Source organism: Psychrobacter sp. SCQQ22, from assembly GCF_015864605.1.
Taxonomy (GTDB): Bacteria; Pseudomonadota; Gammaproteobacteria; order Pseudomonadales; family Moraxellaceae; genus Psychrobacter; species Psychrobacter fozii.
In genome coordinates this window covers 57,672-115,342 of sequence record NZ_JADYWZ010000010.1, presented here as the reverse complement: position 1 = coordinate 115,342, position 57,671 = coordinate 57,672, and the positions used below count along the sequence as shown (strand labels likewise).

General features: G+C 42.5%; 48 protein-coding genes (1 of these 48 only partly in view). 9 read left to right on the top strand and 39 right to left on the bottom strand.

Annotated features, from left to right (window positions below):
- Positions 1-330 precede the first annotated feature (330 nt).
- From bamB to I6E84_RS12700, 10 genes are all read right to left on the bottom strand, one after another.
- Positions 331-1,539, bottom strand: a complete 1,209-nt coding sequence (gene bamB / locus I6E84_RS12745; RefSeq protein ID WP_197218355.1) for an outer membrane protein assembly factor BamB — start codon at positions 1,537-1,539, stop codon at positions 331-333.
- Between the two features lie 255 nt (positions 1,540-1,794).
- Positions 1,795-2,592, bottom strand: a complete 798-nt coding sequence (locus tag I6E84_RS12740; RefSeq protein WP_197218353.1) for a YfgM family protein — start codon at positions 2,590-2,592, stop codon at positions 1,795-1,797.
- 63 nt (positions 2,593-2,655) lie between these two features.
- The gene (gene hisS, locus I6E84_RS12735) at positions 2,656-3,945 is read right to left on the bottom strand and encodes a histidine--tRNA ligase (RefSeq protein ID WP_197218351.1); all 1,290 of its coding nucleotides are present in this window, start codon (positions 3,943-3,945) and stop codon (positions 2,656-2,658) included.
- A gap of 65 nt (positions 3,946-4,010) precedes the next feature.
- Positions 4,011-5,126 carry a flavodoxin-dependent (E)-4-hydroxy-3-methylbut-2-enyl-diphosphate synthase gene (gene ispG / locus I6E84_RS12730; RefSeq protein WP_110922320.1) on the bottom strand — a complete coding sequence of 372 codons (1,116 nt, stop codon included), beginning with the start codon at positions 5,124-5,126 and terminating at the stop codon, positions 4,011-4,013.
- Between the two features lie 97 nt (positions 5,127-5,223).
- Positions 5,224-6,039 carry a helix-turn-helix domain-containing protein gene (locus I6E84_RS12725; RefSeq protein WP_197100690.1) on the bottom strand — a complete coding sequence of 272 codons (816 nt, stop codon included), beginning with the start codon at positions 6,037-6,039 and terminating at the stop codon, positions 5,224-5,226.
- Entirely contained in the window at positions 6,036-6,971 is a 936-nt protein-coding gene (pilW, locus tag I6E84_RS12720; RefSeq protein ID WP_227681512.1) for a type IV pilus biogenesis/stability protein PilW, read from the bottom strand. The genes I6E84_RS12725 and pilW overlap by 4 nt, the downstream gene beginning before the upstream one ends.
- A gap of 376 nt (positions 6,972-7,347) precedes the next feature.
- Entirely contained in the window at positions 7,348-8,577 is a 1,230-nt protein-coding gene (rlmN, locus tag I6E84_RS12715; RefSeq protein WP_197218347.1) for a 23S rRNA (adenine(2503)-C(2))-methyltransferase RlmN, read from the bottom strand.
- A gap of 512 nt (positions 8,578-9,089) precedes the next feature.
- Positions 9,090-9,521, bottom strand: coding sequence for a nucleoside-diphosphate kinase (gene ndk, locus I6E84_RS12710; protein WP_197218345.1), 432 nt, complete (start codon positions 9,519-9,521; stop codon positions 9,090-9,092).
- A gap of 342 nt (positions 9,522-9,863) precedes the next feature.
- A complete protein-coding gene (locus tag I6E84_RS12705) occupies positions 9,864-11,153 on the bottom strand; it encodes an adenylosuccinate synthase (RefSeq protein ID WP_110922316.1) in 1,290 nt (429 codons plus the stop codon).
- A gap of 222 nt (positions 11,154-11,375) precedes the next feature.
- Positions 11,376-12,677, bottom strand: coding sequence for an ATP phosphoribosyltransferase regulatory subunit (locus tag I6E84_RS12700; RefSeq protein WP_197218344.1), 1,302 nt, complete (start codon positions 12,675-12,677; stop codon positions 11,376-11,378).
- 480 nt (positions 12,678-13,157) lie between these two features.
- Here I6E84_RS12700 and I6E84_RS12695 point away from each other — a divergent pair, with 480 nt between their 5' ends.
- From I6E84_RS12695 to I6E84_RS12685, 3 genes are all read left to right on the top strand, one after another.
- Positions 13,158-13,547 (top strand): DUF2237 family protein, encoded by a 390-nt coding sequence (locus I6E84_RS12695; protein ID WP_197218343.1) that lies wholly within the window; start codon positions 13,158-13,160, stop codon positions 13,545-13,547.
- Positions 13,548-13,732: 185 nt separating this feature from the next.
- Positions 13,733-14,947 (top strand): magnesium/cobalt transporter CorA, encoded by a 1,215-nt coding sequence (corA, locus tag I6E84_RS12690; RefSeq protein ID WP_197100678.1) that lies wholly within the window; start codon positions 13,733-13,735, stop codon positions 14,945-14,947.
- A gap of 274 nt (positions 14,948-15,221) precedes the next feature.
- Positions 15,222-15,665 (top strand): hypothetical protein, encoded by a 444-nt coding sequence (locus I6E84_RS12685; protein WP_197218342.1) that lies wholly within the window; start codon positions 15,222-15,224, stop codon positions 15,663-15,665.
- A gap of 180 nt (positions 15,666-15,845) precedes the next feature.
- On the opposite strand, the gene I6E84_RS12680 is transcribed toward I6E84_RS12685, so the two are convergent.
- From I6E84_RS12680 to I6E84_RS12600, 17 genes are all read right to left on the bottom strand, one after another.
- Complete coding sequence (locus tag I6E84_RS12680; protein ID WP_194196915.1) at positions 15,846-16,364, bottom strand: phosphate-starvation-inducible protein PsiE; 519 nt, start codon at positions 16,362-16,364, stop codon at positions 15,846-15,848.
- Between the two features lie 108 nt (positions 16,365-16,472).
- The gene (gene folD / locus I6E84_RS12675; protein ID WP_197218341.1) at positions 16,473-17,351 is read right to left on the bottom strand and encodes a bifunctional methylenetetrahydrofolate dehydrogenase/methenyltetrahydrofolate cyclohydrolase FolD; all 879 of its coding nucleotides are present in this window, start codon (positions 17,349-17,351) and stop codon (positions 16,473-16,475) included.
- A 297-nt stretch (positions 17,352-17,648) separates the two neighbouring features.
- On the bottom strand, positions 17,649-18,848 hold the full coding sequence (locus I6E84_RS12670; RefSeq protein ID WP_197218340.1) for a DegT/DnrJ/EryC1/StrS family aminotransferase: 1,200 nt from the start codon (positions 18,846-18,848) through the stop codon (positions 17,649-17,651).
- A 102-nt stretch (positions 18,849-18,950) separates the two neighbouring features.
- Entirely contained in the window at positions 18,951-19,574 is a 624-nt protein-coding gene (locus I6E84_RS12665; protein WP_197218339.1) for a sugar transferase, read from the bottom strand.
- Positions 19,571-20,752 carry a glycosyltransferase gene (locus tag I6E84_RS12660; RefSeq protein WP_197218338.1) on the bottom strand — a complete coding sequence of 394 codons (1,182 nt, stop codon included), beginning with the start codon at positions 20,750-20,752 and terminating at the stop codon, positions 19,571-19,573. The genes I6E84_RS12665 and I6E84_RS12660 overlap by 4 nt, the downstream gene beginning before the upstream one ends.
- A 31-nt stretch (positions 20,753-20,783) precedes the next feature.
- Positions 20,784-21,647 (bottom strand): glycosyltransferase family 2 protein, encoded by an 864-nt coding sequence (locus tag I6E84_RS12655; RefSeq protein WP_197218337.1) that lies wholly within the window; start codon positions 21,645-21,647, stop codon positions 20,784-20,786.
- Positions 21,647-22,687, bottom strand: a complete 1,041-nt coding sequence (locus I6E84_RS12650; protein ID WP_197218336.1) for an EpsG family protein — start codon at positions 22,685-22,687, stop codon at positions 21,647-21,649. Before I6E84_RS12650 ends, I6E84_RS12655 begins: the two co-directional genes overlap by 1 nt.
- Before the next feature lie 146 nt (positions 22,688-22,833).
- Entirely contained in the window at positions 22,834-23,946 is a 1,113-nt protein-coding gene (locus tag I6E84_RS12645) for a glycosyltransferase (protein ID WP_227681510.1), read from the bottom strand.
- Between the two features lie 53 nt (positions 23,947-23,999).
- Entirely contained in the window at positions 24,000-24,992 is a 993-nt protein-coding gene (locus I6E84_RS12640; protein WP_197218335.1) for a glycosyltransferase family 2 protein, read from the bottom strand.
- Positions 24,989-26,071 carry a polysaccharide pyruvyl transferase family protein gene (locus I6E84_RS12635; RefSeq protein ID WP_197218334.1) on the bottom strand — a complete coding sequence of 361 codons (1,083 nt, stop codon included), beginning with the start codon at positions 26,069-26,071 and terminating at the stop codon, positions 24,989-24,991. Before I6E84_RS12635 ends, I6E84_RS12640 begins: the two co-directional genes overlap by 4 nt.
- Positions 26,072-26,084: 13 nt before the next feature.
- Positions 26,085-27,275: a hypothetical protein gene (locus I6E84_RS12630; protein ID WP_197218333.1), complete on the bottom strand. Its 1,191-nt coding sequence runs from the start codon at positions 27,273-27,275 to the stop codon at positions 26,085-26,087.
- Entirely contained in the window at positions 27,268-28,284 is a 1,017-nt protein-coding gene (locus tag I6E84_RS12625; RefSeq protein ID WP_197218332.1) for a glycosyltransferase family 2 protein, read from the bottom strand. The genes I6E84_RS12630 and I6E84_RS12625 overlap by 8 nt, the downstream gene beginning before the upstream one ends.
- Before the next feature lie 69 nt (positions 28,285-28,353).
- Positions 28,354-29,670, bottom strand: a complete 1,317-nt coding sequence (locus I6E84_RS12620; RefSeq protein ID WP_197218331.1) for a lipopolysaccharide biosynthesis protein — start codon at positions 29,668-29,670, stop codon at positions 28,354-28,356.
- A 73-nt stretch (positions 29,671-29,743) separates the two neighbouring features.
- Positions 29,744-31,747 (bottom strand): polysaccharide biosynthesis protein, encoded by a 2,004-nt coding sequence (locus I6E84_RS12615; RefSeq protein WP_197218329.1) that lies wholly within the window; start codon positions 31,745-31,747, stop codon positions 29,744-29,746.
- Between the two features lie 54 nt (positions 31,748-31,801).
- Positions 31,802-34,063 (bottom strand): polysaccharide biosynthesis tyrosine autokinase, encoded by a 2,262-nt coding sequence (locus tag I6E84_RS12610; protein WP_197218327.1) that lies wholly within the window; start codon positions 34,061-34,063, stop codon positions 31,802-31,804.
- A 31-nt stretch (positions 34,064-34,094) separates the two neighbouring features.
- Entirely contained in the window at positions 34,095-34,571 is a 477-nt protein-coding gene (locus I6E84_RS12605; protein ID WP_197218326.1) for a low molecular weight protein-tyrosine-phosphatase, read from the bottom strand.
- Positions 34,572-34,580: 9 nt separating this feature from the next.
- Positions 34,581-35,672, bottom strand: a complete 1,092-nt coding sequence (locus I6E84_RS12600) for a polysaccharide biosynthesis/export family protein (protein WP_227681507.1) — start codon at positions 35,670-35,672, stop codon at positions 34,581-34,583.
- 553 nt (positions 35,673-36,225) lie between these two features.
- Between I6E84_RS12600 and rluB the strand changes: the two genes are divergently transcribed.
- Positions 36,226-37,173 (top strand): 23S rRNA pseudouridine(2605) synthase RluB, encoded by a 948-nt coding sequence (rluB, locus tag I6E84_RS12595; RefSeq protein ID WP_194362818.1) that lies wholly within the window; start codon positions 36,226-36,228, stop codon positions 37,171-37,173.
- A 136-nt stretch (positions 37,174-37,309) separates the two neighbouring features.
- On the opposite strand, the gene I6E84_RS12590 is transcribed toward rluB, so the two are convergent.
- The 3 genes from I6E84_RS12590 to I6E84_RS12580 form a co-directional block, all read right to left on the bottom strand.
- Positions 37,310-37,861 carry a hypothetical protein gene (locus tag I6E84_RS12590; protein ID WP_197218324.1) on the bottom strand — a complete coding sequence of 184 codons (552 nt, stop codon included), beginning with the start codon at positions 37,859-37,861 and terminating at the stop codon, positions 37,310-37,312.
- Positions 37,862-37,906: 45 nt separating this feature from the next.
- Positions 37,907-38,590, bottom strand: coding sequence for a hypothetical protein (locus I6E84_RS12585; RefSeq protein WP_197218323.1), 684 nt, complete (start codon positions 38,588-38,590; stop codon positions 37,907-37,909).
- 229 nt (positions 38,591-38,819) lie between these two features.
- Complete coding sequence (locus I6E84_RS12580; protein ID WP_197218321.1) at positions 38,820-39,551, bottom strand: hypothetical protein; 732 nt, start codon at positions 39,549-39,551, stop codon at positions 38,820-38,822.
- 183 nt (positions 39,552-39,734) lie between these two features.
- Here I6E84_RS12580 and I6E84_RS12575 point away from each other — a divergent pair, with 183 nt between their 5' ends.
- The gene (locus I6E84_RS12575) at positions 39,735-40,337 is read left to right on the top strand and encodes a LysE/ArgO family amino acid transporter (protein ID WP_197218320.1); all 603 of its coding nucleotides are present in this window, start codon (positions 39,735-39,737) and stop codon (positions 40,335-40,337) included.
- Between the two features lie 277 nt (positions 40,338-40,614).
- On the opposite strand, the gene I6E84_RS12570 is transcribed toward I6E84_RS12575, so the two are convergent.
- The 4 genes from I6E84_RS12570 to I6E84_RS12555 all read right to left on the bottom strand — a co-directional run bounded on the left by I6E84_RS12570 (position 40,615) and on the right by I6E84_RS12555 (position 45,214).
- On the bottom strand, positions 40,615-41,916 hold the full coding sequence (locus tag I6E84_RS12570) for an NAD(P)-binding domain-containing protein (RefSeq protein ID WP_197218319.1): 1,302 nt from the start codon (positions 41,914-41,916) through the stop codon (positions 40,615-40,617).
- 276 nt (positions 41,917-42,192) lie between these two features.
- A complete protein-coding gene (locus I6E84_RS12565; protein WP_110922289.1) occupies positions 42,193-42,834 on the bottom strand; it encodes a MarC family protein in 642 nt (213 codons plus the stop codon).
- A 332-nt stretch (positions 42,835-43,166) separates the two neighbouring features.
- Positions 43,167-44,027: a carboxylating nicotinate-nucleotide diphosphorylase gene (gene nadC / locus I6E84_RS12560; protein ID WP_197218317.1), complete on the bottom strand. Its 861-nt coding sequence runs from the start codon at positions 44,025-44,027 to the stop codon at positions 43,167-43,169.
- A 170-nt stretch (positions 44,028-44,197) separates the two neighbouring features.
- Positions 44,198-45,214, bottom strand: a complete 1,017-nt coding sequence (locus I6E84_RS12555) for an NUDIX hydrolase (RefSeq protein ID WP_197218316.1) — start codon at positions 45,212-45,214, stop codon at positions 44,198-44,200.
- A gap of 418 nt (positions 45,215-45,632) precedes the next feature.
- On the opposite strand from I6E84_RS12555, the gene nadA reads away from it, so the two are divergent.
- The 3 genes from nadA to I6E84_RS12540 all read left to right on the top strand — a co-directional run bounded on the left by nadA (position 45,633) and on the right by I6E84_RS12540 (position 49,639).
- On the top strand, positions 45,633-46,772 hold the full coding sequence (gene nadA, locus I6E84_RS12550) for a quinolinate synthase NadA (RefSeq protein WP_197218314.1): 1,140 nt from the start codon (positions 45,633-45,635) through the stop codon (positions 46,770-46,772).
- 1 nt (position 46,773) lies between these two features.
- A complete protein-coding gene (gene nadB / locus I6E84_RS12545; protein WP_197218312.1) occupies positions 46,774-48,684 on the top strand; it encodes an L-aspartate oxidase in 1,911 nt (636 codons plus the stop codon).
- Between the two features lie 79 nt (positions 48,685-48,763).
- Positions 48,764-49,639, top strand: a complete 876-nt coding sequence (locus tag I6E84_RS12540; protein WP_197218310.1) for a phosphatidate cytidylyltransferase — start codon at positions 48,764-48,766, stop codon at positions 49,637-49,639.
- 47 nt (positions 49,640-49,686) lie between these two features.
- On the opposite strand, the gene I6E84_RS12535 is transcribed toward I6E84_RS12540, so the two are convergent.
- Genes I6E84_RS12535 through I6E84_RS12525 form a run of 3 tightly spaced genes read right to left on the bottom strand, consistent with a single transcriptional unit; the run spans position 49,687 to position 54,464 of the window.
- On the bottom strand, positions 49,687-50,502 hold the full coding sequence (locus I6E84_RS12535) for an SDR family NAD(P)-dependent oxidoreductase (RefSeq protein ID WP_197218308.1): 816 nt from the start codon (positions 50,500-50,502) through the stop codon (positions 49,687-49,689).
- The gene (locus I6E84_RS12530; protein ID WP_197218306.1) at positions 50,499-51,668 is read right to left on the bottom strand and encodes a patatin-like phospholipase family protein; all 1,170 of its coding nucleotides are present in this window, start codon (positions 51,666-51,668) and stop codon (positions 50,499-50,501) included. Before I6E84_RS12530 ends, I6E84_RS12535 begins: the two co-directional genes overlap by 4 nt.
- Before the next feature lie 3 nt (positions 51,669-51,671).
- On the bottom strand, positions 51,672-54,464 hold the full coding sequence (locus I6E84_RS12525; RefSeq protein WP_197218304.1) for an alpha/beta fold hydrolase: 2,793 nt from the start codon (positions 54,462-54,464) through the stop codon (positions 51,672-51,674).
- Positions 54,465-54,833: 369 nt separating this feature from the next.
- Here I6E84_RS12525 and I6E84_RS12520 point away from each other — a divergent pair, with 369 nt between their 5' ends.
- Complete coding sequence (locus I6E84_RS12520; RefSeq protein WP_197218303.1) at positions 54,834-55,745, top strand: lysine exporter LysO family protein; 912 nt, start codon at positions 54,834-54,836, stop codon at positions 55,743-55,745.
- Positions 55,746-55,816: 71 nt separating this feature from the next.
- Here I6E84_RS12520 and I6E84_RS12515 read toward each other — a convergent pair whose 3' ends face one another.
- Together I6E84_RS12515 and I6E84_RS12510 are read right to left on the bottom strand one after the other, a co-directional pair.
- Positions 55,817-57,040: a hypothetical protein gene (locus tag I6E84_RS12515; protein ID WP_197218302.1), complete on the bottom strand. Its 1,224-nt coding sequence runs from the start codon at positions 57,038-57,040 to the stop codon at positions 55,817-55,819.
- A gap of 56 nt (positions 57,041-57,096) precedes the next feature.
- Positions 57,097-57,671 carry the final stretch of an FAD-dependent monooxygenase gene (locus tag I6E84_RS12510; protein WP_197218301.1) on the bottom strand. Its footprint extends 694 nt past the window's final position, so the window shows 575 of its 1,269 coding nt (coding positions 695-1,269); its start codon lies off the right edge, out of view — the gene reads right to left on this strand; its stop codon occupies positions 57,097-57,099.

The window sequence follows — 57,671 nt, the reverse complement described above, 5'->3', positions numbered from 1 at the left end:
TGCTATATAAGGGGGGACTACATGTTGTATAAATAATATATAGATAACGCCTACAGCGTATCGGTCGCATAGAGTACGCGAAAGCCTGTGTTTAAACAAGTCATTTACACAAGGCACTAAACGCTGACTAAGCAGCGTTTGTATTTTATAATACCAAGATCAATCAAATCGCATAATAGCACTATAATCAATCCTCTATAAAAGAGTGATAGCGTTAACCTCGCTTGAAGTATCAGGTATACATCTGCACTCGGTTGCCTTATCTCTCTTTTAAACTGAATCAACTATATTAAAACATACTATTTAATTTAATGTTTATTAATCAATATCTTAGCGTGCCAACTGCCAGATTGCGACTTGTCCTGAAGTACTTTGAGTCATCAAACGACTGCCTTGTACCTGCAAGCTGCTTAACGCACCTTTGGTTTCTACGCGGCTGACGATTTTACCACTAGCAGGGTCAAATAAATGTACCACACCGTCTAAGTCACCAACTGCAATATAGTTGCCAATCATCACAGGATTGGTCAGATGACGATAAGCCAACTCTTCACTTTCCCACAATACTGCACCAGTGTTGCGATCGTAAGCCACAACCTTACCATCTAAACCAGTCGCAATGACTTGCTGAGTGTTGACGGCAAGCGCTTTTAAGCTGGCTTGTTCATTGACGAACATCACTTGGCGCGATGCCAAATCAATACCTAATAATTGACCACTATAACTGATGGCGAACATCTGATTTTTGTCAACGATAGGCGCGCCATCAACATCACTCATGCGCTCAACTTCACTGCTGCCAGCACCAACGCCAACGCGTCTTGACCACTGTGGCAAGCCATTGTCTGCTGTTACTGCATGCAAACGTCCATCGGCAGTGGCCAATAGTGCCGTCTTGCTATCTAATAATGTCGGTGCCGCACTGCCACGCACGCTGATAGCAGGTACTTGAGTCGCAAACTGCCATACAGACTGTCCAGTTTGTAGTGATAAGCCGTGTAAAAAGCCGTTGTTTGCCGATAAAACGACACGATTATTGGTAATAAGCGCTGGTGTCAACACTGACCCTGATAGCTGTTGCTGCCAACGTCTTTCACCAGTGCCACTATCAAACGCCATTATTTTACCACTACGCGTGCTAATAATCGCGGTTTGGCTCAATGCATCTAAAGCGACACCACCGGTGATTTGTTCGTCAACATTCACTGACCATAAACGCTCGCCAGTATTATTAAAACCAGTCAATTCACCACCGCGTGATGCAGTAACGATTTGTTCATTGGTATAACCAACCTGCAAATCTAGTGGATCTTTTTTACTGGCTTTTTTATTACCGACATCCGTACTAAAAACAGGTTGTAGTACACTAATAGGCTGAGCAATCTGTACTAGCTTTACCGGATCATTGACAACGGGTTTGATGCCGCGATTACACCCAATCACCGCAGTGCTCATTACTGCCAGTACGGCCACATGCATAACCGTCGTTTTGATGGTTTTAGCTTTTGAGGTTTTGCTAGAGCGAATAGATTGAGTCATTATAAGTTCTCACTACAAATAAATTATTATTAATAAGCAAATTAGCTATCGATAAATAACTAGTCAACGAATAGTATTAGCAAAGCACGTCAAATCAGCGCCCTGTGTCGTAATGTGCTGCTGATTTACGGCGCCATTTAGTATATGGAACTGGTATATGGAACAATGTTAGGTACTGACTATCAGTTAGCTATTATCAAGTGCTAAGTAGAATACAAGTGCCATTATTAGTCAATAATATTTACGACGATACGACTATTGCGTAACCTCAGCAGTAGGAGCTTCTGCAGAGTCAGCCGCCACTGGTAATTGAACAGCAGCATTTGACTCTTGAATAAGACTGGCTTGGTCTTCGATAGGCTCAGGTACCGTACCCAAACTTTCCATCTTTAACGCCAATACTGCACGCGTTTCTTGACGGCTACGTAACAGCTCCCAAGCATTGTTGTATGATTTAACTGCTGATTCTTTATTGTCTTGTGCTAAGTAGATATCACCTAATAGTTCTTGCTGACTGGCTTCAAAAGAGCTTGGCATGTCCTTTTTAGCTTCTGCCAATGCAGCATCTGTATCACCTGTCGCCAACAACGTCTTCGCATAACGCAAACGAGTAATAGCCTCTAAGCCTGCATCACCCAAGTCGATTGCCAGTGCTTTCTTAAAAGTCTCTGTAGCAGCAGCGAAGTCGTCATTATCAACTTCATGACGAGCTTTAATCATCAATGCTTGCCAGGCATAGACTGACTCACCATGTGTACTCACCAACGCATCAATATCGCTGCTCAATTGCGTACGGCTCTGTTCGAGCGCTGCTTGTGCCTCTGCTTCTAAATCAGGGTTTTGTGAGGACAGACTGACTTCTTCATTCAACCGCTGAATATCGGCATAACTATCAGCAGCTACAGTATCTACCCGTGCATGATTGTCCTGCCAGTACGTCCAACCAAAATAGGCTGCCAATGCCAATAAAATCGCAGTGACAATGTAGCTGCCATATTGCTTTAACGCTTGCATTGAGTTGTCTGCATTCGGCGAATTGGGTGTCAGAGCCATATCTATTTACCTGATAAATTTATATTAAATTGCTGATACTAAAACTAAGGAAACCGAAACCTATCAGTTACGAGAAAAATTGTCTTTATTCGACAACCAATCTGTCGCAACTGTCTGTTGTTCACCCGTCTGCATATCTTTCACACTAATGGTATTATCGTCCAATTCTTGCTGAGCAATAATAACCGTCAATGCAGCACCTGACTTATCCGCTTTTTTCATTTGCGCTTTTAGACTGGTTGCACTTGCCATCTTGACTCGTACATCTGGACGACTGTAACGCAAGTTTTGTGCATAGCCAATACCAGCACTATAGACCTCTGGATGAGCAACTACGAATACATCACAAGCAGGTATATCAGCAATCGGTGCGACCGCTTCCATCAATAATAATAGACGCTCAAGCCCCATCGCAAAGCCTACACCAGGCTCAGATTTTACTGGCTTATTGGCATCGGTACCGATTGACTTCAGCTGTCCGATCAAACCATCGTAACGGCCGCCTGCACACACAGTAGCCTGACTACCAAGCTTGTCTGTCACCCATTCAAAAACAGTCTTATTATAATAATCAAGTCCACGTACCAGATGCGGATTAATCTCAAATTTGATACCAAGTGTCGTCAGATACGCTTGTACTTGCTCGAAGTGCGCCATGCTTTCTGCACCCAAAAACTCAGCCAGCTTTGGCGCGTCTGCCAATACGGCTTGGGTACTCGCTTCTTTACTATCTAGAATGCGTAGCGGATTGGTCGTTAAACGGCGCTTGCTATCTTCGTCGAGCTGATCTTTTTTATCCGTCAAATAAGCCACGAGTGCTTCACGATAGGCGTAACGCTCATCCAGCTCCCCTAGACTATTCAGCTGCAAATGCATCTCATCTTTTAGACCCAACTCTTGCCACATTAAATGGGTCATCGCAATCAGTTCCGCATCAGCATCTGGCAATGCGCTACCGAAGCTTTCGACACCCAACTGATGGAACTGACGATAACGGCCTTTTTGTGGACGCTCATATCGGAACATCGGACCGATATACCATAATTTGGGTGTATCACCGCGCAGTAGGTTGTGCTCAATCACTGCACGTACTGCACCAGCGGTACCTTCAGGACGTAATGCTAATGGCGTTGGTGGATCAGATTTATCAGTAAAGCTATACATCTCTTTTTCGACGATGTCTGTTGCGCCACCGATAGCACGTGCAAATAAATCGGTTTGCTCAACGATTGGCAAACGAATATGCTCATAGCCGTATCTGCCCAAAACGTCAGCCAGTATTGCCTCTAAATGTAACCATTTTGCGGACTGGTCAGGCAAAATATCATTGAACCCTTTGATAGCTTTAATCATGGTACGGTCGTATCCTTAAAATTTTTAACAAGTATATCTATAATTTTTTTACTAACAGTGGCGTGTTATTTTACTCGAATGATCTCATTCTCACGTTTTTTGGCCAAATCTTCGGCGTGAGCGCGTACCATACTTTCTATTTCATCAACCAAGTTATTGGTATCAATAAGATGGCTTTTTTCACCCATACGATAGACTAGTGACTTACGTGCAGCGCCAACGATACCTATATCAGATTCCTTCGCCTCACCTGGGCCGTTCACTTTACAGCCAATCACTGACAAATTCATCGGTTCGCGGACATCTTCTAAGCGTGACTCTAATGCAGTCATCACTCTAATCACGTCAAACTCTTGACGTGAGCAACTTGGACAAGCGATAAAGTTAACGCCATTAGAACGAATATTTAACGATTTTAAAATATCAAAACCAATTTTGATTTCTTCTTCAGGCTCTGCTGCTAGAGAGATACGAATGGTGTCGCCGATACCGTCTAACAGTAGGCCACCTAACGCAATTGCAGACTTCACGGCACCAGTACGATAGACGCCAGCTTCAGTCACGCCCAAATGTAATGGATTGTCGATTTGAGCCGATATAAGACGATAAGCATCCAATGTCAAAAACACATTACTGGCTTTGACCGATACTTTATATTGATCAAAATTGAGACGCTCTAATATATCAATATGGCGCATCGCAGATTCGAGCATAGCAGCACCAGTTGGCTCAGTATATTTACGCTGAATGTCTTTTTCTAAAGAGCCGGCATTCACACCAATGCGAATAGGAATATTATAATGTTTGGCACAAGCGACGACTTCACGTACTTTGGCATCGCTGCCGATGTTACCTGGGTTGATACGTAGACAGTCCGCGCCTGCTTCGGCCACTGCCAATGCAATCTTATGATCAAAATGCACGTCGGCAATCAATGGGACACTGACCAATTTGCGAATTTCACCAAACGCTTTGACAGTATCCATCGTGGGCGTCGAGACACGCATCAGGTCAGCGCCTGCTTCAACACAGCGTTCGATCTGCGCGACAGTCGCTGCCACATCACAAGTATCAGTGTTTGTCATACTTTGCACACTGATCGGCGCATCACCACCAATCGCGACATCACCGACATATATTTTTTTGGTAAGGCGACGGTTAATAGGCGCTGACGTTGACATAGACAAACCCTTTCATTAGAGCAAAAAAATATAGAAGACACATGTTTATAATAACTATGAACAGCTATTGGCTTTAAACAGCTGTTAGTTTTGACAATTAAGGTGCTAGCTCAAAACTGGCTTGCTTATCAGTTGCTGCATAAGTATCCAATGCAACTGCTTCTTGGTTTAGCATTAAGCTAACATTATCGACGTCATCGATTTTCACACTGAACGGCGGCGTGCCTGACAATTGATAATCACCCGCTGTTTGCGAACCATCTATTAAAGTGCTACCAGAGGCATCAATGATACTTATGACCGCTGTGTCAGTCAGTTTGACTACTAATGCAGCCTGACCGACTTCAGCGCCACCTAAGTTTAATGCAGAGCCAGACGCACCAACGCCAGTCGAGCTATCAATCGCAGCACCTTGGGCTTGTTCTATCTCAGATACGTCGTCTACTGTAGGTACTGGTTCTGCATTGTTTTCTTTGCTGGCGTTGCTTACCATACGGAATAAGAAAATTGCCAAAACAATAACACCAATGACCGCCAAAATCAGTAATGGGTTAAAGCGAATACGGTTGCGAGTATCGCGCTGCAACGTACCCATTGGACGCAATGGTGTATTGGTATTATTAACTGATTTAGCTTTAAGCTCACTGGGATAAGCCGCATCAAAACTGCTAGCGACTTTGGTTGCATCCAATCCCAAAAATTTGGCATAGTTTATTGCAAAACCACGAGCAAACGTTGCTTGTGGTAAATCAGCAAAATTCTCATTTTCTAGCGCTTGTAAATGACGCTTTAAAATAAATAACTCGGCGGCCGCCTCTTCTAAACTAACTTGCTTAGATTTTCGGGCTTGCTGCAACATGGCACCAAATGATCCCTGAGCGTTAGATTGAGTGTTTAATGATGGGGTGGTCATTTCCATGGTGCCTCTGGATTGTTAAGCCAAGTCTTAAGTTTTTTTGCTTCATCACTTAATGGATAAGCGGATAAAAGTTGCTGTGCTAATCTTTGACGTGTCGGTATATTGTTTTGCGCAGCAGCAAGTTTGATACCTTGTAATAGTACGCGTGGGCTAACACCCTGTCTTTGTACTATCACCAATGTTTCATCATAAAGCCTTTGAGCCTGTGGAACACGCTGTTGCTCAAGCAGCAAATCTACCAATTCGATATGGGCAATAATACTATTACGATTGCCATCAAGCGCACGTAAAAATGCTTTGGAAGCCGCACTGCGATCGCCGAGCTGTAAATAAGTACGTCCTAAGTTCTCTAACGCACCAATACGCCCTTCATAACCCAATGCTGAACCTGCAATCTGAAACTGCTCAGCCGCTTCACTATAGCGCTTCATCTGTGACAGATATACGCCGTAGTTGTTATTTGCTTGCTCAAAATCTTTATCGAGTGAGATCGCTTTTTTGAAATACTCATCGGCTTTTTCGAGATTGCGCTGACTGCCCTCTTGCTGCAGCAAAACGCCCATCATATCATAGGCTGGCGCGTAACGGCTATCAGCAATAAAGGCTTTTTCGAGTTGGCGTTGAGCAGTGTCGAGGTCTTTTTCGCGAATGTATTGTGCAGCGAGTGAGGTGCGCACACGAGCGACTTCTTGTTGATTCGATTTGCGGTTATCACTGGACCGTGTAGATGTCTGATAAGCCGTATTGTTAATCAACTCATTGGTCGATGTGCTTTGGCAACCAGTCAGCAGAACCCCCGCAAACGCCGTTGCCAGCATCACATGCTTCGACGTCGCCATTTGGGAAGTTGCTGTCATCAACTGCTTACCATCTTTAGAAAATAATGTTTGATATTTGAACTGACAAGAATTTTTAGAAGTCATCATAGCCGCCATCATAAAACTGTGATTCAATGCGTTCGATCAAAGAAACATCAGTTTAATAGATTTAACCCCCATAAGTACAATTTAGTTGTGATTAATTGCTGTACTCATCGATACTGATTGTTATTGCTACATTTTTATTACCATTGCGACAGATAAAAGACAGCTTATCTTCTAAGGTATGTCATCAATTAGATTGTGAGGCTTAAAATGAGAAAAATTGTAGATAAACAAGAAATAAATTGCCGTTAATATGAACAGATTGACAAAATTACTGACGATGTTTAGCAAAAATTAGCCATTTTAAGGCCACTAAATGTATTAATTGATGACACGCCCTAAGACCGTTAAATACTAAACTTGTCCGTTTAAGACCCTACTAAGTGTTTTCACGGTCTTTGATACTTTGCTGCCATGCGGCAGAGCGTCTAGTACGATCCGCCACTTGTCCAACCAATTGACCACAAGCAGCATCAATGTCATCGCCACGGGTTTGACGAATGGTACAAACGAAACCTGCTTCGCTCAGTATATTGCTAAAGGCATGAATGCGATTGTTGCTTGATTTGTCATAGTTTGCATGTGGGAACGGATTGAATGGAATCAAGTTAATCTTACTTGGTAGCCCTTCTAATAATGCAACTAACTGATTAGCATGCTCGTTGCTGTCATTGACGCCATCAAGCATCACATACTCAATTGTGACGTGTTTTTTATGACGTGGATTGACGTCAAACACATAGTTTTTTGCCGCAGCGATCAGCTCTTCTAACGGATATTTTTTGTTAATTGGCACTAGCTCATTGCGTAGCTCATCGTTGGGTGCATGTAATGAAATGGCCAATGCCACATCGATATCTTGCGCAAGCTGATACAGCTTAGGCACAACACCTGAAGTCGATAAGGTAACGCGACGCTTTGACAACCCATAAGCATGATCGCTGAGCATCAGCTCCATTGAGCCAACCACAGGCTTATAATTCAATAGCGGCTCACCCATGCCCATCATCACGACGTTGGTGACATTATTTTCCCATAGGCTATGATCGACATTTTCTAAGCTGTCATTTTCGTCAGTCATATAAGAGGCATTGGCCACCCACAACTGACCGATAATCTCAGCAGCAGTTAAGTCACGCTCAAACCCTTGCTTGCCCGTACTACAAAAGCTACAGTCCAGCGCACAGCCCACTTGTGAAGACACACATAATGTCTTACGGCCGTTCAACTTGCTGTCATCTGCAGGAATAAGAACGGTCTCAACCAACGAGCCACCCGTAACTTCAAACACCCATTTACGCGTGCCATCATCGCTATATTGACGATGAATCACCTTTGGTGGAATGACACAAGCGTTGAGTGACAATTTATCACGCAATGATTTGCTAAGATTGGTCATTTGCTCAAAATCTGTCACGCCCTGCTGATATATCCACCTAACCACCTGCGTTGAGCGAAAAGGCTTTTCGCCAATGCTCTTAAAATACTCTGCAAGTTGCGCTTGCGTCATTCCTAGCAGATTGGTTTTTGCCTGAGCTTCATCAACTAGCTTAATGCTATCTGTTAGCTTAGCAGGGATATGTTGGATCGGTGATTGAACAGTGGACATAATAGATAACCTTTTTGCATAAGCTTAGATAAGCGGTGCAATTGTTTATATGAATGTTGTCATACATACATAATATATGAGTGCATGAGCAATCCGTTATGAGCGCATTCGATAAAAACATGCTGATAAGGGATTGATAACGCTACGTAAAATTAATAATGAGGCAAGTCATCAAGAATTTCAATGAATAATATGGTCACAGAACTCTAAAGCGGATACAAGGCAGCCGACTGCAGATTATACAAGTAGTACATCTAAGGAGGGTAATGCCGTAGCTGTTTAATAATTCTTTGACTATAGGATTATTATAATAGCTAAAACGGCTTATACCCATAAGATATAAGCCGTCTCGCGACACGACTGATTGACAGCTAATTTGCTACGTCAGTCGTATACAGTGAATCAAATATAAAGCCAGTACGCATAAAACGAGTGTAAATCGTAACTAGCTAATTATAGCAGTTACAGCAAACAAGTCTAATGCCGCCATCGTTTATAGTTGGTTTACTATATTAGCGCGTACGTGCACAAACTTCTTCTTCATTGAAGAAGTAGCTGATTTCACGTGCTGCTGACTCTGCAGAATCTGAACCATGAACGGCGTTTTCATCGATGCTGCTAGCGAAATCAGCACGGATAGTACCTTCAGCAGCGTCTTTAGGGTTAGTTGCGCCCATGATTTCACGATGCTTAACGATAGCGTTTTCGCCTTCTAATACTGATACCAATACTGGACCTGACATCATGAAAGATTTTAGGTCATTGTAAAATGGACGTTCAGCGTGCTCAGCGTAGAAACCGCCTGCCTTTTCATCATCAAGTTGCATCATTTTAGCAGCAACAATTTTTAGACCAGCCTGCTCGAAGCGGCTGTAGATAGCACCGATGTGGTTGCCAGCAACTGCGTCAGGTTTGATGATAGATAAAGTACGTTCGTTAGCCATAAAAAGCTCCTAATAAATGATAAATTCGGTAAAAAATGAAAGAGTTAATGCTTTGTTTTATCTTTGGCCACAATGTTGACTTGGGCTGACTTAACCAACTTATTGTTAGTCAAATCTAAAACCTGAGCGCCAACATAGGATTGCTGCCTATTATAATGATTAAGACCATAAATGATAGGGCTAATTTATGACCGCACCTTGCATAAAAGTAAATTTATTATGTATTAATGGTTGATAATGCTATGAATTCTCACAAAAGCAAAAACCCCAGTACTGAGCACTGGGGTTTTATCGATCAATCTATCTATTAATAGTGAAACAAATATAAAGATGTTACTGCAATTACGCGTCGTATGGGTCACGCAATACGATAGTCTCTTCACGATCAGGACCAGTTGAGATGATATCAACTGGGCAACCAATCAATGCTTCGATACGTTTGATGTATTTTTTAGCGTTCTCTGGTAGGTCGTCATAGTTGGTTACACCAACGGTTGACTCACTCCAGCCTTGCATGGTTTCGTACTTAGGCGTGACTGACTCATAGAATTCAGCATCATGTGCGCCTGCACACTCAGTCTCAGGTAGGTTATAACCCACACCGATTAGCAACTCTTCAAGACCATCTAATACGTCAAGCTTAGTCAAGCAAATACCTGACATAGAGTTCAATACCACGGCACGGCGTAATGCTTCAGCATCGAACCAACCACAGCGACGCGCACGACCAGTGGTCGCACCAAACTCATGACCGACTTTGGCCAAATGAGCACCAACATCATCAAACAATTCAGTTGGGAATGGACCACTACCAACACGCGTGGTGTAAGCTTTAGTGATACCAAGTACGTAATCTAAATACAATGGACCGATACCAGTACCAGTAGACACGCCACCAGCCGTTACGCTTGAGCTGGTCACAAACGGATACGTACCATGATCGATATCAAGTAGCGTACCTTGAGCACCTTCGAACATTAGGTTTTCGCCAGCAAGACGCAATTGATTTAGGTCTTCAGTTACATCAGTAACCATACCCTTAATCTCTTCTTTCCACTCTTTGCAAAGCTTAAGTGTTTCATCAAAATCAATCGCTTCAACTTTATAATACTGAGTCAATTGGAAGTTATGATATTCGATTAGGTTACGTAGTTTTTCTTCTAAGTCTTCACGGAATAAATCAGCAAGCTTGATGGCACGGCGTGCAACTTTATCTTCATACGCAGGACCGATACCACGACCCGTTGTACCGATTTTACCGCTACCACGTTTGGCTTCACGTGCTTGGTCAAGCGCTACGTGATATGGCATGATTAGTGGACAATTCGGTGAAATGCGCAGACGCTCACGTACAGGTACGTTGTTGTCTTCTAGCTCTTTCATTTCTTTTAGCAATGCGTCAGGGGCTAATACGACGCCGTTACCGATGAAGCAAGTAACGCCTTCACGCAAGATACCTGATGGGATTAAATGCAGGACGGTGGTTTTGCCATCGACAACTAACGTGTGACCAGCGTTATGGCCGCCTTGAAAGCGAGCGACTGCTGAGGCTTTTTCGGTTAGTAAATCAACGATTTTACCTTTACCTTCATCGCCCCATTGGCTACCCAAAACTACGACATTCTTACCCATGATCAATCCTTACCTTTATGTATTGAGGTGTGTGCAATAACGGTTTAAAACGATGATATAGCCAATCCTATATAAAAGAGTGACAGCGTTAACCTCGCTTGAAGTATGACATATACCTCTGCACTCGGTTTCCTTGACTCTCTTTTAAACTGAATCAACTATAACTTTCGTTATCTTAATTTTAAAAACGTTAAAAAATGGTCATACTATTAAAATTAATGCTTAAATATTCTGTAACTGCCAATGATTATCGACAAAGCTCAGGCGATGCGTCATGCCAACTGGGCAATCTGCTATATCTAATGGCATGGTGACGCGATAACCTTGCTGGCGTAAACTCTCAACTTGCTGCAACAGCGTCTGCATTTTCTCTTGGCTTGCACGGCTCAATGCTTCATAGTCGACCAATACGATAATTGGCGCCTCAAGCTGAGTGTGCGCTAGCAAACGACTGACATCCATACTAAAGCCAGTGGCTTCACGTGGCTGATTGATTGCTAATTGATTGCCGCTTTGCATACCGTCGAAACGACCGCCACGTACCAGTGGCTGAGTCTCACTATTGATATAACCGTTGAATACGATACCAGTGTGATAATGATAGCCTGATAATTCCGTCACATCGATACTCACAGGGCACTGCCACTGCTCTTGCAGATGTGTTTTTAGACGTTGTAATTCATTGATAGCAGTTGCGACTTGCGTGTCTTGCTGCGCAGTCTCTGACAATCTCGCCAATAGATTGGTAATATCGTGGCCAAAGCGTGCCAATGCATAGAAATCATCACCCAATGGCAATGACTGACAGACACGCTTGAGCTCTGGCAAGTTTTTATTGGCATATAGATGCATCAGTTGCTCAGTGTCATGGTCAGACAATTGAGCCAACTCTGCTAAGCGCTTGAATATGGCGACGTGCCCCAAGTCTATATGTAGCGCAGCACTCATATTCAGTGTATTCACCATCGTGAACAACACATCTATCAGCTCAATATCTGCGGCAAGCGAGGCACAACCAAATATCTCAGCACCGAGCTGCAAAGGCGTACGTGAGCCAAACAGCCCTGATGGCAAAGTATGAATCACATCGCCTGCATAACAATAACGTGCAATACCCGTACCACCATGATGCGCATCAATACGCAAAATCTGTGGTGTGATATCCGCACGCAAGCCCATCAATCGGCCTGTCAACTGATCGATGATTTTAAAGGTTTGACGCTTTAAATCTTCTGAGGCACCACTTAGCAACGACTCAGTAAACTCAATCATTGGTGGGTTTACGAGTTGATAGCCATGAGAGATAAGCTGTTTGGTCAATTGATGCCTAAGCACTTCTTGCTTATGCGCATCTTCAAACAGCACATCGACCACACCATCAGGCAGTAGCCAGCTGTTGGCAACATCGCTAGAAAAATGACTTAGATACGGCGTAGATGCAGCAGCATCGTTGGCATGCTGAGTCGCTGCTTGATTGGTAGTATTTGACGGGGCAGGTTTTGCAAAATCAGGACTGACAGACACAATAAATCCTTGTTTGGCGTATCGCTTACCAAAAACGCGGTACTGATGCGGTACTTAAAGGTTATATTTACAATTGCATTGACGTCACGCATTTTTATTTTTAACGCACAACATCATTGACCCAATTATTTATAAACAAACTAGGTAACCGCAAAAGGGTGAGTAATAAGTATTATTTAGAATGATAAGACGAGTATCTTTATGCGCTAATAAACGGCGATAAATAATCAAGGCGCTTTACGGTTTTAGTTTAGCATAGCAGTTAAGGTTCGCCTAGTGACAATTGGCCACAATCACCATCTAATTACGCCTTATCAACACTAAAGCCATGAAGATTATCTATACCTTACATAAGTAATAGTTCGATTGAGAAACGTCACAATCATTCTATACAATAAAGAGCATCTTGCGCAGAGTTTCAACAACGACCTCAGTATAGACTCATGGTACACTAACGCATACTTTTATCTCGGAAGCCTTATGTCATCTGATTATCACCCAAACCCAGCCATCAACCAAGCCAACGTTTTAGGTACAGCACTTGCCAGCTGCTGCTTCGACCCTATCACTGGCTACTATCGCAATGGCTTTTGTCATACTGGCAATCACGACGTCGGCCAGCATACTGTTTGCGTCAAGATGACCAGCGAGTTTTTAAACTTTTCTGCCAGTCGCGGCAATGACCTTATTACGCCACTACCTGAATATAATTTTGCAGGCCTGAAACCTGGTGACTACTGGTGTATCTGTGCCCTACGCTGGGTTGAAGCACTAGACTTCGATATTGCACCGCAAATCAAACTCGAAGCCTGTCATGAGAGTTTATTGAGCTTAGTCGATATTGATACGTTAAAGCGCTATGCCCTTTAGAGCGTGGCATAAGTGCTAACATGAGTTGTGACATGAGTTGCGGTATCGATATATTTTTTTATACCACTCACAAAAATTAGAGTCGCAAGGAAAACGAGTGCAAGTACTACGCATTGTAGACTAAACAAGTTTGACACAGCTAATCGTATTTTTTGGGGTTGGTACTACTTATTAAAGGAGGGTGTATGGAAAACAATAATGATCCGTTGATTCAAAAAACAGCACGTATTGCACCCGACTCCAATATCAGCCGTCTTTATGCCGATATGAATGACTCACACTTATATTTAGACAATAACGGCAGTTATATCTACGGCGATACTGACGCAACGAATGAGGACACTATCGAGACCATGACGGTCTACGATCCTGACTCTGAGCGCTATGAAGATATTGACTTGTCGAGTGAGGACGAGGTTGTCAATTGCTATGCTTACTCGCGTAAGACGGGCGAAAAACTTAATAAAGTTGCCCTGAATGATGTGAGTCGCGCTTTGAGTAACAACGGTCAGTTTGTTTGGCTGGGTTTATACGATCCTAGCCTAGAGACCATGGTCAAAGTCAAAGAAGCATTTGGTCTGCATGAACTGGCGATTGAAGATGCTTTCGCTGATCATCAGCGTGCTAAAGTCGAGAATTATGACAACGACATGGTTTTCGTCGTATTGCGTACGGCCAAGCTGGAAGACAAAGTTATTCGTTATGGTACGACAGCGATATTTATGGGTAAAAACTACCTAATCACTATTCGCAATGGCCCATCAAACTCCTACGCACCTGTCCGCGAGCATTGTAATCGTCGACCTGAAAAGCTGCGTATGGGACCAATATTTGTGCTGCATGCCATTCTCGATTTTATCGTTGATAACTATATGCCAGTCACCGATCGCTTGGGCCGATATCTACGTGAGCAAGAGCGCTACGTTTTCACCTCTGAATTTGACAAGAGCACGCTAAAAAACCTTTATGAGCTGAAATCGCAACTGGTACATATGCGTGCCATTATTTTGCCGGTACAAGACATCTGTAGCTTTTTTATCAATCATAAAAAAAGCGAGCTGGTCTCTGGCTTCTCTCAAGCGGCAAAGCCCTATTTTCGCGACGTAAATGACCATCTATTACATTCACTAGATGCTATCAACGGGCTTAATGAGATGCTTAGCGTGGTCATGAACACCTATATGGCCATGGTCAATATGGGACAGAATGAGGTGGTGCGTAAGCTTGCGGCTTGGGCAGGTATCTTAGCTGTGCCCACGGCCATCGCTGGTATCTATGGGATGAATTTTGACTTTATGCCTGAGCTACACTGGCAGTATTCTTACCTTGTGATCATGCTCATTATTGGTTCGTTGTGTGGCTATCTGTATTATAACTTCAAGAGACTCAAATGGTTATAGCACACGTTTACCAATAAAGTTATTAATGGTTTTTTCAATAGTTAAATGAAAGGCAGTATCGCCAATGATGCTGCTTTTTTATTTAATTATTGATAATATTTCCTATTTGCAATATTATTATTAAGCTTGTCTCATGATTGATATAATCTCAATTTCAAAAATATGATGAGCCACGTCAAACTCGCAAAGCTTATCAAATGTAGTGATTGCGCCTCTACTCTTCGCTATGCTGATATTTTGACATGATACTACTGTGAACTTATTAAGGTTTTTTATGCGCTTATCTCACCTTATTCGAACCATAACTTTCGTTGCTACTGCTTTGGTAGTTGCAGCTTGTGGCGATGATGGTTCTGACATGGCCGTCGCTATCATTGATGGAACTCCGCCTTTATTAACCACCGATAGTAACTTTACGGATGGCTATAGCACGACTGCAGACTTGTTTGTCTCAGGCCAAGTACAAGACAGTAATGGTGTTAAATCGCTAACTTATAAGCTCAACGAAGAGTCAGCACACACCTTAGAAGTGGATACTGAAGGTCATTTTAAGGATCGTATTTTATTGGCTTTAGGTAGTAATACTATCCTCCTAGAAGCCACAGACAATGCCGGTAATATCATGCGCTCAACCAAAACCATTTATGTAGAAAGCACCTATTTAGAAAGTACTGTCGCCGCAGATGGCCTACATAGTACTGCTTTATATGATGGTTAGTTGTATAATATTGCTTAGGAAGATGATAGCGGTTAGGTGCATGATTAGAAGTTTGATAACCATGCCTAAGTTGACACCCTCGAAAGATATTTAAATCCTTAAAGGTAAAATATAAAGTTTGAGCGGGCAATAAAAAAGGGCTATCCGTTGGTAGCCCTTTTTTGTGCCGGTCATTATATATTACTCACGGCGATGCTTGGTATGGCTATCGGGCGCTTGCGCATTATCAGGCAACAGTGCTTTAACCGTTAAGTTTGCATGCTGTTTATCAAGATTATCCTCTGGGCGGCCAAAGGTTTTTGCTGTCCATGTCAGTATTACGATAGAAGCACTCAACAGCATAATAGCCACAGAAATCGTCGCCAGTAGCCACAAATGAAAATAATCTGAGACGGCCTGTACATCGACCACCAAATGCCGTGACAACGCCGTTATCGCAATGAATATCAAAAACTGTACTGGCAGACGGTGGGTTTTAAAATAAATACCTATCATGGCTAGTAGCTCAAGATAAATAAATAACATCAAGATATCTTTTAAGTCTGCTGAGCCTTTTTGGACGATCTCAATAAACTCCTTGCCTGCCGTCCACACGACCACCACACTGATTAGAAATAAGATAACGTAATGACAGATATCGACAAACTCTCTACCGATACTCTGTAGTCGCTCATGAATACCTACGTTTTTTTTAGCCATGTTTAGGTCCTATCAACTGAAATGTGGTTGATTTAGCCTGAGTTATTATTGCCTCAGGCCCCTTATATATCGGCAATCAGTATTCCTATCACACTCTTTTTAATCGAACTACAAACCTGCTGACTTTTCAGCGGCATCAACGGTCTGACGAATCAAGGTATTGATAGTCATTGGACCAACACCACCAGGTACTGGCGTATAAGCACTGGCGATATTCTCTACACCTGCTAGCTCGATATCACCCACGCCGCCATTATCAGTAGGATGGAACCCTGCATCGATGACGACCGCGCCCGCTTTTATCCACTCTGCTTTAATTAGTTCTGGCACACCTACAGCGCCAACCACGATATCAGCACGCTTAATATGCGACGCTAAATCCTGAGTTCTAGAATGGCAAATGGTCACTGTACAGTTAGCGTTCAATAGCATCATCGCCATTGGTTTACCTAAGATGGCACTGCGACCGACGACCACTGCTTCTTTGCCTGAGAGCTCAATATTGTGATGCTCTAACAAATGCATGATGCCCTGCGGCGTACATGAACCGTATGCTGATTGCTGCATAGCCATACGACCAAAGCCAAGGCAGGTAACACCATCGACGTCTTTTGCCAAATCGATCTGCTCAAAACACGCACGCTCATCGATATGCGCAGGGACAGGATGCTGTAGCAAAATACCATGTACGTCTGGGTTATTATTCAGCTCGTCTATCTTTGCCATAAGCTGCTCAGTGGTGGTGACACTTGGCATCTCAACCCGTATAGAGTCCATGCCGACACGCTTACAAGCATTACCTTTCATGCGTACATAAGTCGCAGACGCTGGGTCATCACCAACTAATATGGTCGCTAAACTTGGTGTACGTCCCGTCTTATCCTTAATAGCATCCACGCGCGTGCGCAGTTGTTGTTCTATTTGTTTGGCAAGTGCTTTGCCGTCCAAAATGGTGGCAGACTCTTGGGTAGTAGACGCAATAGACATAAGAACTCCAATAGAGGGTACGATAAAAAAATAAAGACAGCGCCGCAATTGCTTGCATGCCTGTCTTATCCTTAATCAAGGTGTGGTTGATAGTGATATTGTACCTGCCTGCGTCCAAAAATCCTAGCATGGCATAAGGTTAGATACTCATAAATTTCTATAAAGACTCTATTAAGCGATGTCACATTATTGTCAATAAACCTCTAATGACTTTCAATCCATACTTTAATGAACCATAAAGCTGATATCAGATTGGCATTTCTTCGGTACGGAACATCAATGCGTATTAGCAATGCTTCATTTAGCTATTGAACCAAACACGCTGTCGATAGCTTGAACGGTTTGCTCTATCTCTGCGGTGGTCAGTGTAGGATGAACCAAAAACATCAAGCTGGTCTCTCCCAACTGTTTTGCGACTGGCAATCTAGTCTCTGGGCGTAACCCTGTATCATCAAACGCTTTTTCCAAATACACCTCTGAAGCAGATCCAGAAAAACAAGGTACGCCTTGCTCATTTATCATTTGAATAATACGATCTCTGGACCAATCATTAGGTAGATTATCCGGTTGCACATATACATACAGTTTATAGTACGCATGTTTAGAATCTGAAAACTGAGCAGACGTTTCTAGTCTTGGCACCGACAGATAGCCCTGTGCCTCCCAACCAGTACACGCATCGAGTATCGCTTGGGCATTGGCAGTACGCTTGGCCGTCCAATCACTCATCCTCTCCAACTGAATCCGCCCTATGACGCCTTGCATCTCAGTCATGCGCCAATTGGTGCCAAAGCTTTCATGCAACCAATTATAACCGGGTTCATGCTCAGTTTCATAGACCGCTGCATAACTCTTACCATGGTCTTTATACGCCCACATTTTGCGCCACAGATGCTCATCATTGGTAGTGACCATACCGCCTTCACCACCTGTCGTCATGATCTTATCTTGACAGAAGCTCCACGCACCAATATGGCCGATGCTGCCAACACTACGGCCTTTATACTGTGCGCCATGAGCTTGTGCACAATCCTCAATGACATATAGTTTATGTGTATCTACGAGTGCCATGATGTCGTCCATATCACATGGCCAGCCAGCCAAGTGTACACAGACAACGCCTTTGGTTTTATCAGTCAACACAGCAGCGATGGTGTCGGCTGTGATATTACCTGTCGCATCATCAACCTCTGCAAAAATAGGCGTCGCACCGACATTGACTATCGATGAAATACTGGCAATAAAGGTACGCGGTGTAACGATCACTTCATCATTTGCGCCTATCCCAAGCGCTTGCAAAGCCACATCTAAGGCCAAAGTACCATTACCCATCGCAATCGCGTACTTGCTACCTGACCAATCAGCGAACTCCTGCTCAAACTGACGACATTCTTGCCCTGTCCAATAATTAACCTTGTTGGATAGCAATACTTGACTCACGGCATCGGCCTCTTGTTGCGTAAAACTTGGCCAAGGTGAAAAAGGGGTATTTAGCATATGTTCCTCTATGGTACTTATGTCTAATGGTTTATTACTTCTTACATAATACTTTTAATACTCAAAGACTTGATTGAATAGCTAGAGCGCGCTCTCAATCTATCAAAGCATCTTTTTACTAGGACATGCCCTAGTCTCATTACCCGTAAACTTGCTCATGGTTGCCTCACCTTCTGCGCTAATACCATCCTTTACGATGACTTTTTTTACTGTTTTGAGTAAGATTTTTATATCTAGCCATAGCGATTGATTGTCCACATACCAATTATCAAGCTCAAAACGCTCTTGCCAACCAATAGCATTACGACCGTTAATTTGTGCATACCCCGTAATACCTGGTCGTACCTTATGACGGCGAGATTGCTCTTCATTATATAATGGCAGATATTCCATCAATAACGGGCGCGGGCCAACCAAGCTCATGTCACCCTTAACCACATTCCATAACTCAGGAAGCTCATCCAGACTAGTATTACGCAGTGCTTTCCCAAACGATGTCAATCGCTCACCATCCTCCAAAAGATTGCCGTCTGTATCTACACTGTCTTTCATTGAGCGAAATTTTGTCATCTCGAACGGCTGACCATGCAGTCCTGGGCGAGTCTGACGGAACAAGACGGGTGAACCCAAATTCTTGCTAACTTTGTAGGCAGTTGCAACATAGACAGGAGACAGTACTACTAGAGCAGTTGTTGCACCTACAATATCGAATAGTCGTTTTATCATTGTTCAGCCCGCCTTTTTCCATCTACGCTGTTATTTATAACATCATCAACACTGGGCAAATAAAAACTTAAAAAGCTTTGCCATAACTTTTTTTGTTCAAAATGTACGATAGCCCAACTTCTTGCCTCAGGGTATTTATTTTTAAAACCCTTATCAGTAGTGGCGGCACTAATCGCGGTTGCCACCGCTGCCGCATCCTTAAATTTAAATTTTTGACCGCTAACACCTTCTTTCACACTGTCCTTTACACCGACAACATCATAGGCAAACGTAGGAACACCGCAACTTGCCGCTTCAATCGCAACACTGCCAAATCCTTCTCGATAGCTCAAAAATAAATGCAAATCAGCACACTGGAAAACCTCGTGTACATTTGGGTTGGCTGATATGTATACAGCTCTATTGTCTTTAACCATTTTTTCTACGACGGCTTGCCCCACATCATCTTCAAAACCTCCAATAAAGATAAAGTGGACGTTTTCTTTTTTGAGTGTTTCAGATATATAACCAATGTCTGTTAGACCTTTATCTTCACACACTCTTCCTACTACACAAACTAAAAAACAATCCAAAGGCACTTTATATTTTTCTTTTAATGCATCTTTTTTCTGCTGATCTATAGGACTAAGCAAATCAATATCTATGCCATTAAATGAGCCATTATCGATGACAGTTGATTTATTCTTTTTTAAAATCTTTTCTTTTAGACATACATCCAATAGCGACTCAGACACAAATAGAACTTCATGAGACAAGGCAAAGCTTAATGTATCAAAACCCTGAAATACTCGCTTTTTAAAACCTGAAAAATTCTCATAAGCTCTACCCACACTGAAAGCAATCCGTCTCTTTTGCAAAGTAAATGCACTTGCAATACTTCCTAATAATAGCGCTTTGGGAGTTAGATAAACCACCACATCAAAGCGGTTCAATAGAAAATAACGAGTTAACAGCGCCAGTGACTTAGTGTCTTCAAATAAAGACGGTTTGCGTTGAAAATTTAAATTGACCACTTTACCTATATTACGCGCACGTAAAATATCTAGCTGCGCCTCATTACCACCACAGATTAGCGTAATGTCAAAATCTGAATTGTCCCTCATATACTCAAGCTGATTGCGGTATAGAGCATTAAATGAAACGGCATCTGTCACAAGAAAGCATATTTTAAAACTCATTTAAGCACCTCATTGTTTCTCATTAGTGAACTCACTCAGCACAGATGCTATCAACGACAGCTTGATGACGTGTTTTAAGTGCATTAGACATCATTAATTTATTTCTTTTGTTGGCTATGCGCTGCAATAAACCCATAGAGTCCAGCAATCTAACTGTTGTCATTTTTACGGTGAGTTTCAAAGACCCTAACCCACTACGTCCTTTATATTCACGGTAGGTCTTGAAGCTATCTTTGTATGATCGAATGATTTTTACTAATGATAAATTACCCTCTTCTCGATAGTAATATAATAAGTCTGGCAATACCGCCAATCTTAAATCTCGACTGGCTATGGCTCTACACCATAGGTCATAATCTTCAGACCTTGGATAATTCTCATCATATCTGTTGCGTTCATACCAACTCTTTCTTGCCAACACAGAGGCATGCACAATAGGATATGCTGGCGCAATTGCATCAAACTCTGTATAAATACGATCTACATGGCGACAGCCATATACCTTATTATTATTATCAATAGACACCACACCCGTGGACACCAGATCACAATCTGTATTATTTTCTAAAAATGCCATTTGAATCGTCAGTCTGTCTGGATGAATGAGGTCGTCAGCATCCATACGTGCAATATAGTCATATTGAGACTCATCAATGAGCTGATTTAGGCGAGTTGGCAGTTTTTTGTTTTTCCCATCAGAAATGACTTTTATTCTATTATCGGCTTTCTCAAAACGTCGAGCGATGGTTAATGAACCATCCTTAGAGCCATCATCAATTAATATCAACTCCCATAGCTCATACGTTTGAGCCAATACCGACTTTATAGCATCTTCCAAGTATGCTTCAGCGTTATAAATAGGAATGCCAATGGATATGTACTGCTGATTTTTCATTAGAAAACCTCAAATATCGGATTGAGAATATATGGACTCAAGTTACTAAATCTCGATGTCGTCAACATAAAGTAAGTGAGAAACAACAGCACACTAGCGATATAAAGATAAACGTTATTTATTTTTTTCAACATCACAGGAAGTATTAGAACTAACGTCCACGTAAAATAAGCCAGTAACCTTTGCGGACCTGAAGGACTCGTACCCAACATCGCTAGCGGTATGATAAAAACCACACCTGATGCATAAAACGTTATTAATTTTTGGAAATTTTCATCTTTAATTTTATATACGTAACTCACAAGCATAATTAAAAGCATGAGGACAGTATAAAATCCTAGCGTTAAAAACCCACCTGCTTCTTCAGAAGCTTTTGCATAATTTTCATACCTATCATTGGTAGAAGAAATATAAGAGACTAGTACGCCACTCACCAATAATGACCCTAGAAATGTGGCCAAAATTTTATATACAGGTTTTACCTTTAAGTTGACGATAAAATAAAATGGGATGATAAATAATGCGGTAACGTGAAATAATGAAGCAACCGCACATACCAACAGATATGGAATAAGTCTTTTTTCTAATAAATATGGGACGGCCAATGTAAATATTGCCATCGCCAACCCTTGACGTAATCCATTGAAAAAAAACGTATAAACACCCAATGTGATAAATAAAAATACTGAAAACCAATAGTTAACGCTGTATTTTTTAATAATCTTAAGATAGCAGTACACAATGATTAAGCTGGTAATCGTTAAAAGCCAAAAGTAGCTACTTGTCACGCTCAACAATGCATACTCTAAAACTTGATAACCAAACTCAATGTCTTCGTTAAATCTAAAATACTCGACATTCAATTGACTGTTAAAATTTCTTGTATAGTTCCCTGTATCTGTACCGACACGATAACTCCGAGCGCCTGCAAATAAAGTCAGAATAATTAACGGCAACCAAAAAGACGTACGGTTGAGAGATTTTTTCTCCAGTACGATCCAAAAGATAACAAGGCTAAGAACCAGCAGGTATGGAAGCATTTAACCCTCGATAAGGTGGATATGGTCAATTCTATATAAGTCAGATACAGTATCAGGCTCGCTCAGCCTATTATGTGTAGTACTTTTACTCTCTTTCCTTGTACTCAAATCACGTCGGATCAAACTTAAATGAACAGTAAAAGCTGTCATTTCATATTTAAATACATTTGCGTTAATTTTTCCGCGTTTATCGCAGCACTAAATCCATATAGAGTTAGTGCTTCTGTTATTTCTTTTTCATTAGGCCGTATGTTTTTAGGTTTCAATAAACAATCGACCCACTCCTTAGCCGAATGAATAGGTAAAAACTGCACCAATCCGAGCCCTAAATCCACTTCAGGTGATACTTGATCAGAGACCAACGCTATTAACCCAACGGTTTGACTCTCTACCAATACAACCGGAAACCCTTCATGCAAAGAAGGCATGATCATATAATCTGCGCTGGCCATCAGTTCTGTAATATCCGTACGCAGACCCAAAAAATTGACATTGCTGCACAGTGATTTGTCTTTCACTTGCTGCTTTAGCATCGCAGCCAATGGACCTTGTCCAACGATATATAAGGTAAAATCAATCTGACGTTTTTTCAGTTGCTCAGCGATTTCTAAAGAAAATTGATGGTTTTTAACCTCATTGAGACGACCGACTTGAATAATTTTTAACCCTTTATCTCCAAATCCTTTAGCACCAAACTCCTGATCGATATAATGTCGTGATTGGTTAGCGACTGTCATCATCTTTTGTATATCAACGGCATTGGGAAGTAGCCACACATCTTTTGTAGTACCGAATAGGTAATTTGCAGCATGGTCACCGCAGCTAATTCTCTTAGTGGCTAATGTACGATTGGTAATTAATGCCCATTGCTCATATATTTTTTTAACGATATTGGTTTTACCGTTACTGGTACTATGAGAGTGTGAAATGCGATGCGGCACGCCAGCACTTTTAGCAGCCAACAGATGAAAAGCATTGTTCAACAGCATATGAGCATGAACGATTTGATAGTCAGGGTGTTGTTTAAGGAATCGTTTAAGCTGCCACATACGCGTCAATGAATGACTGGCTAAAATGGGTATAATTCTACCCCCCAACGCTTTTATCTCAGCATCATAGTCACCGACCTCATCGGTAAAGGTAATAAAATCAAACTGAATCTGATTATGATCCATATGGCGATATAGATTCATGAGCATGGTCTCTGCCCCAGCACGATCCATTTTCCCCACTATGTGCAGTACTCTCTGAATAGCCATCTCTTTACCTATTAAGAAACATAAAGCCAAACGTATTTTCAACCTGTCTTCTCTTAACCTTTCATTCTTGCTCTTTTATCTAGCGCTTGACGAAGCACCTGCAACATAGACAAAGCGACTTGGCTTGGCATACGTACTATGTTGCTGATCACTATATTCCTTAACGTCGAATCGCTCTCATAACCCTTTAATCGTAGCGTCTTATCTGCTTTCTTGGCTTGTACCAATGCCGTTGTTAAATAATCATTATCTATACGGGTAAGAATACTCCAATGACTTTGTCTGATTTTATTGGCGAGTATTTTTTTAACTTCGTCCGCTTGATAGCTCTCTACTAGACTCATGACTTCTGAGTGAATAACGAAAAGGTCTAATAGCTTTTTATCCGTTGAACCTGTGATCGACGTACCTCGCTGTCTATACAGATAAAAATCAATAGGCAGTTGATATCTCACCTTAGCAGATAAACCGAGATGCCAATGAAACGGCCAATCCTCGTAATATAGACCCACTGGAAAATGTAACGAGGCAGAACGCACGACACTAGACCGAATAAATTTTAGCCATGCAAAATGCGGTAGGCTAAAATAAGAGTCGTCTATGTTGGCAGCAGCGAATACTAAGCTGGCAGCTGGATACGGTAGTTCAGTCTCTACCACTCCCTCTTTGAACGGTACAAAACCATACGTCACTACTTCTGCATTCGTGGTGAGGGCGCAATCTACACAAGCTGCCACCAAGCGAATATCTACAATATCATCGGAATCCACGAACATCATATACTCGCCTATCGCAGATTTAATGCCGGTATTACGAGCAGCAGAAAGGCCACTGTTTTCATTATGTTGAATGACTTTTATGCGCTTATCTGTGAGATGTGGGGTTAGTGCCTGTTTTGAATTATCAGTAGAGCAATCTTCAACGACGATAATTTCAATATTTTTATAAGTCTGCTGCTTGATAGATGCTAAGCAAGCGTCAATATATGACGCGACGTTATATACTGGCACGATAATGCTCACTAATGGCTCGGCTGCAATGGTCATATTCTGGCCACCGATTTTTTTAAATCATTGTACTCATTGATGTGAACGGGTGACTCAATCATCGTACCGTGAGGTAGAGACAGAAGCCTATCGATGAACTTTGGAATCTCAGAAATCTCATCTAGTTCTAAAAATATGAGTCTTGGATGATTACGTAACCAGTCCAACTGCGTCTGTCTTATCTTATGATTGGAGTTCGGTAATACCAAGCAAGGCGTACCCGATAGCAAACATAAAATCATGCCATGCAAACGGTCAGTTACAACCAACTTTGCAGCACGAAACTGGCTAAGCTTGTCAGTTAGCAACTTTGAGCAATGTGCCTCGTCCAATTGAGAACCGCCAGCATGGGTGTCTGTCTTTTCAATCTGATAACCAGTATCTGCTAAGGCTTTGTCTATCATTGCATATTGCTCACCTGATAGCGCAGCTTCTTTGTCATCTCGTAAGCAGCGCAAAATACCTGAAGGTGCTAACTTATCTGTCGTTCCAAGTACTGCTGCGTTTGCACTCATGACGATATCTGGCACAAGACCAATATGAACATTGCTATACTCAGCAAAAAGCTTGCTAAGCTTGGCCGCTGTCATCGACTCTCTGGCAAAGATATGTATATCTGGATGTTTGGCGTAGACGTTTACGATACGATGCAATACACGCTTAGACTTAGCAGAATCACTCCAATCCAATGTCTGAGGAAAACAAACAATGCGATTGGTAGGAAATGACTTGATGACTAATTGGCGCAGCTCCTCAATATCAGGATACGTGCCACCCATATTACCGCCGCCGATGATAGTGACGATATCCGTCTCTTTTATTTGCTGTTTAATTGAATTGAGCACAAATCTGGTTTGACTGATAGCCACACTAACAACATCATAATCGGTCAGCACACGTCGCAAATACTGCTTTTGCGCGTGAAAAATAGCAATATCACCAATATTGCCATAGTCAGCGGCAAGAAAAATAAAGCACCGTTTACCAGTTGGTAACGGTAAACCTCTCGCCCCCATATAAGCGGCTAAGTGTTTTTTTAATCTGAGCGGAATGAGCTTTTTTATAGCAGCAATATTCATTTTTAATGCTCCCTTATTTGTTTCTCATTAACATGTTTTTCACCCACATACGACGCCTTGAGCCAACAGGAAACAACCCATTCAATTTAGGAGATGGTTTACGTTTGAGTACTTTTTCAATGTATGGAAGCCATTCAAGACCTCTGCCCGTTTTAATTATCTCATGACGAATTAGATTCCAATCTATACGTACGATTTCATTTTTTAAAACCATCGATTTAAGAAGTGATGAATCAATGGGCTCGCTAAAACATTTTGGATTATCTATACCTGCGACCAAAAAATTGAGACGCGTTCTAACACATTTTTCACAGCGGCCGCAGTTGCTATCATTCTGGTCGCCTGCCCAACAAAAACGCAGGCTTTCAATACCCAAGGGCCATGCTGAAAGCGCTTGAAGCTTCTCCGATCGACTAAAGCCAGCGCCATCATGAATCACTCTAAAGTCGCCAGAACTCAGCAGCGGATCAGTAATTGGATGTGAGCCCCAAGGACTAATTAATACATCATAAGAATCACCACTACCGATGAGTCCAATACCAGCATATTTTTTTAAGCCGCATAATACTGAGGCAATAGCAGCAGCATGATAGTCTTCCCAGTTGATAGACCAAAGCGTGCGAATATTTGTCTCAACTGGCAATAGCTCGATATTGATATCTGCAAGTGTTTTTGCCGCTATTTTTGCTGCACTGGCAAAGCCTTCTGTATCCTCTAAAGGTATATCAAAGCCATGCACAAAAACCCCAGCTTTAATAGCTCGTGTGGCGTATCCTGCTCTGCCTGTCGCATGACGATAAGCGGTAAACTGAGCATCCACACCACCAGAAAATGCAGCAATCGCACCATCTACTTGTACGTCGCTCTCTCTAATACGATCAACTTGTATATCAATCAGAAAATAACGCTCTGGTAACCATTTATTCCAGACATACTGTAGTTCTGTCAGGTTGGCTAATAGCTCGTGGGACACGCTACCATGGACACGAATAGCCGCACGCAGCTGCATCGCAGGCAACAATGTGGCTAGTAAATAAGAATCGCAATCATCGTCTTCTGGCATTGGTAAATTAATAGGATACGCAAACCACAATTCTTGTTCGGTAGAATTTTCGCTCGCAGCCGTTTGTTTCAGCAAACAAGAACGAGTCTGTCCGCTTTCATCACTCTTTAATGCCTGAGGAAACAAATCAATATTAAACATGTCTTTTTACCTTTGCTTTAGTCCAAGACAGTTGAAGAAAAACCAACGTCATAACATACCAATGTCGTGAAAAACATGAAATCAAGATACGAATGCCTCGTGCTGGGTGTCGTTGATGGTAATGTGGTAAACATTTCTGATAAACGAAAGACTGGCGTATTTTTATCAGCTCTGTGCGACGTTTCCGCACCCTAATATGCGCCAAATTATTGAGTAAATATGGCAGCATATGCTCGATATAACTACGGGCAAAATCTGATAGCAACACTTGCTTCTCAGTAGCACTGATAGACCAGTCATGTATCCTAATTCTGGCTTTATAGTCTGCTTCAATAGACTCCAACAGCCCTGGCTTATATTGCAAACTCGTCATCGAAGTAGCATTTTCATAGTAGTTATATGGACAGTCGGGTACGACAGATAAATGGTTCGCTTTATCCAAGCACTCAATATTAAAAATACCATCTTCACCAAGCTTTACGTCACAATTAAACCGTAAATCCGCTATCAGGCTTTTGCTATAAACTTTGGTAGTTACATACCAATATATATTTCTATTCTCTGTCACTCTCAGTTGCAAACTCTCAATATCTTGCCGTGAATATTCTGCTGAAATGTTATGGCGCTCGATAACAGAGCCATCTAGCATGATGCGCTTATGACCAAACGCCAACATCTCAATATCCCGATCAACCACTTGTGCAATGACAAAGTCAAAATACCAATCGTCGATAGTGTCGTCCGCATCTATAAAAACGATGTAGTTGCCGGTTGCGATATCAAGCCCTGTATTACGAGCATCTGCCACACCCCCATTTTTTTGATACTTCACCTTAATCCATACCCTATCACTTTCCCACCTATGCAATAACCTAGCAGTCTCATCATCAGAACCATCGTCAATAACTATCAACTCAATCTCATGGCTTTTTTTCGCAACGTCAATACTACTAATACAAAGATCAATAGTGGCAGCGGCATTAAATGCGGCGATAATAACTGAAATCATAGTGAGCCTCTTGAGTTGAGACTTCTAATGCATATCCTTTGTGCCATCCAACGCAGTCAAGATATTTACCTACTGCTGCACTTCATGGATATGAACAAGACGCCGAAAAGCGACATAAACGATAGATAAACTAAGCAAGACCCCAACAAATGAGAACAGGGCAATAGCGACCATATCTGACTCAAAAACGTAAAAACCTATATACAGCGCTGCAGCACGAAATATCACTGCAAACACTTCTCTAATTAAAAGAAAACGCTGCAAACGTAATGCTGGTAATGCCGCAGTACTCGCACCCGATACCAAGCTGGTCAAAAGCCAAATAGAAAGCCACTGCGAATAACTACCTGCTAATGCCCACTCTGCGCCAAACACTAAAGAAAAAAGATAATCGCCAAAAACGAACACCGTACCGAATGGAACAATACCAACCACCAATAGAATTACCGTCACTTTTAATAAAAACTGATAAGCTTCTGGTGACTTTGCTGTGATCGCACGCGTAATCTTAGGATAGAAAACCTCTCCAACAGCTTGGCCTAACAACATTGCTGGTGCGCCAAGCACAAGAACAGCCAACGAATACTGCCCAGCAGAAGAAGCACTAAATAGTGATGCTAACAAGATAGTTGGCAACCCTACTGAAGCAGCATTAAGCATGCTCTGTGGCATGCGATATATGGCAAAGTCACGCTGCGATATAGCAGCGTTACGAATACCAACCGTGCCAAACCAGTTTCGGACATTTAATACACCAATCCTAGGCACGCGAAGCATCTGCATCATAAAATTCGTGAGCTGCCCTGCTATCGTTAATAAAATAAGCAACATACCAGAGGGGGCCCACATACCTCCTATCAACTTACTGGTATCTGTCACAAGCTTGCTCTCTACATAAGCACGAGCTTTGGCTTTAAACAAACCTACTCTGATAGCAGACTGATCAGCAACAGATAGAAACGCGCCTGCCAATAGCGTCAAAGGTATGAGATACAACATGTATGGTGTACTTTCCATACCCGTCCATCGTGCCAAATAAACATTACCAAAATAGACAACGATGAATGATATAGCAGCGACAAACAAACTGAGTAACACAGACAACCTGATAATGGCTGCAGCATCCTCGTCACTATCAGGCATCACAATGGCATTGGCATAACCCATGGTCGCAATCGGAGTAATAATACTGATGATTGCGGCAAAGGTAGCAGCAATACCAAAATCTTCAGGGCTATATAATCTGGTGAGAAACGGCATAAAGACCATAGCGATTGCCTGACCAGCCGCAATACCGCCGCCAACCATGGCCACATCTCGTACAAAGTGACTGGTTTTCAATCGACTGATTACGCTCTGTATCGATAAAAACACTTCAGAGGCCATTACTCATCATCCAATTTTATGTTTCATATAACTTATAAAAAACTAACAATCTTGTGGTTACCTGTCTACTGTATTAACCAATCTCATCTACCAGCGATGATGTCAGTTTTTCGACCTCAACCCTGACATCATCCCCTTCTCGATAACCTTCCACAAACGCTCTAAATTGTGTTTTTAGCCATGCCACATCCTGTTGTTTGGCTTTTTCTATGAACTCAAACAAAACATTTTCGATATCTTCCAAAGGAAAGCTATGCTCCATTGCTTGCATGATTAACGGATGAAACGTGGTTTCGATATTATCTTCGCCTATGATTAACTCCTCATAGAGCTTTTCACCCGGCCTCAATCCAGTAAACACAATTTCTATATCTCCGTTAGGATTGTTCGCATCTTTTAACTCGCAGCCAGTCAGACGAATCATACGCTTAGCAAGGTCTACAATTTTGACGGGTGCACCCATATCAAGTACAAACACTTCCCCACCAAATGCCATAGCCCCTGCCTGAATCACCAAACTGGCCGCTTCTGGAATGGTCATAAAGTAGCGTGTTATGTCTGGATGGGTGATGGTAATCGGACCACCCTGCTCAATCTGTTTGTTAAATAACGGTACAACAGAGCCTGAAGATCCTAGTACATTGCCAAAACGCACCATGCTAAAACAAGTGTGACTACTATGCTGGCTCAATCCTTGGCAAACCAACTCCGCCAAACGTTTGGATGCCCCCATAATATTAGTAGGTCGCACCGCTTTGTCCGTAGAAATCAATACAAAGGTATCCGCTTTGGCTTGTATCGCAGCACGAGCACAGTGATAGGTGCCTTTGGTATTGTTAATCGTGCCCTCAAAGGGATTCGACTCAACAATTGGGACATGCTTGTAGGCTGCTGCATGATAAATTGTATTTATATGGTTAATTTTGAATATATTGATTAATTTTTTTTCATTGCTCACGCTTCCGATGATACTAATAATCTCAATATCTTGATAATCGATATTTTCTATCTTCTTATTTCTAAGCTCTTGATCTATCGTGTATAGAGCATATTCAGACTGCTCATATAACACCAAGCATCTAGGCTTATTTTTAATAATTTGCCGACACAATTCACTACCAATAGAGCCACCAGCACCTGTCACGAGGACGTTTTTGCCAGTGATGTTTTTTTGTAGCAACTCAGCGACTGGTTCAACAGTATCTCGTTCAAGCACATCCAAAATATCGACAGGTCGTATATGACTGACTGTCACCCGCTCGTCTGCCAACTCTCGTAAGCTCGGTAGGTCTTTTATCTTCACAGAAATACCTGATAGGCTATCCATAATCTGCTTTTTTCGGGCACGGCTCATAGAAGGCATCGCCAAAATCACCTGTGCCACATCAAACTTCTCTATTAGCAATGGCAAAGCATGATCAGCATATATTTTTTTACCATGTAAATAAGCACCTGTCAGCTGTTGATCATCATCGATATATGCCACCACGTTATATTTATGGGAATGTCTCAAGCTTTCTAGCAGTTCTCTACCCGCTTCTCCTGCACCATAGATAATCACGTTATCACAGCAATCATTTGGACGGCGTTTTTTGTCTGTTTTCTGTAGCCGTTTCAAAAAGGTACGTATTATCAGCCTACTGTTCCATAACCAGATAAAAAAACAAAATAGAAATATGATGGGTACAGAGCGCGGTATCATTGACAGTGGGTTTACATAGATAAGCACTTGGTAGACGATAATAAGCAACAAAAACAACTGTAATACACGACCCATTACCGCATCAAAAAAACCTCTAGAAGCACCTCTATAGAACCCGATAAGATACAGGCTCGCCACAGGGATAAATGCATATGAAACCAATATTATAAGACTGACATGATGCGCCACATACCCTTGTCGTAATGCCAAGGCTAAAAATAAGCAAGAAATTGATACAGCATAATCTATGCTAAATAAAATAGAGCATTTGACAAACCGTGGTAATGACAATAAAAGCAGAGCCGCACGCTTCGACCATTGATGCAACTCACCAGTCGACCGATAAGCACTGTTAGACTCTGTTTTTATAAACATAAGATCCACTCACTTAAGTTGTATTGATGATAATGAACAACCACAAAATACTAATTAGCGGTTATTTCCATAGGCATAATGGTAATGATAGCTGTATTTATTCATACGGCTTTGCTGTACATCATTGAGAATAATGCCATCCACTTGCACATTGGCTTTACTCATCTGCTTGACCGCATACATCAGCTGACCTTCTACTGAGCGATTAAATTTAGTAACGATAAGCACCTTGTCCGCATGTTGCGCCAACACCATCGCATCTGAAGCTGCCAATATCGGTGGTGAGTCAATGACAATATAGTCGTATTGCGTCTTCAGCACTGTCATAAGCTGGTTAAACTGTTGACCTATTAATAGTGAAGTAGGATTGTTTGACGACTGTCCTCGCGATATAAAATCAATGTTTTCCATACCAGTAGGATGAATAAAAGTCTTAATATCTGGACTAGATACCTCGCTGTTGGCTTGATTACTGATAATGGGAGACGCACTCTTTTTATTCTGCAACAAATAATCGGCGAGACCGTCTTGCGGGCTCAGCTTAAACATCTTATGCAGCGCACCTAAACGCATGTCACCATCAATGACCAAAACCTTTTTATCAAGTTGTGCAAACACCTCAGACAAATTGGCTGCGATAAAGGACTTGCCGACATCTGGGCTTTCTCCAGTAATCAATATGACTTGTGCGGACTCGCCAGCCACTGCGCCTGTTGGCATACCAAACATCAGGTTTGTTCTCAAGCTTTTAATGGCTTCATAACTCAAACTACTGTGGTCCACATGAGCAAGCATCCGATCGGTGGTCTTTTTATTTTTACTCAATCTGGACAGTAAAGGTGAGCGCGGAATAGTGGCAATGACAGGAATACCTGTCTTAGACTCTAAGCGCTCTGGATCTTTTACAACCGTCCTCATTAAGTTTCTGAGTAAAACCAATATCACCCCAAGCATCGTGCCGACCAATATGGCTAGCATCATGATTTGTAGCTTATTAGGGGCAATGGCATTAAAGGTACTGGTGGGTGTATCGATAACACGGGCATAGCCGATCTGGCCCGCTTTCACGATTTTTAGTTGTTCATAATTCTTGAGTAGCGTCAGATAGATTTCTCTATTGATGGCTGTATCTTCTGATAGCTTTAAAAATTCTCGCTGGATTTCAGGTAGACCCGACACCGTATTTTCGATTTGTCTCGTTCTATTACTCAGTACTTTGAGCTGCTCATTAATTTGAACGACCAAGGGATGTTCTTCAGTATAATAAGTGGTCAAGTCTGCTTTTCTGAGCTTAAGATCGTTGAGCTGCCCGTCAATCCGAGACTTTTCGCTTAATAATAAGCCAGCCTCTTGAGCCACATCGATAGTGCCGTGTTTTTTACGAAAATCATTAAATAGTGCTTCAGACGCTTCTAGCTTCCCTTTTAATAGCGGTATCTGCGTTTCCATAAAGGTGAGCGTTTTGGTGGTTTCTTCAGAGCCACGTGACTGGTTTTGGTCTACATAAGATCGAACTATTTGATTGAGTATAGTCGTGATCTGCTCTTGGTTTGTACCCGTCATCGACAGCTGAATAATGCCCGTGCTTTGACCTTTTTCTTCAACCATTAGGGCGCTATTGATACCATCTGTCGTGGCTTTTAATGTCTGCTTACTAATACTAATCGGGTAATTACCCGTCGGTAATCCGGTCACGGTGATATTAATCTGACCTTTTGACCCTTTGAACTGATAAGGCTGACCAAGCTGACCTTTAAAGTTATCCAGACCATTGCTCAAAACAAATCCAGTGGCAGATTTATTCAAAGTAAAAGATTGGTTCAAATAAGCTTTCGATACATCAAACTGACTGATTTCTACTACGCCGTTTTCGGTATTCAGTGACACTTCATCGGTTGTATTAACTTGAGTCTCTATATAATTTTTTTTGATCGTATCAATATATCCAATATTAGGATCCGTGAGTCTAATACGCAGATGCAGTAGATCTACCACAGGCTCTAGTATCATGCGTGATCTTATAAGCTCTGCTTCTGTTTCTGCTTTGCTTGTTTCTGCACCGACCAACTCTGAGATGCTCGCGCCAAGTGCTTCCACCCCTTGCGCATTTTCTTCAATCTGTATCAGCGCATCAGATTTAAACGTTGGATTGACATGGCGGGTATACAAAAAACCTACCAATAAGCCCAATAAAACCATGAGTGCTATTATTTTCCAACCGCGCAGCAATACCAAAACCAGCGCCATTAAGTCGATGTCGTCAGTGTCTTTTTTGCCCGTAGGCATTGATAGGTTTTTTGAATCTGTTTTATTCATAACCATATACTCACTACTCAATGTTTACCGCTTAATAGCACTCACTAACCTTCAATTCTTTTATGACAATCGCCTCACTCATCTTCATAGCCCACTGTTCAAGACTGTCGTCAATATCTTGTCTACTCGTCTCAAACACCGAATTATCCTGCTGATAAGGATCTATAATATCTTTATCAATCCAATGTCCAATTCGAAAAGTTCTACCACGGCAATGTGGCCACCGATTCTCAATCCACTTGGTTTGACTCACTGACATAGTCAAAATTAAATCTGCATGACTGACTAACGCTTCGCTGATGGGTTTGGCAATATGTGAGCTGATATCTATATCGTGAATGGCCATCAAATCTATTGCTTTGATATCTGCAGAGTGCCCTACTAACGCTGACAGACCCGCAGAGTCTACGTGCTTATCTGGATAGCGCTCTGTCAAAATAGCAGCTGCCATCGGACTACGGCATATATTGCCAACGCAGACGACTAAGATACTGTCAAACACATTCATGATTGACTCCTATATCCCTGAAATCAGATTGATTGCTGATGTTGAGGGAAGAATGGCGCTGATAATACGATTCCAGCGTGCTAAACCTGTTGGATCTACATAAAGTATGTCGTTGGCCTGCATGTCAAAACGGCTCGCCAATGCCAAACTGGTGATGCTCTGCATATCGACATAATAAATATGCGTATATTGTGATTGCGGGTTATCACGAACGATATATACTTTTGCAGCATTGGCGGTATTGGAATTTAACCCGTTAGATTCGCCTAACACATGTGCCAAGCTCAGCCCTTGCTCAGGAATAGAAACTGGTTCAATTTTGCCAAACTCACCCAATACATAGACTCTATTACGACTTTGGCTGTTGACATGAATGGCGTCACCATCTTGTAAATATATTTGATTGGCAGACAGTCCCATTTGCTGTAATGATTGGATACCTAGCTTGTAACTCTTGCCTTGGCGATTTAAGACAATATGATTTGAATCACCAGTATCAGTCGTACCACCTGCCATAGAGATTGCCCCATATACGGAGACTGGCACATCAGCAATCGTAAACTCACCAGACTCTTTGACTTCACCATCAACGAAAAACTTGCTGCCACGATAGTTGATAATTTTGACCTGAGGATCTGAGTATTTCAGATAGCGTTTTAGTTTACTTTGTAAGGTTGCAGTAAATTGCGGCACACTCATTCCGCTGGCTTGAATGCGTCCTATCAGTGGGAACTGTATAAAGCCTTGCTGATCAACGGTTAGGCTAGATGTCGATGCATTAATATCTGGATAACTGGTGAGTGTGATATTGAGAATGTCGCCTTTAGCAATTCCATAACTGACTCGACCAGACGTTTTAATTAAATGATACAAATCCTGATCTGGGGTAATGGCTTCTGTACGTGGCAAGGTCGCCAAATTCAAAGGTTGAATATAAAACTGTAGTCCATTTTCTGCAGTAAACGCACCCGATTCCGGCACATCTCCAGACTGAAGTCCTGAATTGACTGTGCAACTCGCAAGTGAGAGTGTTAATAACAAGCCAACAATGCTCATCATTAAAAAGCGCTTGCGTACAGAAATGAAGTATTTATAAACCATAACAGTTACTCATATTTATAATATTGCATAAAATCAAAGCCGCTCACTATGATAAATATATTCACTAAAAAGAATGTATATATCAAATATACACTCAAACTATACACAACGCAATATTTATAAATCCTTATATAGTTACGTCTAATTATTTTATATTTTTAATACAGCCCTTTTATAACAATACCTAACCAATTTATTTAGAAGTAGACACAACTGGAAGGATTAAATAGTGAGCAGATAGCAAAGAATACAAGTAATAATTCTGTAACTTTTAAAAATTGATGTCGCTCTTTATATTTCAACCGATAATTTAGTATCAATTAAACAAGGCTGTCTTTTATCAAAATACAACTCTCGATATAATTGAGCCGACATCTGCTTGAAATAGCTGTATATAGTTAATAAACTTTTATTCAATCTTATTTTCCTAACAACAACTTATATAATTAGTAACAACAGGTTTGCGTGCTAAAGCCGCCAAAATAGCGTAGAATAGTCAATCCAAATTTTTTTACATTGAGAAATGTAAACCCACCGACTCAAGGTTATGATTATGAAAGACGAAAAATTACAGAAAGCCCTCGCCCGTATGGGCCTTGGTTCACGCCGTCAGATGGAAGAAGTCATCAAAGCCGGCCGCGTCACTGTCAATAACGGCCCAGCAACCATCGGTGATCGTGTTGAGCAAGGCGATGAGATTCGCGTTGATGGCCGTCAGATTAAGTACACCTCTGAAAATGAGAAGCGACGCCGTGTTATCGCTTACTACAAGCCTGAAGGCGAAGTCTGCTCTGCTAAAGATCCAGAAGGTCGTCCAACCGTTTTTGAGCGCTTGCCAAAGCTGACTCATGATCGCTGGGTTATGGTTGGACGTTTGGACATCAACTCAACAGGTTTGTTATTGTTTACCAATGATGGTGAAATGGCGCATCGCTTGATGCATCCCTCTGGTGAAGTCACTCGTGAATATGCGGTACGTGTATTGGGTGAAGTGACACCTGAGATTGCCCGTGCATTAACGGCTGGCGTCATGCTAGAAGATGGCCTTGCAAAGTTTGAAGATATCAAAGACGGTGGCGGTGAAGGCGTCAATAAATGGTATCACGTCCAACTAAAAGAAGGCCGTAACCGTGAAGTACGTCGCTTGTTTGAGTCGCAAGGCCTAAAAGTCAGCCGTCTACTACGCACGCGCTACGGTACAATTGCCCTGCCAAAAGAGCTACGTACTGGTCGTTTCTTAGAACTCGACAGAAAAGACATCAATACCTTGACCGATCTTGTGAGCTTGCGTCCTCGTTATGGTACGGGTCTGCATGGTGCAGCGAAAGAGAAGCAAGAGCGTATCAGAAGCAAGCCGCTTAAAGCACGTCGCGCTACTGATAGTCGTAGCGATAGCCGCAGTGGTAGCGACAATCGCAACAGCAGCGCAAAACCTAAAAGCAGTGCTAGCCCTGCCAGCCGTGGTACGCGCAATACTCGTGACCGCAACGATAAGCGTTAATAATATTGATCTATCGTAACTTTAAGTCTTCAATAGATTTAGAGTCACCTATAAAAAAGCTGCCAGTGATTATTTATCATTGGCAGCTTTTTTTATGTCATTTATAGCAAGTCGTTGTAATTCTGACGATGTAGACTTAGCTATCATGACTGTTGATATAGTTTTTCATGACTCGTAACTCCTGCAACTGCTGCGTATCTATTTGCGCTAGCAACCTATCTAAACGCTGCTCAATATTATTTAACACGCTCTGCAATAGCTCACTGGCTTCTATTTTCTTTTCGTCATTCCTATTATTAGCACTTATACTTGTTAAATGGTAATGACTGGCTAACATTTCTGGAAGCCGAGTATGCAGCATCTTATTCAATACAAACTGCTCTTCTGTTATCGCAGGCGTCTTATGCTGAGCTTTTAGTGATTTCTGATACGCTTGATAGTGATTCACTTTTTCGTCGATGCGTTTTAATTGGCTCAATTGCTGCTCTGGCAGATTTTGCAGGTGTTTCTTATTTAAACTTAATTGTTGCCAACTGAGTTTGGATAATGACAATGGTTCATTATCATTCTGATAGACGAGCACACCTGGCGTAATACCGACAGCTTTATGAAAAGCTTGCCAGCCTTTTTTACCCAAATAAAAGGTAGTGAGAGTCGTTACAATACCAACGCCTATCAAGATAATCATATACGCTTACTCTTCATCTTGTCCTTTAGTCATAAAACTCTGCATTTATAGTTTAATGTCTTCAGCACTTACATTGGCACCCGTTGGACTTTCAATCGCTTGAATATTTACATCACTGCTCACATCACTACTGGCACTACTGACATTGCTATCGAGCTTTTGGGTTTCCCTATTACTAGCAGGGTTATCAAAGCGCTTTTGTAAATAGCGATTGGTCGCGAGCAATTTTTGTCCATCTTGATGATAGGAGGCATTGAGCAGATCATCGAACTGCGTATTAATCGTACTTAGTACATCTAGCAGCGCCTCTTTACCAGTGACGTTAGAGTGCTTAATTTTGGTCGTATCAGCGAGTGCACCATCCCTACCATCTAAATCATGCAAACGGCGATAGTCCGCCACCGCAAGCGGGACATGCCTATCCATTAAATTTTGAATCATGATATACGTTTCGGTGACAGTATCCTTATCATCAATCTTTCCATCATTATTGGTGTCGCCATAGATGACACGCAGCTTCTCACCTTTTTCATTGATTTGCTCAAGAGCTGTTTTGACCTCAATGGGCAAACTCTTTTCAGGGATATAACCCAACTGCGGCATCGCTTTATATTCAAGCATTTTGGGCGCGGTGAATTTTTTGATACCACGATACCCTAGGTATAACCCAGCTATTGGCAATAGCCCATACAAAAAAAACATGACGAACATCGCAGTGACTTGGGTCATTAGACTGTCCTTATTATTTAGTAGAATTTTTGAAAAGCTTATTATTATTTTTGATACGTTTTAGTTATTAAGGTTAAGCCGTTCATATTTTAAAGTTGCTATTATTAAACAAAAAAATAAGGCTTTATTAAAGCCCTATATTGTTATGCGTCATATCGTATTGCATCGATTATAGTTAATGACACCTAACCGTCTCAAGTGAACAGCGATCATTTGAAATCATTATTAACTAACTTTTTGTGCGGCTTTTAACGTAACGATGCGTGGAGGCCAAACGGTTCATTACCGTCTGATGCAACTCATCTAGCAACTCATCCAGCTCATAATCAATCTCAAGAAACAAATCGGTCAGCATATCCCCTGCCGTCATCTTGCCTTGTACCATATTGTTTTTGGTACGATGTGGGCTGAACCGCTGTAGTTGCTCATAATGATGCAGCGCTTCTGGAATACTCTCAGACACCAGCTTATCTATAACAAACTGACGCTCATTATGCTGCTGCTGTTGCTGCTCGTTGAGCTCGCTACTCCATTCACGGTAACGCTTTAATTTACCATTAATTCGGTCTAGTATCGCGACAGCCTCAATAGGCATGGCATTTAGGGTGGCTTCATCGACCACATCAACAAGCTCAGTCATAATCGGACAACGTCCATGTTTGAGATACCACAAAGTATCTGGGTCAAAAGGAGGTCTATTGGTCGGGCGCATTTTGGCACGATTGGACAAATAGCGGTCGGTTAAAGGCGTCGGCGTTCGAATATCACTCACTTGTGCTAATGCATCACGAATACGACCTGCACGCTCAGGCGGTGTTAGCACAGAGCGCTGACTGATAGCTTGATCGTTTTCATCATTGCTATCTTCCACCTCTATATCTTGGCTGACACTCATCTGTTGAGCATTTTTAGCCGCTTGTGTTGGCAGGTCTTCTTGAGCTTGCCCAAATGACTTTAGCATTCTTGTCAAACTTACCACCATGACCTACCTTGCCTCTCGTTCCGTGCACTCGTATTGTGCAAGTATTGCATATATTGATTCAATGACGTATCTTAACAGCTTTTTTTGGCACTGCCAGTAAGCAAAGTGTCAATATTCCGATACCCTAAAAACATCTACTCTCTAAATGATAAGCACTTTACTATGAACGCGACCGATTATACCTCTGGCTTTTTGCTTGGGCTATCGCTTATCTTAGCAATTGGATCACAAAATGCTTTTGTACTTAAACAAGGCATCAAACGTGAACACATCTTTTTTATCTGCTTATTCTGTGCCGTTAGTGATGCATTATTAATATCAGCGGGCGTTGCTGGTTTTGGCGCGGTGACAGCTCGTTATCCACATGCAGTAGATATCGCCAGATTCGCAGGCGCGTTGTTTTTGCTGGTTTACGGTTTGCAAAGTTTATATGCTAGTGTTCGACGCTCACATGCATTAAACGTCGATGGTCAAGCCGTTACCAGTTTGAAAAAAGCACTGTTGCTGTGTTTTGGCTTTACATGGCTCAACCCGCACGTCTATCTAGATACATTGGTGCTCGTCGGTATGGTTTCAACGGGTGCTAGTAGTAAATTGGCCTTTGGTGTGGGTGCTGTCAGTGCTTCATTCTTTTTCTTTTTTGCTTTGGGTTATGCTGCACGATTGCTTAGACCGTTATTTTCCAAACCAAAGGCATGGAATATACTTGACGGATTGGTGGGCATACTGATGCTGTACTTGGCTTGGCATTTGTATAATAGTTAATATATCGTCAATCCTCTATAAATTGGATACTGTGTCAGTCTCCACATTATATTGACTGACTATAGTAGCTGAATGTACCGCGCACAAAAAAGCCAAATACATCTAAACGTATTTGGCTTTTTACTTTTTATATCAGATGCTTTTAATAGCAACTAATTTTTTACGGCCACTACTCTTTGTAGCAGCGACTATCTGTCTACGATGCTTTCTTGCGCTTTTTAGGCTTAACAAAGCTTAAGTTCAAAAAGTGCTCAAGCGAATCATCAAGGACATCTAGCTAAGGCTCTGGCAATTCAGGTGATAGCGTACCTGTCAATGTTGAACGATAGCCTTTTTCTCTAAAAGTCATGATATTATCGGTCTTATCTTTTTGCCATTCTTTTAGGATTTCACCCTGCTTCTCTACTGCAAACTCTGGATAATCTGTCGCATTGGTTAAATCTCGAATATAGGCGGCTTGGAAGTCAATTGAGTCGCTAACCGTGACGCACTTAGCATACGTTGCCAACCATTCTTTTTCGTCGACCTCACGAGTCGCCAAATCAGGAAGCTCGATATCATCCATGATGACATCACGTGCATACCACGCTTGAGCATCAAACATGTTAAAGGTGAAATACTGATCATGCATGCCTAAGTAAATGAGCTTTGGATTGGGCTGCCAAAAAGTCCCTTTGTATAGATTGGCTGGATATAAGCAATTATGTGTCTGCAGGCGTAACTCATCCGGCATAAACGGGAAGTGGAACAAATAACCAGTACACATGATAATAGCATCAAACTTTTGACTCGTACCGTCAGCAAAATGTGCAACATCGTCTTCAAAGTGGGTGACAAGCGGCACTTCTTTGATACCCTCTGGCCAGTCATAACCCAAGGCTTGCGTACGATAACTAATGGTTACTGATTTGGTGCCATATTTATAACACTGTGTACCAATATCTTCAGCTGAATAACTACTACCAATGAGCAAAATATCTTCGTCTTTAAATTCTAGCGCATCACGGAAGTCATGAGCATGCAAGATACGACCTGGGAAAGTCTCTAAACCTTCAAAATACGGCATATTTGGTGTTGAAAAGTGACCGGTCGCTACCACGACATAATCGAACTCTTCGACTTCTTGTTCGTTCGTTTTATGGTTCATGACTGTCACGGTAAACTTTTGCGTGTCATCGTCGAATGAGACCCAACGTACTGGGCATTCAAAGCGGATATACTTTTGGATGTCTTGCTTGTCGATACGGCCCATGATGTAGTCTTTTAGAACTTCACGTGGCGGATATGAAGGAATGGCATCACCAAAGTGCTCATCAAATGAATAATCAGCAAACTCTAAGCATTCTTTTGGGCCATTCGACCACAAATAACGGTACATACTGCCGTGAACGGGTTCACCGTTTCTATCTAAACCAGTACGCCAACTATAATTCCACATACCGCCGATAGCATTTTGCTTTTCATAACAAACTATCTCAGGTAAGTCGGTTGCACCAGCCAATCGTGCTGCTTCAAAAGCGCGTAATTGTGCTAAACCACTTGGACCTGCCCCTAAAATAGCAATTCTTTTATTACTCAAAACTAACTCCTATGATAATAGTTGTTCCTCCACTGTAACATGTTTTTATAGGTGGCATTTTTTCGAATACTTTTGGTGATTGATAACATTATTTTAGACATAGCTATTCTCTAAAAATCGCTTTTAGCCATTTTTATAGAATATTTAGAAGTTTTGAAGAGTTTTAGAGGTTTTTTAGCTAATAGTAGAAGTAAGATATAAGCTTTCTTTACAACCTAAAAATTGAGGGGTAACTCTAAATAAAATAAACAAAGGTACAGGCAATCAATTTTTTCGTTAAACTAAAGCAGGAAACAGCGTGCGTAGGCCATTAACGATGATTTCAATAGAAACTGCCGCCAACAACATGCCCATGATTCTGCTCATAATGTTCAGACCCGTATCACCCAATAAACGGCTAATACGACCTGCTGCCATCAATGCCAAATAACAAAACAAACTGATCAACAACCCAGCTATTAATATGGCCGATACTTGTAGTACACCAGAAACTTGTGAAGAATAAATAATCACCGTTGAGATACCGCCCGGTCCAATCATCATTGGGATAGCGAGTGGAACGACAGCAGCTGCCATTGAGACTGGCGAATCTTGTACATGATCGACATCGAAGTTTTCTTGATCAGGCTTAACAGGATTACCATCGCCATTCATCATATTCAGGGCAATCAAGAATACCAAAATACCACCCGCCAACTGAAACGAGCCGATTGAAATACCAAGCGCTTTTAGTAGCGTCTCACCTGCGACCGTAAAAAAGCTGATGGTGATAAAAATCGTCAAACAAGCCACACGCGCGACTTTACGTCGATTATTCATTGAATAACCGCGGGTCAAATCCAAAAATAACGTCAAAGCGCTAAAGGGATTAATCAACACCATAAAGGCTAAGATTATCTTAATGATTTCAGTATTCACTGAGCGCTCGCTTGTCTATTGATACAACTGCTGAAAAAAGTAAGGCCATCGTGCGAGTGCAACGATGACCCCATATCTGACTAAAACAATATCTGACTAAAAATAGCATTGTAGCTTGTATTGTAACATAGGCAGATAAGCTAATAAAATCATTAACTTTGCTTAAGGCGTGTCCTCAATTCGAATCATAACTGTTAAATGGGTTAAAAATAAAGACACGCCCTAATTCCTCTGTACCATCTCATTAAAAAAGTTAAGTGCAGAGCAACGCTTCTAATCAGCTTTATACATAAGATAAATAGACTTTTTACCATGAAAATTCAGTCGCCTACCTATGCGCTAAAATCCAAGCCAATATCCAATGCAGTGGTGCTGTGAGTTAGATACCCCATCGCAATAAAATCAACCCCTGTCTTGGCGGTGGCCTCCACGGTCGCAGGATTAATACCGCCTGAGGCTTCTGTTCTGGCGCGACCTTTACACATGGCTACTGCCTTTGATAACACGTCAGGGGACATATTGTCCAAAAGCACCAAACTCACACCAGCATCCAACGCTTGCTCTAGCTGCTCCAAAGTATCCACTTCCACTTCTACTGGAATCAGGTGACCAGCAAAATCTTGGGCTTGTTGAATGGCCGTTTTTATATCGCCAGCGATGGCAATATGATTGTCTTTGATCAAAATGGCATCATCCAACCCTAGACGATGATTGCGCCCGCCGCCGCAGCGTACTGCGTATTTTTGTACAATGCGCAAGCCTGGTATGGTTTTACGTGTGCAAGTAATTTGCGCAGGATATTGCGCCACACTGTCTACAATTTTTCTGGTATCTGTAGCAATGCCACTGAGGTGCGTCATAAAATTAAGCGCAGTGCGTTCGGCTGTCAATAGATGACGTGCATTTCCGCTGACACTGGCCAATACTGTGCCCGCTTCAACCAGTTCACCATCATCTACTTGAGCGATAAACTCAATTTGAGCATCAACCAAAGCAAATGATAAACGCGCCAAGTCCATACCGCATATCACGCCTGCTTGCCGCGCCTTAATCTCTAGTTTTGCTTGCAGGTCAGCAGGGATAGTCGCTTGAGACGTTACATCACCACGTCTGCCCAAGTCTTCAGTCAAGGCGGCTTCTACCAAAGGTCTTAGCAACACTTCATCCAATGCAGGTTCTTTTTTAACAGTCATTTGTCACCCCTATATGCGCATTATATTGATATCGGTTCAATTTAATTAAACTCAAAATGAGCATAAATATAGCGTAAAGTTGACAGTACCGCAAGGAAATGAAGTATTTCATGCAGTGGCTAAAAGCGGATAGTCATAAAAACGTGAGAGCACTTACCGCTTATTTAAGCCTATTTACGTTTAGGCAATTTGCTATCCATCAATAAACTTTGCAGTTCGATATCGTGGCAAAAGCGATAAAGCTTGGCAGGACGACCACGTTGCGCACTACTACTCTGCCCTGTTTCTGTCACTAAGTTTTGTGAATCTAGCAGACGGCGGAAGTTTTGCTTGTGCAAGCGTACGCCTGAGAGCGCTTCTACACTCTGCTGTAGCTGCGATAAGGTAAAGACATCTGGCATCAGACCAAAGATAAGCGGTCGGTATTCAATCTTGGCACGTAGCCTTGAGATGGCAGTTGCAATGACGCGTCGATGATCATAGTACATCGGTGTACCTATGATTTGTGCCCAATGCTTTGGCAGTTTTTGCGGCTGATAGTTAGATGATTCTGGAATCAGCCCTGCTTCGTAAAGCATCTCATAGCGCAGTAATACATGCTCTGAGACCCAGTCATAACCGTTAATGGTACTTGGTTGATGATAGGTATTTTTATCTTGAGCTGAGTTTAAGAACTCAGTATCTACACCCCAACATAAATGAATACGCTGACGACGGCGCTGCTGAGTGATTGAGTCTGGCGCATTATTCGCCCAGTCCAATAATGCTGGCACAATAAAATCCATAATGATATTTGGCATACCATCTAGATGATTTTCCCATGGAAAATAATCATACCAATCTCGCCATAGGGCTTTGCTTTGGAGCGCCTGCATTTGCGTCTCTTGCACCAAGCCCAAGTAGCTTACGTAAACCAATGCATGGCCGTCAACATTACGTCTATTGGTATCGACAAAGGTATATAACTGTTCCAAATAGCCAAGTGGTTGCTGCGTCTGTTCCTCAACCCATTGGCGCACACCAGCTTGCAGTGAGCGATGTAATGGCATGAGTGGTCCGTTGGGCAATAACTTGCCTTGATCAACTGTTAAAACTCGTGCCGTATGATCTGTGATCGCAACTAGAACTGCAACGACTTCAGTGGTGCCGCTACCTTGCTGATGCGCATGTGAATAAGACAACGTCATGATTTTAGTAATTACCTTTTACCTTTGAGCGTGCAATAAGAAAGCCATCACACTTATTGTTTATAGTACGACTTAGTATAGCTTGAATCCAAAAATATCATAGTCTACCGATGTAAATATAAGCGGCTGAAGGCAAAAGTGACAGAGAGTATTTTGCATAAATACCTACTGTACTGAAAGTAGAATATAAAAAACCACTTGTATTTATGCTCAAAATGAGCATAATAAAAGCTCGTTTACTTTAAAGCTGTATTTAGGCAGCTTGTATTCTTCCTAAAAATTAGAGTAGTAAGAAAAACGAGTATGAGCACTCTTCTTAGTAGGCTAAACGAGTTTAGTACGGCTAATCATATTTTTGAGTTTGGTATCATTTTTAGCGGCATATAACGTGTCGTTATCGCACACAAGGTTTGCACTTATGAAAACTTATCCCTATGACGCACCCATCATGAGCAATGACAACCGCATTGCGACTAAAATGAATATCGAGTATGCCAAAGCTAAGATGCCAACGGATCTGCCGCGTTCAGAACGTATCGTGGTTGAAGAAAATATTAAGCAATTATTGAAAGATAATAATGCCGTACTGGTCGCACACTACTATGTCGATCCTTTTATTCAGGATTTGGCATTGGCCACTGGTGGCTGTGTTGGCGATTCTCTTGAGATGGCACGCTTTGGTCAAGCACATAGTGCACAGACATTGGTGGTCGCAGGCGTACGCTTCATGGGTGAATCGGCAAAAATATTGAGTATGGAAAAAACGGTACTGATGCCAGACTTAGAAGCCGAGTGTTCGCTTGATTTGGGCTGCCCTGCTGATGAGTTTTCTGCATTTTGTGATGCTCATCCTGAGCGTACCGTCGTGGTGTATGCCAATACGAGCGCTGCCGTAAAAGCGAGAGCGGATTGGGTAGTGACCTCATCGGTTGGTATCGATATCGTCCGACACTTACATGCTCAAGGTGAAGCTATCATTTGGGGACCTGACCGTCATTTGGGTAAATACATCGCGCGTGAGACTGGTGCAGATATGTTGCTTTGGCAAGGGTCTTGCCTCGTACATAATGAATTTAAGGCAACCGAACTGCTGCAGCTGAAAGATGAGTACCCAGACGCCAAGGTCTTGGTACATCCTGAATCACCTGATAGCGTCGTTGAGCTGGCAGATGTGGTCGGCTCAACCAGCAAACTACTACAGTCAACCTATGAGATGGATGCAGATACCTTTATCGTCGCTACCGATTTGGGCATATTACACGAGATGCAAAAGCGCTCGCCCACCAAGCGATTTTTGGCGGCGCCTACCGCTGGTGAAAGTGCCAGTTGCAAGAGCTGTGCGTTTTGCCCTTGGATGGCAATGAATGGTCTAAAAGGTATCGAACAGTGTTTAACGCAGTTTAGCGGTGAAGTATTGATGACACTAGAGCTAGCAACAGCTGCCAAAAAACCTTTACAACGCATGCTTGATTTTGCTGAATCACAGAAACAATGTGTGGCCGCTAGCGGTGATATTGTCAAAGACCGTACACTGTTCGCTAACGTTGGGGCTGCCTAGTATGAGCGCGGATAATGTCAGGCAAACAGACGTACTTATTATCGGTGCAGGATTGGCGGGTTTAAGTACTGCGCTATCATTACCAAAATCGCTAAGTATCATAGTACTGAGCAAAGCCGCTTTGGAGGTTTGCTCAAGCCATTATGCGCAAGGTGGTATCGCTGCAAGTTTGGACCAAAACGACTCCGTGACCGACCATGTCGCTGATACCTTAATCGCAGGCGCAGGGTTATGCGACGCCAATAATACGACGGAGATACTAAGTGAAGGACAGCAGGCCATACAGTGGCTATGCGAACAAGGTGTTCCTTTTACTCAGAACACACAACAAGATACGAAGCAAAAAACCTTAACTGATTTGAATAATACTAATTTAAATAGTACTGACTTAGAAATTAGCAACTTACACCTTACCAAAGAAGGTGGTCATGGCTGCAGGCGAGTTGCCCATGCTGATGATGCAACGGGTCGACACGTTATGGAAGCTTTAATTATAAAGGCACATGCTGCAAGTAATATTACGATATTACCGTATCATGAAGCGTTAAGTCTGCTGAAAGACAATAGAGACAACCATTGCCAAGGTGCACGCGTTTTTGACCACAATAGTCATCGTCAACTCACTGTTTATAGTCGCGCAGTCGTACTGGCCAGTGGCGGTCTAGGACAGCTTTTTCAACGTGCCAGCGCGCCCAATGTTTGTGTCGGTGACGGCGTAATGATGGCTTGGCAAGCGGGTTGCCGTTTGGCAAATTTAGAATTCATTCAATTTCATCCGACTGGTCTCGCACTCGCTGACAGCAGTTTCTTAATCTCTGAAGCGCTACGCGGAGAAGGTGGACGCCTATACTGTCCGCAGACAGGTCGACGATTTATGCCAGACGTTGATGAGCGTGCTGAATTGGCTCCAAGAGACATCGTCGCACGAGCAATAGCTGAGCAGATTAATGTAAATGGTCTTGGCTACGTACATCTTGATGTCAGTCACTTGCCAGCGCCATTTTTACAAGAGCATTTTCCGCAAATTTATCAGACGTTGCTAGCGCTTGGTATTGATATCACGACGGATCCGATACCAGTCGCCCCTACCGCCCATTATAGTTGCGGTGGCGTTGTCACATCTGTGAACGGTATGACTGATGTAGTGGGTCTTTATGCAGCAGGCGAAGTTGCTCATACCGGCTTGCATGGTGCCAACCGTTTGGCGAGCAACTCGCTATTAGAGTGCGTGGTCGTAGGACGCAATATCGCTGCTGACTTGCCTCGTTATTTGACAGAAATTGAAGTATTAGATGCAGAGCTACATACATCGGCGTATCGTCATAATTTGAATGTAAGTGCCGATGACATTTGGAAAACACCCATACTGAAGGACACCCAATCGATTACTCTGCCATATTTTGCATCATCGAGATCAAATTTATACGATTATCATGAAGCTAGTAAGTACTGCCATTCTGATGCTGACATGACAGAAATCATTGCAAAGCTAAAAGCGCTGATGACCGCCAACATGGGCATTACACGTAGTGCTAAAGAGTTAGAGGAAGCGCTTGAACAGATACAACAATGGCAGCAATGGCTAAAGCAATCTGAGTCAAGTTCATTTAATGGCAGTGGCATTAATAAGAATACTAATTGCAAAAAAAGCGCTATCACCCTTGATGAACTCATGCATTTGCAGTTAGCAAGGCAATTACAATTAGCGACATTGATTGTACAGTCTGCCTATCAGCGCATTGAAAGTCGTGGTGGGCATTATCGAGAGGATTATCCAAATCTAGCCGTCACACCTCAGACGAGTGTGATTAATCCATTATTGAAAACGAGAGAAGGTAGTATTGACTGGCTCATTCAGCCTATAATTGTTCATTCAGGAGCTAGAATAATAAAAGCGACGACTGCCACCTAAAAGCAGCAGTCAATTGGTATTCTGGTCATTATTAAAGTGGTTGATGACTGCTTTTTATATCTCTCAAAGTGTTAAAAACATGTCTACTGATACGCTGTTTGTGATTGCCCTGATGACGGTGGTCAGTTTGGTTTGGGGCATACTGGCTATCCCTCGTCTGCGTACTCGCTTGCCTAAGATTTATCTGATTGCTCGCTCTTGGTGGTTCATGTTAGTGGCTCTGTGCATATGCTACGTTATCGCCAAAATAGATAATAGTCAGCATGGCCACCCTTATCAATGGGTACTCATTGCGTTTTTTATGTTAATCGGGCTACGCGGCTGCTATGAGATTAAACGCGTATGGAGCATATATGACAAAGCAGGGCTGATTAGCAAACTCCAAGCGCGCGGGCTACAACCAAAAATCATATCTGATAAACCAAAATCAGTACTGATACACTCATATACTCGTCTCAATCTATTGGACATCATATTTAGTAGCGCCTTTATCTTTCTTATTCTGAGCCTTATCGTATTGCAGCAACTGACATGGCAGCGTGAGCAATATGGCATCTTACTTTTTGTATTTTTTGCCAGTCAGTTCAACGATATTGCCCAATATTTATGTGGGCGACTACTGGGACGCAAACTGTTTAAGCGAGGTCTCGCCCCGACTATTAGCCCAAATAAAAGCATTGAAGGCGCGGTCTTTGGTAGTTTACTTGCGGCTATATTGGCTTCATCGTTAGGATTATGGCTCACGCCTTTTAGCGGGTGGCTTTGTTTATTAGCAGCCTACGGTTTGGCAGTTACTGGTATCGCGGGAGATTTATTAGAGTCAGCATTTAAGCGCCAACATGGAGTAAAAGATACTGGAACGATGCTCGCTGGACATGGTGGGGTATTAGATAGGATAGACAGCTTACTGCTTGGAGTACCAGTATTTACCCTGCTCTATTGGCTATTTGGATAAGCTGCTCATTTTTGATTAAGACAGTGTTTGATTAAAATAGTGCTTGGTTAAGAAGGCTTGTCTAGCTTGCTACGTAATATCCAATTGAGTAATGGCTTGGGTAAGTAGTTTAGCGTCCGAGTGATATAACGCATAGATCTTGGAAATATCGCTAATTCTACGTCATCGTCAATCGCTTGCATAATCTGATCAACCGCTGTCTGCGTGTTCATGATAAATGGTTTATGACTGGCATCACCATCATTTAAATCACGCAATGCTTGAGTGTCGATATAGCCTGATGCAATACAATTTACTTGAATATCATAAGGTGCAAGAGCTGCTCGATAAGCGCTAGCCGCCGATATCATCGCACGTTTGCTTTTAGCATAAAGGCTTGCATAAGGATAATCCATCGTGCCAGCGATAGAAGCGATACAGATGAGGCTTGGTCTACAGTCTTTGGTAAAGTCCAATGACTGATGTTGCTGCTTTAACTGCGCACTTGCCCATCTAAAAACCTGTTCAAACGCCTGCAAGTTAATCGCTAGCATTTTATCACTGTCTGCTTGGTTTAGATGATGAACACGCTCATTGGTATAACTGCCAGCACTATAGACAAGCCTTTGAAAACTTGTAGCTGACAACTCATCTAATAAACTCTGTGTTTGGATAACATTCGTTAAGTCGCAAGCATAAGACTTGATAGTCGGATGCTGCCGTTTGACATTTTCTATCTTTGCCTCGTTACTACCAATAACGCTTACCTGCCAACCAAGCATCTGATGATGCAGCGCTAATGCCAAGCCAAGACCACTCGTACCACCAACGACAATAATATGCGGCGTATGATTTTCGGCGGTATTTTCTACGAGAGTTTTCATAAATTATGCTGCTGTATGTAATCCGCTGTACGCTGGTAGCCATATTGCCATTGCGCCTGCATTTGCTGCACAAAGCCGTCGTAATTACTGTGTATCAGCTCAACAGTCATTTGTTTTATATTAAAACGCTTTTGCACATTTTGGCCCGCTAACTGCTGCTCATTATCGGCAAATGGTAGCCAATGGGGCTGTGTTGCTTTTGACGATGTGGCTTTCGGTTGATAACCGTGTACTGCTGCCAATCGCTCATTAGGGTCAAAGCCAAAAACCCGCTGAATTGCGGGAGCAGCCAGCCATGAGTCGTAACCTGCCTTAGTTTCTGCAAATACGCTATCACCCAACTGACACGCTAGCTCAATCGGTGTGAGATTAATCACCCCACCTAAGCACCAGCCAAGCGCTGTGATGTGTGTGGGCGGCAAGTAATACATGTCTGCCATAGACGCACGAACCACTGGGGCAAAATCCCATTGTGTTTCTACCTTTACAGACGGATGTATGCGCTCATTTGCAAACGCCTGCGCTGGTGATCTCAATTGCTCGTCAGTCAGATTTGATGCAGAATACTCAAAGCGTGACGGTGCAAATAATAGTTCTTGTAGCTTTAATTGTTCATTATATAAACCATCAACAGGCGCTTGATACAGTCGGCTGGCAATGATCGCTATCTCAGGGGTATTAGCGTTAGACTGAATATTGCCATTTTCGCTAGAAGCAAAGCTAGACAGCTCATCGAGCCATTGCACTTCATCATCAATACGAAACATCGCCAACTGCTGTAGCTCATCTAAGAGCCGCGCATAGCTGTCTGCTTGCTGCTGTCTTTGTCCATTGCCTTGTTGCTTTGACAATCGCCAACGGTTGAGCGCACTGGTCATATAACGCATCTTTAGACGTTTATTGGCTTCATCTGGCGCGACATGCCTAATCGCAGCAATGGTACGATACAACTCACGACTGCACATCAGCGCTTGCAAGTCTCTAGGGTCAGGCGCTAGATTGACCAAATAAGCGGATAAGCTCCCGCCGCAAGTACCAATGATCATATCTGGCGTCAAATCATGTGCAACTAATGCTGCATAGCTACCTAAGTAATAGCCAAAACGTGATCCGCCTCCGGAAAAAAGTTGGACGCGCTCATAAAGCTTGATGGATTTATTATTCATTTATTACTTATCATCGATTGATGCCGTTTTAATCGCCAATGACACGGTAAAGATACCAAAGCGGTCGATACGCATGGCAACCTTTTTAAAGCCGGCGCGCTCAACCAATTGATCCATCTCCGCTTGCGAGCGACAACGCATCACCCAACTACTACCACGATGGTTGTTCAACGTCTTACTGATAAACTCTTGCTCAGGGTGCCACGGTTGGTTGGTGTAAATCAAATAGCCGCCCGCTTTTAAACTGTCATAAATACCTGCCAATGCTGCCGTTAGTAACGCATTATCAGAAAACAATTCAAACACGCCTGAGCTGATGGCCACATCAAATTTTGTGTTATCAGAATCAGGGTAACTTGCTACGTCAAAAGCATCTTTTTGACATGTAGTGACTCGATCAGCAATCGCTAACTGCTCTGCTTTTGCTTGCAATGCTTGGATATTATGCATCTCATAATCTCGTAGCTCCGCATGCAAACCAGTAAACTCAGTCAACAGATCAAACGCGTAAAAACCATGACCACTGGCAATATCTAGCAGCTTTGGTTTGTATGGTTTAGTACTATTTTGATTTTTATCTTCAATATCTGCGAATGCTATACGTGCCAGCTCCAATATATGGGCGCGGCGAATACGAATGCCTTGCCAGCCAATATTACTTAAATAAAATTTATCAATTGCTTGACCAAATTTATTCTGACCACTGGGCTGATTATAATAAACGTGATCCAGTGAATGACCCGAGTCAAATCCATGTTCAAGCCCTGTCGCAATCGCATCGCTAACATGACCGAACTTCTGCATCGCAAAACGCGTAATGGCAAAACTCGGATTAAACGGCTTAATCGCTAAGCGGTCTACCTTGTCTTTACTGGCGCTATTCAAATGAGCGGTACTCAAATCAGGTGCTTGGACGTGTGTGCTAAATACTTGTTCAGCGAAATCAATGCAGTCGGAAAAGACATCTGCTTTATTGGTCTCATGAAAAATCGCATGATAGCTGTCTGGGTACAACTGCCAGCGTTTGGTAGGTGTATTAATCGCTTCATAAAACGTGCGTTCAGCCTGCTTATCGACCACATAATCCTTGCCTGCACACAATACAAACGTCGGTACAGTGATAGCCCCTGCATCGTCTAGCAAGCGCTGACCCGTCGCATGGGTATCGATGAGTAAGTCGGTTGAAATGCTATTCGATATCAATGGATCAGCATTATAAGCTTGCTGCGCGTCCTTATCATGAGTCAATACTTGTGCTTTGACATAACTACTGACACGTGACATCAGACCAAGCGTGCGCGCCACCTTTAATGACGGTATCGCAAAAGGCATATACAAGCGAATGCTTAGCGCAGGCGTGCCCAATATCATCCCGCGAATACTGGGCGCATAGTCATGTACCCATGCTGCTGCCAGCACCGCACCGATACTGCTGGCGACGATTAAGGTATCCTCGATAGCAATACCCGTTTGCCCGATGACCAACTGCACAAAACCGTCTAAATCGCGCTCAAGCTCAGTGACGCTCTCGGCATGGTCTTTGATACCCCCTGAGCGCCCATTGCCACGTGCATCCCACGCAAAGACTTGATAGCCAGCTTTTGCAAACTGCTCTCCTAACTCTGCTAATCGACCCGAATGCTCATGTCCACGATGCAATAGAATAACTTGACGCAGAGGCTGATTGGCTTTGTTTATATGCGATTTTTTTATATCGGTTAAAGGCATCGTTAACCAATATCGATAATAGATAGCAGTGCCGTCGTAAGCGTTATAACAGCTTTCACCATTTATAATTTTGATTACAGGCGAGTCAAAACCAATGTCATCTTGTGCAAGTGTTGGTTGGCTCTTGAGCTGATTTTGGTTATTGAGTTGATCCTTGCTAGGTGTAACGGGCATCGTGTTGGACTCCAAAAAGGAAGTTTGAGTAGCAGAATTTGACATAGAAAGGGTTGCTGTAGAACCATCAACAGATAACGTATCAGCTTGACCAAACTCAGTATGACGACTCATGAGAGAAATGGATTTATCTGACGTTTCTTTGGTCAATCTAAAACTGTCTGAATTCACAGACCGAAGCAAAGGTGGGTCACGCATCAAGTACAACGCTGCCATATAACGCATGCGGTTGAGGCAGGTCTTTAGTAGCATTACCTCTGTCAGTATAAATAATCGACCTATTCTGATATGAGGCAATGATAACGGTGCTTTAATACATACTGGTGCTTTAGCTTTAACACCCATAAAAGCACCAAGCATGCCTAGCACCAAAGCACGATCACTTTTGCCCAATGGCCCTTGGTTAGCCCGCATGCCTAACATCGTATGGCTAGCGATACCAAGTAGCTCGGTGCCAATACTAAGCGCGATGAGACTGGTAATATGGTGCTGATGGGTTGGTACATTAGTTAATACATTAGTCGGTGAATCAACTACTGCGGTTGAGCATTTTTTATTACTAACATGAGGGGTCAGGCTCGCCAATAATGCCGTATCGGCAATAATATCGCCCATTTCATTCAGCATGGCTCCTAGCGTTGACGCCTGCCCATGCTCACGCGCCATCATACCGTCGATTGCATTGAGCGCCATACGCACGAACAATGATGATGGCAATAAAAGCCACAGCCGTTGCTGCTCAGCTGCTGGCTTGGCAATCACGTAAGCCGTACCCACACTCAATAATACTGCGGATACGGTTACTTGATTGGCCGTAAAATTTTTCTCAACTAAGGTATCGCTTATCGGGCGCAATTGATCTTGAAATTGAGATTTGAGCTGATATAGCGACATGATGCTAGCCAAATATTTTTGATGCCATAATGTAACAACAAAAGTTTGTTAGGTAAAGCATTACCAATCATTCAAAATTTCTCAAATATGTTTAAAAAGATAACTATTATCATGACTATAGTTTATTTAGTTTAAAAAAGAGTCCAGGCAACCGAGTGCAGATGTATGTGTGATACCTCAAGCGAGGTTAACGCTGTCATACTTTCATAGTGGATTGACTATATAACCGTCTAAGCCTTCACTTCTGCATCAATAAAGACCATGATTTACCATGAATATCAGTTGCTCATGTCAGTATTGCTAGCCTGATATGATACAATCTTCAGCTTCTTAAAAACGCCTTGTTAAAAACGCTGCGAGCCTATCATCATGCAAAGCCTCATTACCCTTGTTCTGGTCCTAATGCCAATGTTTATTGGCTTTGCCATTCCTTCTAACCCCACCATGACGAAGTTGGCTGACAAAGGCTTATCTTATTTGGTTTACGTCATCTTGGCACTGATCGGTATTGAGCTGTCACAGGTAGAAGGGCTAGGTAATCAGCTGGGTGAAATTGCGCTGTATGTCACTGTATTATCGATACTGACAATTGGCACGGGTTTATTTGGGCTGATGTTGTTCGATCACCTGCGCCCATGGCATGCCAAAAAACCCAGCGTAAAATCCAAAGAGCATCGCGTCAGTATTCGAGGCAGCCTCGCCCAAGTCGTTTGCGTGGTGATTGGGATGGTGATTGGCTATTTCCTACCCGCTGATTATATGCCGCACGAAAACTCTATGACCGTCATGCTGATGATCTTGATTTTATTGGTCGGTATCGGTTTAAAAGGTTCAGGAATTACCTTAAAGGAAGTGCTCCTCAATAAACGCGGCGTAGAAATGAGCATCATTTTTACGCTATCAGTATTGGTCGGTGGGCTTGTTTTTGCGCTATTGTTTACGGATGTATCGTGGACGAAAGGCTTGGCACTGTCATCAGGATTTGGTTGGTACTCCCTATCCGCCATTGTGATGACCGATGCATATGGTGCGGTCTGGGGTAGTGTCGCCTTATTCAATGACTTGGTACGTGAGTTCTTTGCGTTACTATTTATTCCCGTATTTATGCGTAAATACCCATCAGCAGCGGTAGGGCTTGGTGGCGCAACCAGTCTAGATTTCACCTTGCCAATCATTCAACAATCAGGCGGTCTAAAGGTCGTGCCATTGGCAATTAGCTTTGGCTTTATTATTAATATTGTCTCGCCCGTATTGATGGTGCTGTTCTCGTCTTTGGGGTAACGTTAAGTTTTGACACGCCCTAGTATAAGTCCTTTCATTATGATTAGTGATTAGGGCGCGTTGAACACGCCCTAAGCCATCTCCAGCTCTTTATCCACCTGACAGGCATCGTCATGCCACTTGATAAAAGCATCAATGGCTTGCGTAGAGGCTGTATTTCTATCAATACCTTCTTTACCAGAAAAACTCTCCACATAGCGACAGGCTCTATAGTTTTTAGCATACGTATCGTAATTTTTAATCCACTCTTTTCGCGCCTTTAACTCTTTTTGACGTTGCTCAATACTACTATATGCATCCGTGCTCTCAGCATCAAACCAAAAGTTTTTAGCAGGAATATCTTTAGCCAGTTTTTTACCCTCGACCTCAGTCATGCGCCATGGCTTTGCAGTAAGCCGAGCTCGAAAGCACTGCTGCGCCTGACAGAGACGCACGTAATTGGCATCGGCATGGAAATACTCAAACCAGTCCGCGACTAACGCATCATTTGGCGCGATAGTATCGTGGGTAGCAATAATACGAAAGCCTGCAGGCGTCTCATATAAACGAAAGGATTCTTGTGGATGGCTGGCGACGCGCTGCTGAATCAAATCCGTTATAAAAGGCTGTAACGAATTCATTTCAGCAGTATATTTTTGCATATATGCTTTATCTCTTTGGCTGGCTTGTTGCCACAAATAGACGGTCGCGCCAATCATAACCACTAACAGCCATAACCATGATAGTCCGAGCCAAGCGATAACACTGGCGATAAATATAAAGAGGATAATAAACCCCCAAACTGGTAATTTGTTTGATGACTTAGTTTGATAAGTAGGTATAGCAGGCATAAAGCCATTAGGACTGTAATGTTCGGGATATAGATGGCCTAATAGATCTTTATTATCAACATCGATAATCGCAATATTATTGACATTGGCAACCTGTGCACCGTAACTGTTACGCGTGACAACAAGCTGCGTATCAGATGCCTTACTCTCTAAGCCAGTTTTAGTTAAGCCATTCTCTGAAAAATTCTGCTTAGAAATAATCTGCTCACGGATAGGAATGCCATTACTTTCGTTATACTCTTCCCTACGCTCACGTCTGACAATATCCTCGCCCTTTAGCCAGCGTTGATGAGTCTCTTTCACTCGTGCCTTCGCATGAGCCAAGGCCTCTGCTTGACTGATATCTGACCAGCCATAGCGCTTAATAGTTGCTTGCTTAGAATTAAAGTCATCGGATGCGTTATCAGCTGTTTCTGACAACTCAAAGCGCTGTTTATATTGCGCCCAGTATTTAGGAATGAGCATAAGGGATTACCTTAGGATATTTGGTTTAAGATAGACGGTGGTTGAGCTTTAAGCGCTTAGACGCCACTCGCCTGCTTGGCAAACAAACGCATGAGCGGCTTCATTTTGCCAACACGGTACATGCCTTCGCTACGTATCTGCTGTACGGGACGTAATTGCGCAAGCGACCCTGCGAATAGCCAATTAAGCGCAGAAAAGCTGTGCATCATCAGGCTATTATGCGGACGACGCAGACGCTCATAACGACGCAATGTTTGATTACTGCCCCAAATCGTACCACCACTACGAGTAAAGTCGTGTGCCAATTGCTCGCTCAATACTTGTACATCAAGCATGCCCAGATTCAGCCCTTGACCTGCCAGCGGATGCACACCATGTGCCGCATCACCGATTAATACCAAGTTATCAGCGACGTAGCTTTTTGCTTGTTGCGCGGTTAGCGGAAAACTAGCGATCGATTCAATCTGACTGATAGCGCCCAACTCATAATGACAGGCAGCAGCCAGTTTATCAGCGATAACCCGTGCATCTTCCTCTATCAATGCCAATGCTTGATTGCGCGGTAACGTCCATACAATCGATTGCCAATGCTGTGGATTGGCTTTATCGTCATCGGTAATATCCGCTAATG

Bases quoted from the DNA above. Each gene is read 5' to 3' on its own strand.
- I6E84_RS12645 (WP_227681510.1), bottom strand. From the start codon at position 23,946: ATGGCTATTCAGAGAGTACTGCACATAGTGGGGAAAATGGATCGTGCT.
- I6E84_RS12660 (WP_197218338.1), bottom strand. From the start codon at position 20,752: ATGAGTTTTAAAATATGCTTTCTTGTGACAGATGCCGTTTCATTTAAT.
- I6E84_RS12515 (WP_197218302.1), bottom strand. From the start codon at position 57,040: ATGCTCATTCCTAAATACTGGGCGCAATATAAACAGCGCTTTGAGTTG.
- ispG (WP_110922320.1), bottom strand. From the start codon at position 5,126: ATGTCAACGTCAGCGCCTATTAACCGTCGCCTTACCAAAAAAATATAT.
- nadA (WP_197218314.1), top strand. From the start codon at position 45,633: ATGAAAACTTATCCCTATGACGCACCCATCATGAGCAATGACAACCGC.
- I6E84_RS12625 (WP_197218332.1), bottom strand. From the start codon at position 28,284: ATGATTTCAGTTATTATCGCCGCATTTAATGCCGCTGCCACTATTGAT.
- I6E84_RS12680 (WP_194196915.1), bottom strand. From the start codon at position 16,364: ATGGCTAAAAAAAACGTAGGTATTCATGAGCGACTACAGAGTATCGGT.
- I6E84_RS12705 (WP_110922316.1), bottom strand. From the start codon at position 11,153: ATGGGTAAGAATGTCGTAGTTTTGGGTAGCCAATGGGGCGATGAAGGT.
- I6E84_RS12655 (WP_197218337.1), bottom strand. From the start codon at position 21,647: ATGAAAAATCAGCAGTACATATCCATTGGCATTCCTATTTATAACGCT.
- I6E84_RS12535 (WP_197218308.1), bottom strand. From the start codon at position 50,502: ATGAAAACTCTCGTAGAAAATACCGCCGAAAATCATACGCCGCATATT.
- I6E84_RS12650 (WP_197218336.1), bottom strand. From the start codon at position 22,687: ATGCTTCCATACCTGCTGGTTCTTAGCCTTGTTATCTTTTGGATCGTA.
- I6E84_RS12585 (WP_197218323.1), bottom strand. From the start codon at position 38,590: ATGACCCAAGTCACTGCGATGTTCGTCATGTTTTTTTTGTATGGGCTA.
- hisS (WP_197218351.1), bottom strand. From the start codon at position 3,945: ATGATTAAAGCTATCAAAGGGTTCAATGATATTTTGCCTGACCAGTCC.
- corA (WP_197100678.1), top strand. From the start codon at position 13,733: ATGGAAAACAATAATGATCCGTTGATTCAAAAAACAGCACGTATTGCA.
- I6E84_RS12610 (WP_197218327.1), bottom strand. From the start codon at position 34,063: ATGAATAAAACAGATTCAAAAAACCTATCAATGCCTACGGGCAAAAAA.
- pilW (WP_227681512.1), bottom strand. From the start codon at position 6,971: ATGATGACTTCTAAAAATTCTTGTCAGTTCAAATATCAAACATTATTT.
- I6E84_RS12555 (WP_197218316.1), bottom strand. From the start codon at position 45,214: ATGACGTTGTCTTATTCACATGCGCATCAGCAAGGTAGCGGCACCACT.
- I6E84_RS12630 (WP_197218333.1), bottom strand. From the start codon at position 27,275: ATGTTTAATATTGATTTGTTTCCTCAGGCATTAAAGAGTGATGAAAGC.
- bamB (WP_197218355.1), bottom strand. From the start codon at position 1,539: ATGACTCAATCTATTCGCTCTAGCAAAACCTCAAAAGCTAAAACCATC.
- I6E84_RS12590 (WP_197218324.1), bottom strand. From the start codon at position 37,861: ATGATTATCTTGATAGGCGTTGGTATTGTAACGACTCTCACTACCTTT.
- I6E84_RS12520 (WP_197218303.1), top strand. From the start codon at position 54,834: ATGCAAAGCCTCATTACCCTTGTTCTGGTCCTAATGCCAATGTTTATT.
- I6E84_RS12695 (WP_197218343.1), top strand. From the start codon at position 13,158: ATGTCATCTGATTATCACCCAAACCCAGCCATCAACCAAGCCAACGTT.
- I6E84_RS12635 (WP_197218334.1), bottom strand. From the start codon at position 26,071: ATGAATATTGCTGCTATAAAAAAGCTCATTCCGCTCAGATTAAAAAAA.
- I6E84_RS12615 (WP_197218329.1), bottom strand. From the start codon at position 31,747: ATGTTTATAAAAACAGAGTCTAACAGTGCTTATCGGTCGACTGGTGAG.
- I6E84_RS12725 (WP_197100690.1), bottom strand. From the start codon at position 6,039: ATGACCACCCCATCATTAAACACTCAATCTAACGCTCAGGGATCATTT.
- I6E84_RS12525 (WP_197218304.1), bottom strand. From the start codon at position 54,464: ATGTCGCTATATCAGCTCAAATCTCAATTTCAAGATCAATTGCGCCCG.
- I6E84_RS12575 (WP_197218320.1), top strand. From the start codon at position 39,735: ATGAACGCGACCGATTATACCTCTGGCTTTTTGCTTGGGCTATCGCTT.
- I6E84_RS12530 (WP_197218306.1), bottom strand. From the start codon at position 51,668: ATGAATAATAAATCCATCAAGCTTTATGAGCGCGTCCAACTTTTTTCC.
- rlmN (WP_197218347.1), bottom strand. From the start codon at position 8,577: ATGTCCACTGTTCAATCACCGATCCAACATATCCCTGCTAAGCTAACA.
- I6E84_RS12670 (WP_197218340.1), bottom strand. From the start codon at position 18,848: ATGCTAAATACCCCTTTTTCACCTTGGCCAAGTTTTACGCAACAAGAG.
- rluB (WP_194362818.1), top strand. From the start codon at position 36,226: ATGAAAGACGAAAAATTACAGAAAGCCCTCGCCCGTATGGGCCTTGGT.
- I6E84_RS12740 (WP_197218353.1), bottom strand. From the start codon at position 2,592: ATGGCTCTGACACCCAATTCGCCGAATGCAGACAACTCAATGCAAGCG.
- nadC (WP_197218317.1), bottom strand. From the start codon at position 44,027: ATGACTGTTAAAAAAGAACCTGCATTGGATGAAGTGTTGCTAAGACCT.
- I6E84_RS12665 (WP_197218339.1), bottom strand. From the start codon at position 19,574: ATGATAAAACGACTATTCGATATTGTAGGTGCAACAACTGCTCTAGTA.
- ndk (WP_197218345.1), bottom strand. From the start codon at position 9,521: ATGGCTAACGAACGTACTTTATCTATCATCAAACCTGACGCAGTTGCT.
- nadB (WP_197218312.1), top strand. From the start codon at position 46,774: ATGAGCGCGGATAATGTCAGGCAAACAGACGTACTTATTATCGGTGCA.
- I6E84_RS12605 (WP_197218326.1), bottom strand. From the start codon at position 34,571: ATGAATGTGTTTGACAGTATCTTAGTCGTCTGCGTTGGCAATATATGC.
- folD (WP_197218341.1), bottom strand. From the start codon at position 17,351: ATGTCTATTGCGTCTACTACCCAAGAGTCTGCCACCATTTTGGACGGC.
- I6E84_RS12620 (WP_197218331.1), bottom strand. From the start codon at position 29,670: ATGGCCTCTGAAGTGTTTTTATCGATACAGAGCGTAATCAGTCGATTG.
- I6E84_RS12580 (WP_197218321.1), bottom strand. From the start codon at position 39,551: ATGCTAAAGTCATTTGGGCAAGCTCAAGAAGACCTGCCAACACAAGCG.
- I6E84_RS12640 (WP_197218335.1), bottom strand. From the start codon at position 24,992: ATGACCATTGCAGCCGAGCCATTAGTGAGCATTATCGTGCCAGTATAT.
- I6E84_RS12540 (WP_197218310.1), top strand. From the start codon at position 48,764: ATGTCTACTGATACGCTGTTTGTGATTGCCCTGATGACGGTGGTCAGT.
- I6E84_RS12685 (WP_197218342.1), top strand. From the start codon at position 15,222: ATGCGCTTATCTCACCTTATTCGAACCATAACTTTCGTTGCTACTGCT.
- I6E84_RS12600 (WP_227681507.1), bottom strand. From the start codon at position 35,672: ATGGTTTATAAATACTTCATTTCTGTACGCAAGCGCTTTTTAATGATG.